Origin of the sequence: Planktothricoides sp. SR001 (assembly GCF_001276715.1) — a bacterium.
Classification (GTDB): Bacteria; Cyanobacteriota; Cyanobacteriia; order Cyanobacteriales; family Laspinemataceae; genus Planktothricoides; species Planktothricoides raciborskii.
On the sequence record NZ_LIUQ01000003.1, the window covers coordinates 164,005 to 221,675 of the forward strand.

A 57,671-nucleotide genomic window follows, 5' to 3' on the forward strand; every position below is an offset into this window, starting at 1 on the left:
TATCGGCTAATTTAGAACAGAAAGTTCTGTCTTATCTTGATGAGCGACGGTTGCTGGGGGTACAAGTCACCTGTGGGCAACCGGAATATGTGGGAGTATCGGTGCAAACCGAAGTGGCTTTAGAACCGGAATATAATCACACTGCTGCCCAACAGCAAATTCTCTTGGAATTACAATCGGCTTTGTACCAATTTCTCAACCCGATTAATGGTGGCCCGGAAAGAAGAGGCTGGCCTTTTGGTCGTCCGGTTTATTCCTCCGATATTGTCACATTGTTACAAAAAATTGCTGGCGTGCGTTATTTGGGCGCGGTGCAGCTATTTGAATTACGCCGTCAAGAAAATACTTGGGTGCGCTTTCTGCCCCGCGAACCCGTGATTAATCCTGGTCCTTTGGGTCTGATTGTTTCTTGGCGCAATCTGCAACTGAGATCAGGCCACGCGATTAGTTTACTTTAGTGAGTGGTTATTGGTTATTTGCTCCGAATAACCAATAACCAACAACAAACAACAAATAACCTTTTTACCAGTGATAAAATGACTCAAGCCCGCGACCTTTTACCATTGCGACTAGAACTGGTGCCGATGCAATTGCCATCTGGTCCAATTGAGCCAGTGGGAAGAGCGGCCCAGAGAAGCGATCGCCCTTTTCAAAACACATTACTACCCAGTGCGCCGAACCATGCTAACAACTATGCTGACAGCTATGTATTGCTTTATCCCGGTGAAAGCAGCGAACTGTTAGTAAGACTCAAAAACCATAATGCCCAAACCGTGCAGATCAATGCCCAGTTAGAAGGCAATTTTCCGGCTCATTGGTGTCGATTCAGAATGGAAGGAAATCAGGTGCCTGCCAAAGGTCAGATCGAAGGCGTCCTCTACTTCCAAATCCCCGGCAACTTCTTCGAGTCTAATGATACGCTTGTCACCCATAAAAATCCCCTAACTCTAGATTTTTATGGCCAAATTCATATTGACTATAGCTTAGACAATGACTTAGAAACTTCTCCGCTAACTATCACCCAGTCAGCCAGATTTTCCCTCTTTGTTCGCCCTCGGAGCCTTTATCTGAATTTTCTGCCTGAACTTTACCGAGAGGTAGACTTCATTGGTCGATTATTAAAGATTTTCGAGCAAGGATTTGAACCAGCGGTTAATCAATTAGAATCCCTTTGGGCTTATTTAGATCCTTTGACCGCACCGGAAATGCTGTTGCCGTTCCTCTCCCATTGGGTCGGATGGAAAATGGACGCTCGCTTGAGTTTAACTCGGCAGCGTTATTTAATTCGGCAGGCAATTAAACTATTTCATTGGCGCGGCACTCGCAGAGGCTTACGCCTTTATTTACATTTATATACGGACTTACCTTTAGATGAACATCTGCCCGAAGAGGAAAAACATATCAGTATTCAAGAAATTTTTACTCAAGGGTTTGTCCTAGGTTTTAGTCGTCTTGGTGATGATGCGATCGTTGGAGGCGGTCGTCCCTATCATTTTTTGGTGAGGCTGCGTCCTGAACCTGGTCAGCCGATTGACGAAGGCTTAGTTCGGGAAATTATAGAACAAGAAAAACCCGCATTTTGTACTTACGAACTTTTTATCGATTCGGCTAATTAATGTTATTATTTGTGATGAGTTGTTATTATTTATTAGTGATTCGGTATTCGTTATTTGCGGTATTTGATTCAACCACCAACCACCAACCACCAACTAACAACCACCAACCACCAACCACCAACCACCAACCACCAACCACCAACTAACAACCAACAACCACTAACCACTAACCAATTAATTATGAGTAAAGATTGGCCACCTCCGAATATCAAACCATTGACGCGGATTCAAGTTAGTGATGGGATGCTAATTAATAGTGCGCGATGGCAAATGGCTCATGAATATCATCGGATCCGCCAAAATATTCACTATCAATCCCTGAATCAGCCCGGTATTGTTTCCGATTTGGGTGTCTATGCCATTGAACCGCCCCCAGAAGTGACTCAACAATATCGCGATCGCCGTTGGGTGAAAATTCAACCAGGCATTGCCATTGATTTATTTGGCAATGTAATTGTGGTGAATGAGCCAGTTTCTTTTAGGATTACTTCAGAAGCCAAACAGCAACCGACGACCATTTATTTAGTGGTCAGTTATGTAGACCCCAATCAACTTCAAGGAACGGAAACCAATAACGATTTTGTCACCGAAACTTTTAGGATTGATGAACGGAATAGTCCACCCACAGATTTGGACGTGGAGATTTGCCGGATTCAGTTGCAACCTGGGGAAGTGCAAATTTCTAATCCTACTGATGTGTTTTACCCTCAACTCAATGAGTTAGATTTACGCTACCGGCAAAAAGCGCGATCGCGATCGCAGGGGATTGTCCGAGTTGGGGTCGTCACCGACAACAACCCGAACTTAGAAAAACAGCTTAGGGATTTTTCCTATCTGCTTCAGTCCCTAGACGCCTTATATCCCGCATTACAAGGGGCTGAAGAAATTGGTCAAGTCAGCTTACAATTAAATCCAGAAGAAGAAGAACAAAAACAGTTTAACTATGACCTAATTTATTTCAAATATAAAGAATCCCGTCCCCTCAAAGCTGAACAACTAGCCAGCCTGAAAAATTATTTAAACTCAGGGAGCGTATTATTCATCGAAGCCGCTATCAAAGACACGAAAATCGAAGACCTGATCGCCGTCAAAAAACAATTACAAGAGGCTTTAGGTAATCTGGGATCTTTAGATGCCGCAGATTTACAAAAATTCAAACAAGATATCAATAAAGAACTGCAAGCCGTTGACAAAGAACTGGAAAAAGAAGTAAAACAACTATCAATTGCCTTTGAAGATTTTGCCAAGCAGTTGGGGACTCCTTTAACAGCGATCGATCAATTTCCCCAACCTCATCCCCTGCGAACCCAGCCCTTCTTATTTTCTCAGCTTCCAGAAATTGACCATAACCCGATTTCCATCATGGTCGGTGGTGGAATTGTGATTGTGATTGGTAATTTATTAGCCGCTTGTGGACTGGACGATCGCTATTCTGTCTCCAGAGAAACTCTCCGCACCGCTCAAGAAATGGGCATTAATATCTTGCATTATGCATGGCGTCGTCGCCAAATTACCTACTTGGAATAATGGACAACGGGCAATTGATAATTATCAATTATCAATTATCAATTATCAATTAATCATTAATGAGGGAACATCTTTATGGCTTCGATCCGCAAAGTATTACCAACAATTCTGGTGTTGCAGATTAGCCTATCAATGGGTGCGATCGGTTGGATCTCCTATACTTCCGCCAAAAAAACGGTTTACGAACTCATTCGTCAATTGAGTTGGCAAGTCACCGAACATATCCATAATCAGGTAATGGCCTATTTGGATCCCTCACAAATGAGCCATCAACTGAGTCAAATTGTGGTTGATAATCAAAATTTAAACTTAAATAATTTTGATAATTTAGCGACTTATTTCTGGCGGATTGTTATCCAAGATTCTGTTTTTGAACCAAAAAATGATTCAGCCCAGAATACTTTGATAAATATTGCCGAAAATCCCCAGTTATATAACGAAACTGGTAACCTCTTAGCATCCGTTCAATATATCATGTTTGGCAACGAGAAAGGCGAGTTTATCGGCGTGGAAAATCAAGATAATGCACAACTTATCTTGAGGCTGAAAACACCGGGTAATTCTCATAGAATTACATATCAATTGAACAACCAAGGACAAAAAGTTAGAGAAATAATCCGAGAAGACTACGATCCTCGGCTGCGCCCTTGGTATCAGGCAGCTAAACAGGCGAGAAAATTAACCTGGAGTCCAATTTATAGCTCTTCTTACGATCAAACCAGTTTAAGAATTAACCCGGTCTTACCTGTCTATGATAACAATGGTTCATTGTTGGGGGTGTTTGGCATTGAAATGACCCTCCGACAAATCAGCGATTTTCTCAGTAATTTAGATATTGGTCAGAATGGCAAAGCATTTATTATTGAAAGTTCAGGAAAACTGGTGGCGACTTCAGCGAATGAAATTCTCTCCATATCGACACCAGAAGGGAACCAACGACTCAATGCGTCGGAGAGTAGCGACCCACTGATCCAGTCCACTATGAAAAAATTACTGGCAGATAATATGATGGAGGGAGCTACCAAGCAGACGCAATTTGAGTTAAAGATTGACGGGGATTACCAATTTATTCAAGTGAAACCTCTCGATCATCCGCATTTAGATTGGACTATTATTGTCGTGATTCCTGAAGCTGATTTTATGGGCAATGTCTATGCTAATTTGCGGATGATACTGTTCCTTTATATCTTGGTTTTAGGGATTGCGATTTTGTTGGGAATTATCACGTCACAATGGATTTTAAAACCTGTAGGAATTTTAAACCAAGCTGCCGGAGAAATTGAATCCGATCGCGAAGCGTGCCGGATGGCATTAGGTTTTAATTCCGAAACGTTGGCCGGGGTGAGCCAACGGCAAGATGAGTTAGGAGAACTGGCGCGAGTGTTTGTCGATATGTCTGACAAGATTTATGCCAGACAACAGCATTTAAAAAAGCAGATGGAGCAACTTAGCCAAGAAAAAAATTTAAAGAAAAAAGCCAATATTTTAATCAAACTATGTCAAGTTTATTATTTAAAAAAATTACTCAAAGAATCGAATAATATTAGACGGAAAAAAAACGATACATATCAGCAGTTAAACCTGCCAGACTTGCTTAAGTCAGTGAAGTTTTTTAACAATTTTTCTGCCCACGATATTCAAGAATTAATTAATATTGGTTATAAGACTACTCTAGGTGAAGGAGAATATATTTGTCGCGAAGATGAACCCGGTGATGCTTTTTATATTATTTTAGAGGGTTCGGTGGAAATTTATGTAGAAAAAATTAATAAGTTTTTAACCAATTTGTCTGCGGGGGCGTTTTTTGGAGAACTTTCTTTGCTGCTGGGAATTCCCCGGACAGCTACAGTTAGGACGACGGAAGAAACGATCTTGTTTGTGGTCGATCGCCTGGGGTTGCAAAAACTATTGCAAACTTACCAAGAACTCGCTGACCAGATTGCTGCCGAACTCCATAATCATAAGGCTGAATTAGATGAACGAAAAGAAATGCTGAAAAAATGGGGATTGCTTGATGAAAACGATCGCAGTTTTAGTGAAAATCCTTTAAGTTGGATTCGCCAAGTTATGACCGTTCGCTTTGGGGTTTAATTACGAGTAAAATACGAATAACCAATAACCAATAACCACTAACAAAAATTAAAATTATGGCTTCAATCAGAAAATTATTACCCACTCTTGTGGTGATCCAAATATTTCTGGCAATGGGGGTGACTTGTTGGCTTTCGTTTATTGCGGCGAGGAAAGAGGTTGAAGATTTAATCCGCAAGATTATTGTTCAAGAGAGCAACTTGGCTAAGTCTCAAGTGATAAAATACTTGGGAACGCCTCAGTTTTTCCAGAAAATGAATCAGATTGCGATCGCCAATGGCAATTTAGATGTGGAGAATTTTCCCAATTTAGAGCGCAACTTTTGGCGTCAAGTTCAACTAGGCCAGACCCCCGGATTCGCGGGGGCTGGCTTTGAACCCGATGGTGCCGGGGCGATGAAAGAACAAGGCATTTCATATATCTTTTATGGCAATGCCCAAGGAGATTTTGTTGGAGTTGAGCGGCAAAAAGATGGTAAAAGCTTAATGCGAATCAGAACCCAGGAAACGGCACCCCTGCGGGTATTTTATGAACTGGATGCCCAAGGCAAGCGCAGTCCCGAAATCAGACGACAAGAATACGATCCGCGAACACGACCGTGGTATAAAGCGGCTCTTAGGGAGGCTAAGGGCAGCAGAGGATTGATCTGGAGTCCGATTTATGCTTCCGCAAGGGATCAGAGTTTGGGGATTAATTCCGTTCTACCCATCTATGATAATAGTGGCGCTTTACGTGGGGTCATGGCGGCTGAGATCACCCTCGCGCAAATTAGTGAATTTTTGAGTGGTTTAAAGACCAGTCAGATGGCCAAAGCTTTTATTATTGATGGTTCAGGAAAAATGGTGGGGACTTCCGTGAATCAACCTCTTTCCACCGAAGATGGTCAACAAATTTTAGCCACGAAAAGTGGCGATCCAATGATTCAAGCGACGGCCAAAAAATTATTGTCTGATTATAAAATTTTGCAAATCCCGCCAAAACCGGAGCCGTTTTCTTTAGAAATTGATGGCGATCGCCTATTTGTCCACGTCAGTACCCTGCAAGAACTCGATCTGGATTGGCTGATCGTTTTAATGATTCCAGAAGCGGATTTCATGGATGATATCTATGCTAATACCCAGATGACTCTGATATTAGGTTTTGCCGCTTTAGGGGGTGCAGTGGCTGTGTCTTTGATTACTTCCCGATGGATCGTTAAGCCCATCTCACTTTTGGACAAAGCAGCCCAAGAAATTCAGGCGGAAGAGTTTCACCCTGAAACCTTGGTGCCTGTACTCAAACGGGATGATGAACTGGGACAGTTAGCACGAGTTTTTCAAGAAATGGCGGTCAAAATCTATAACCGAGAAAAAGGCATGAAAAAACAGATGGAGCAACTCCGGCTTGAGCAAGAGGAAGCCAAAGCAGCTACTCAATTAGCGACAATTAATCAAAAGTCTTATGTGCAAGATTTGTTAAGGCAAGCGCAAAAACTGCGAAGTAAAACTGAAGAATATCAAGCTTTAAATTTGGCCGATTTATTAAGAAAAGTTAAGTATTTTCATAATTTTTCCGAATCAGATATTCAAGAAATGATTAATATTGGCTATAAAAAACTTATTAAGGAAGGAGACTATGTTTGTCGCGAAGATGAACCTGGGGACGCTTTTTATATTATCCTCACGGGAACCGTAGAAATATATGTGGAAAAAATTAATAAATTTTTAACAACTTTATCCGATGGTACTTTTTTTGGCGAACTCTCTTTATTGTTGGGAATTCCTCGGACGGCGACGGTGCGAACCACTACGGATACTCTGTTATTTGTGGTGGATCGCGATGGGTTGCAAACTTTATTACAGAACTATCAAGAACTCGCTGACCAAATTGCTCTGGAGTTGCACAAACATAAGGCAGAGTTAGATGAACGTCAAGAAATGTTTAAAAATTTGGGTTTAATCGAAGAAAATGATAATAGTTTTAATGAGAATCCTTTGAGTTGGATTCGTAAGCGAATCACTACACTATTTGGGGTGTAATCCCTTTGATTATCGCTTTGGTCATCCCAACATGACTGTTATTGGTTACTTGTTAACATCATTTTATAATAACAAATAACAAATAACAAATAACAAATAACAAATTTGGTGTGAAATATGGCGGAAAAACTGATTAGTACGCAGGTTCAGCAACGGGAAATATCATTTAAACCGGGAGGCTCCCCGGCAGAGTTGATGGTGGGGGTGATTAATTGCAGCGATCGCTTTGCCTCCTTTCAACTGGAATTGATCGCTGCCGGGATCGAATCTCAGGAAAAAGCCTCTTGGTATAGTCTTTCTCCAGAAGTCAGCACCAAAAAACCCCCTGGTGCTGCTACGGAGTTTAGAATCGCGATCGTCGCTCCTCCCACTCCCGGTTTTATCGGCATGATGAACTTAACCGTCCGGGTATTTTCTCTGGAACTGGGGGGAGAAGACCGGCAAATTATCCGTTTAATCGTGGAACAAGGAAGTAGTTCGGTTCCTTTGGTGCTGGAATTGCCGATGTCTCAGTTTCAGGCACTTCCCGACTCTCATCTAGAAATCCCGGTGCGAGTGACGAACCCTACCCAACTTTCGGTGAATGCGGTGGTGCGCTGTTTAGGCTTGGAATCCACTTGGTTTCCCGATGGTATGGAACGACAATTACAAATTGCCCCTGGGAAACAAGGACAAACCAGTTTTTCCTGTCAATTACCCCCCACCTCCCAAACCCTGAGTCAAGTCTATGGTTTTAAGGTGGAAGCTTCTCATGCCAAGGGTTCGCCAGCTTTGGCCGAAGGCTATATCGAAGTCCTCCCAGCGGGATATGTGGAGTTTAATTGCGACCCAAAGCGACGACAAATTCCCCCAGAACGTTCTTGGTTGCAGACTTGGTTGCCCAGTTGGCGATCGCTGCCCGTCACCTATCAAGTAGCTGTTGAAAACGCCAGTAATCTTCAACAGCAAGTCAGTATTCAGATGGTGGGCGAAGACCTGCCCAACTGCACCCTAGAACTATTTCCAGAACAAGAAAATATCGCCCCTGGAGAAATAAAACCCTTAGAACTGCGAGCCTGCAAGCGTCGCCCTTGGTTCGGTTGGGTACAAAAACTGATCTTGCAAGTCGGAGCAGTAGTTTCGGACAATCGCGTGGATGTCCGCAATGATATCCAAGTCCTGGAACTTGAAGTTATGCCCGTCATTCCTCGCTGGCTTCAAGGTAGTGGACTATTCCTGATCTTTTTGGTGATCGTTTTGGCGTTTCATTTAAACCCCCAAGGTCACAAAAGCGCCGTGAACGCTGTCCAGTTGAGCGGACTTGCCGACTGGGTTGTGAGTGGGTCGAATGACCAAACCATCCGCACCTGGAGGGTGAAGGGAAATCACCTCGACGATCAAGGGGAGTTTGCTAAGTTCGATAAAGCGGTGCGAACGATTCGCTATCGCCCTCGTGATAATAATGCGATCGCCGTCGGACTGGAAAACGGTGAGATTCAACTCTGGGATTTGTTATCATCTAAGGGGAATAGGAATCAACCGCGACAAGCGATCGCCACTTTTTCTTATCAAAAAGCTGACCGGGTTTTATCTTTGGAATTTAGTGCTGACTCCCGCTACCTATTTAGCGGTCATGGCAGCGGTTTAGTCTTCCAGTGGGATACCGATCCCCAAATACTCCAGCAAAGCCAACCATCCGCTGACACCTTCGAGTCCAGAGATATTATTAATCGACCGAACAATCGGTTTAATGCCGGTTTTGCCGTATATGCCCTGGAGTTGGTTGGTTCCGATCGCCAAACCCTGGCGATCGCCGGTCAATATAACAACCTGGTGTTGTGGAATCTTGGCAACAACAGCCGTCAAAACCTGCCCTATCCTGTACCGGGCAGTCAAGAAGACTATATTTTCAGTATCGATACCGCTGCATCCAAGCCCAATCTCTTAGCTACGGGCGATCGGCAGGGATACATTACCCTCTGGGATCTCAACCTTTGCATGGCATCCCCTCAAAACTGCCAACCCATCGATCGATGGTCTAGCGGACATCAAGATCAACCCGTACAATCCGTGGCTTTAACTGCCGACGGTTGTCACCTGGTCAGTGGCGGTGCCGACGGGCGCATCATGCTTTGGCCCTTGACCCAAGCTGGTCGTCGTGCCAAACCAGAAGGATATCCCGTCAAGCAGGCAAAAAACAAGGCCAAAAACAAAGAGATTATTAACAGTATTGACGTGAAACGGGTGGGGGATTATATGTTGATTATTAGTGGTAGCAGCGATCGGCAAGTTCGTTTTCAACGCCTACAACGCAAAACCATCGATCAAAAAGTCGCCCCAGGCTGTGGCTCTTGATTCCCTCCCCTGCTCCCTCGCTCCCCCCTCGTTCCCCCCCCCGCTCACCGTTCCTTCCCGCTCCCAAATAACAAAGAACCAATAACCAATAACAATATATAAGGAGAGACTAATGACCATTCAGCCCTTGAGCGCCCCTCCGGAGGAGATGAATGGCTTGAGCGTAAACAGCCGTCCCGGTCATTCTGTGGGCAGTCCCCTAGGAATTATCCGAAATCCGTCTGGACTCGCAACGGTCATCGCTGGAGACGAAGACGGTCTAAAACTCAGCATCACTGTCACCAATCAAGGTCCGATTAGTGCCTTGATTGATATTTATATTGATGAAAAATCTCAGCCCGTCCGACAATGGTGTGTCTCTCCTCACGAATATCTCGCCCTCAACCCGGGACAGTCCAGTGAGGTGGTCTTAAAAATTAAAGTCCCGGACAACGCCATTCCCGATACCTACGATTATCTGCTGGTGGTCGATGCCCAACAGCATTATCCAGAAAATACCCCCATCTATCACCGGGCTAAACTGCAAGTTATGCCGTTTGTGGAGGAAGCTCGCACCGCCACCGATGCTACCTTCACCCTTCAACCTGCCACCAGTTCTCTGCAACCGGCTATGTTGCAACGGGGAGAACAACTGGAGTTAAAAGTTACGGTTCACAACCGATCCGACCGTGTGGATCGCTTTCGTCTCACTTGCCCGGATTTAGACTCCAAATGGTTTCGGGTGATCTATCCTGAAGGTTTGCCCCTAGCGGGCATTATTACCAGCACCCAAGGACTCGAACTCAACCCCGGAGACAAGGGAGATATTTTATTATTTTTAAGTCCACCCATGACCGCTTGGGCAGGAATGTACGCCCCAACAGTCCGACTTTATTCAGAAAATAATCCCGATCTCGTATTACTAGATGTCGTTTATCTGGAAATCGCCGAATTTCACCTGATTACGGTAGATTTTATTACCTTGGTGAGTAAGGTAAAAAATCAAGCCGGGTTGTTTGAACTGCGCTTTCAAAATTCCGGCAATACCATTAGAGAAATTGATATTTTTGCCAAAGATGCCGATGAAGATAACATCTGCACTTATACCGTTGCGCCGTCAAAAGTGCGCTTGTCTCCCGGTGGTTCCGCGATCGCTGGAATTCAGGTAAAACCCACCAAAGGACGCCGCCCTTTTTATGGGCGAATGCTCAACTTTGTGGTTGACCTGGAAGATACCCAAAAGTTGCCCTTGCTGACGAATCATTTCCAAGGGACTTTGATGTGGGAACCCCGTCCTTGGTGGCAATTTTTACTCTTAGTTTTCCTGTTAACGGGCAGTTTAGCCGCCCTGATTTACTTCATTTTTTGGTTAATCACTAAACCACCAATTAAACCAGAGATTATTGAATTTTCTCCTGAACCGATTAAATATAAAGAAATTAATAATGATGCAATTCGCTTGAATTGGCGCATCGGCAATCCGCAAAAAATTGAATATATAAAAATTACGGGAATGTCCCCAGATGGCTTGGTATTAAGTGGGCCGTTTGTGTATGATTTGAGCCAGAAAACTCTGCCAAAAGAACTCCAAGATTTTTGTGTCCCAGAACCTCAACTCACTTGTCAAAATGTTTGGACTGATGCCCGCAAATCCGGGGACTATATTTTTGAAATGACGGTGATGCCAAAAAAAGGCAGAAAAGCCGTAGAACCCGTTACCCTGAGAACAACTTCGGTGCGGATTGAACCAATTCCTGTTCCCCAAGCTGTTCAAGTTGAATCTACCCAACCTATTTATCAACAAGGAGGAAATCAAGGCAGGTCTTTATTAGCAGTTCCGGCCAGTATTCCCGGCACCGGGCAAAGTATCGGCCAAAGTTCTGGACAAAGTTCTGGACAAAGTACAGACCAAAGTATAGGCGATAGCGCATCCGCGCCGCTTCGCGATCGCATCTTACTCAATTGGCGCTTAAATAATCCCAATCAAATTAAACAATTGCGCTTAATGGGATTAAACCAAGAAGGCGTCATTCAAACTCAAAAAACTTATGACTTTACTCAGGGAATGTCCCCTGAATTAGAGCGCTATTGCCAGAAAAATCTGGATAGCACGGTTTTGACTTGTGAAAATGTACCCACGGACGCGAAGGAACCCGGACTTTATATGTTTGAACTCCAAGTGATTCCCAGCATTGGGGATGGCTCACCGTCGGCAGTGATTAAAACTAATGCGATTCAAATTAAGGGTATTCCTCAGCCGAAGATTGTCGAATTTGCTCCCAGTCAACTGGTGTATGAAGAGGTGAAGTTGAAAGCGGCAAATTTGGCCGCGAATCAAACTCCCGCAGCCAATACGGTCACTCCTAAAGTTAATAGTATTCTGCTAAATTGGCAGGTGGAACAGGTCAGTCAAGTTCAAGAGATAGGACTGATAGGGCGATCGCCGGATGGTCGGGTGAATAGTCCCTTACAACGTTATGATTTTACCCAAGGAATTCCGGTAGCTTTAAAAGACTATTGCCGCCTCAGTGGGCCGCAACTTGTGTGCAAAAATGTCCCCACGGGAGCCAATCAACCGGATGATTATATTTTTGACTTAATTGTCTTACCCAAAAACGCTCAAACCCAAGAAGGCATTACCACCAAAAAAACCGAAATTATTAAAATTATACCGGAACCCGTGCCAATTAATATTCTGGCATTTAATATTAATGGACAAGCCGCCGCACCGAAATATATTTTTGAAACTCAACCGAAAACAAAACCCATTGTCCTGACCTTATTCTGGCAAGTCAGTGGGGGTCAAGATATGAAAGTAGAGATTTTGCCCGCCCCGGGCAGTGTCTCGCCCCAGGGTTCTGTCACCTATCCCGTCACCCCAGACCCAGGGCAAGAAACCATTACCCTGAAAGTCACCAATGCTCAAGGTCAAGAACTAACCCGCACCGTGGCCATTCAAACCTTAGCACCGCCGCCACCACCGCCACCGCCTGCGCCCCCTGTAGCTGCCACTCCTGGCGGTGCAGGAGCCGCTGCGGGTGTTCCTGGGGCAGCGGGTGTTCCTGGGGCAGCGGGTGTTCCTGGGGCGGCGGTTGTTCCGGGCGTTCCCGGTACGCTGGAAGTTCCTGGAGTTCCTGGGGCGGCGGGTACTCCAGGGGCGGCTGGTGAGGAAGAAAAAGAACCGCCAACCCCGGATAATACGCCTTTAGCACCCGCAGAAATTAATCCTCAATTTAATTAGTTATTTGTCTGTGGATAAAGTTTAAGGTTTTGGGGTTTTTTTACCACAGAGACACAGAGAACACAGAGGATGGAACGAGTGACGAATAATGAGTAACAAAAAAAATTAAACGAAAATTTGAAAAAATGAAGACGATATTATGTCAGAAGAAAATAGAGCGCGATCGCCTCATAAATATACTCCAAAAAATAGGGGCGAGTCTCACTTTTTTGCTCGTATTTTACATATTTTATTACCTATTTTATTTTTCGGAAACCGCTCTGGCTGCCCGAAAATCTGACCTACAAAAACTCCGCGAAACGCGAGTTTGTACGGAATGTAGTTTAAGAAATGCTGACCTAGCAGGCGTGGATCTCAAAGGCGCTAATTTAGAGCGATCGGAAATGATTCGCGCTAACCTGAGAGAAACAGATTTAGGGGGCGCTAATCTGAAATTGGTTGATTTAAGATTAGCAAATTTACAGGCGGCAAAACTGGAAGCCGCTGATTTAAGTGGGGCGCATTTAGCCGAAGCCCAACTATCAGCAGCTACCTTATTTCGGGCGACTTTAGTTCAGGCAATTATGGAGGAAACAATTCTCAGAGAAACCAATTTAATTGGCGCCAATTTATCCCAAGCCAATATGACCAAAGCGCAGTTAGAAACGGCGCAGTTAGAAACAGCAAATCTGACCCAGGCAAATTTACAAGAAGCTAATTTACAACAGGCGGTATTAAAACAGGCCAATTTGACTCAGGCTAACTTAGCCAATGCTAACTTAGAAATGGCTAATTTGCAAGGGTCAGATTTAAGGGGTACTAATTTGCTGGGGGCAAGTCTTTGGCGGGTTAATTTTCAAGATACTATTATTAATAATGATACCATGATTGAGTCTTTATGGCTGAATTATTGGAGGATTTCTAATCAAGATTTAACCAGCAAAGACTTGAGTAAAGTCGAAATCCCTGGAGTGAATTTACAAGGTAAGAATTTATCGGGAATTAACCTGAGTAATGCCAATTTGCTGGGGGCTTATTTGTTTATGAGTAATTTACAAAATGCCAACCTCAGTGAGATTAATCTCCAGGATGCTAGTTTGCATTATGCTAATTTAAGCAATGTCAATTTAATGGCAGCAAATTTATTAAGTGCTGATTTACGTCGGGCGAATTTGTTAGCAGCAAACCTAAGTAAAGCTAATTTGAATTCGGCGTTGATGGTAGCGGCTGATTTGCGTAATTCTACGGTAGAAGAAGCGGATTTAAGTGGGGCGAATTTAGACTCAGCCCGGTTAGCTGGGGCAAATTTAGCTAGGGCAAATTTGTCTGGGGCTAATTTAGAAAATGCTGATTTGAGTGGGGCGAATTTGTCTGGGGCTAATTTAGCGGGGGCTAATCTAAAAAATGCTAAGTTATGTGGGGCGATCGCTCCTGATTTTAGCCCTATAACTTGTGATAAGGACTAGAAACCGGGTTTCTTGTTTGAATGCCAGCGTTAACTTTGATATCCACAACAGAAACCCGGTTTCTGTGTCCTGGGGGAGAAATCGGGGGTAAGGAGAAAATTTATGAATAATCAACAAGGGTTACAAACCCAATTACCAACCAAAAGTATATTCAGCATATTCAGAAATCCATTATTATTTTTCTTGGTCAGTTCTTCCCTGTTGGGCGGCATCTTGGTTTTTGCTAAGAATTTGCGGGCTGAAGATTCAGTCGAGAAAACTTTCGATGAGTTAGCATTAGTTTGTGGCACTTGGTCAGACCCAGAAAAACGGGCAGAGGCGATCGCTGCTTGTAATCAGGCAATTAATCAAAATCCTCACGATCCACTGGTATGGACCGATCGCGCTGATGCTTTATTTGCGGAAAAACAATATACCGAAGCCCTGTTATCTTATCGTCGAGTTTTGGGAATGGAACCCACTAATTCCCCAATCATGGCTAAAGAATGTGCGACTTTATCTCAGTTAAAAAAATATACTGAGGCGATCGCGGTTTGCGAGAAAGCTTTAAATATCGATCAGAATTGGCAAGACACCAGTCCGGCGATCGCTTGGTATAATCGTGGGGTAGCTTTTCGGCAATTAGGTAATATTGAACAAGCCCTCTATTCTAATGATTGGGCATTGCAACTAAAACCAGATTTTTCTCTTGCTTGGGCAGAACGTTGCACGGTTCTCGCGGATTTGGGCAGCTATTCTGATGCTTTAAATGCTTGCGAACAAGCGATTAAAACTGACCGAGAAAACGATCCTAATACTTTAGCAACTATCTGGGGAACCCAGGGGTTATTGTTTAAACAGTTGAAATATTACGATGAAGCCCTTAAGTCTTATAATCAAGCTTTAGTATTGAATCCGAAAAATGCGGAAAATTGGACGGAGTACGGCAATATTCTCGGTATTTTGGGTCGCCACGGGGAAGCGAGTACCGCTTATCAATGGGCACAGAAAATTACTCCCCAATCTTCTTTAGTTTTGACTAATCAATGTGCCAATTTGAACCGATTAGGCAATTATGAAGAAGCCTTGAAAGCTTGTGATCTGGCCCTCCAAGAAGGGGATGGAAATTGGGGTGAATATGGGCCGGCAATGGCTTGGAGTCAGCGGGGTAATGCCTTGACTGGATTGGGTCGTTATGAGGAGGCTTTGACCTCCGCAAATCGGGCATTGGCAATTAATCCTAATTACCCGGATGCTTGGAGTAATCGCAGTGCAACTCTGTGGCATTTAGGCCGATTTCCTGAAGCATTGGCTTCTACAGAACGGGCGATCGCTCTTAAGTCGGATTCGTCTTTGGCTTGGTTTAATCAAGCGAGAATTTTAACTACTTTGGGACAGTATGAAGAGGCAATTTCCGCTTATGAATTGGCTATTCAAGGAGATGCGAATATTGGCGATCGCCCTAGTTTAGCGGAAATTTGGGTGAATCAAAGTGCGGTGTTTTTACGCTTATCCCGCTATGGGGAAGCAGTGAGTGCAACCCAACAGGCGATCGCTCTTGATGGGACATTTTCCCAAGCTTTTTATAACCAAGGTTTAGGGTTCATGGGGCAAGGGCTTTATGAAGATGCGGTTAAAGCTTATGAAGAGGCGATTAAAATCGATCCGCAAAATGCCGATTTTTGGGCTGGCAAAGGGCTGGCTTTTCAATATTTAGAAGCATATCCAGAGGCGATCGCGGCTTTTCAGAAAGCCCTGGAACTCAACCCTAATCATGCCCAAGCGAAGCAAAACCTAGAATTTGTGCAATATCAGCTAAAGAAACAAGCGGAGAAAAAAGCATAAAGAAAAAAACAGGGTTTCCTTTCTCACAGAAACCCGGTTTATGGGTTTTATGAGAAAAAACTTAACATTACATTTAACATTACGAGAAAAAGCTTAACAAACTTTCTGCGATCGCGCCGCTTTAGGGGAACTATAATCATAGTCAGAATCAGGCTCAAAGTAGAGTCGCAAGATTTGTCCCAATCAAAATAAATCTGGGAGATTTGAAATTTCCATAATTACATATCTAAGCGAATAATACTTTCCTCTGGGACTAATTGGGCAACCGCATCAGAATGAGTCGTAATGATAAATTGATTGTTTTTGCCTAAACTTGGCAGAACACTCAGGAGTGCCTGCTGTAGCGGAGGATGCAAGTGTAATTCCAATTCATCAATTAAAATAACCGAATTATGAATATTCCAATTAACGAAATCTATGAGAATCGGAAAAATCGCCCGTTCCCCCCCAGACATTTCCGAAATTTCATAGGAATTGTCACCATCATAGAGATAAAACCACGGTTCGCTGAGGATGTCATTGGGGTCTTCTCTGGGAATCGTCCCATCAAAAGAGCGTTGAGCAAAAATTGCTTGATACGCTCGTTCCATTTCCGCATATAAATCTTTTTGTCCCGGTCGCAGCTTTTGAATTTTTCCGGTTTCAACAAAATTATGAAAAACTTGCCACTTAGAAAGGCGATCGCGCAAGGTATCCTCGGTAATTTCTAATTTTATTTCTGGCTCTTCAGTGCTTAAACTGGTGGAAGTTCTTTGCTCGGTGTACCAAAAAACTGTACCCGTGAGTTCAAAGACTTGGAAGCCAGAAATCCGACTTAATTGTTTAGCATATTCCCGTCCTTTAAATTGAAATAATTCCGCCGCACTATTAGCGAGAACTCGGTCATATTGCCATCGCAAAGAAACTAGATATTCTTGGGCGGGTGGAATTAACTCTTGCCCCACTTCCTGGAGTTGCTGTTGAAACTCACTCACTGCTTTGAGTTCTGACTTTGAAAACTCTACCTTGAGATTTACTTCTGGATGCAAACGTCTCCAATTAATGCTGACTAATTCAGGGACAAATCCTGGCCATACTAAATCTGAAGGTTTCTTTAACCGTCCCGTTGCCGTCCCCAAAGTCGCGGCGATCGCCTGTAAAACACTGGTTTTTCCTGACCCATTCATACCAATGAGAACAATTAAATTTTGGGCTAACCCGGTTTCTGGATCGGTAAAGTCTAAGGTTAAATCTTTAAACTTTTTGAAATTCTTTAACTGAACTTGTTGAATTTTCATTTTATATTACGGCTGAATTTATGACGGTATTATGCTGATATTAATACGATACCACAGCCCACAGGTGTGGCATCGCTGATTAATTCTAATCTATAATTTTGCGGTGGTCAAAAAACCCGGTTTCTGAAAAATTCTCTGTGTCCTTTGTGTCTTTGTGGTAAAATAAACAAAATTAACTCAAAGGTTTCTGCATCAACAAAGAATAAGGCTGATAACCCATTTTTTGATACAAATTTAGCGCCGGTTCATTATCGAGAAACACTTGTAAAGTAATCTGTCGATCGCCTCTTTGTCTTGCCCAAGTTTCTGCCTGCTGAACTAACGCCGCCCCGATACCTTGACGACGATGTTTTGGGGCAACATACACCATAAAAATATGACTATGGCGATCGCCCTTCACCTGGTCGATCACATTCCCCACCCACAAACAACCCACGGGCAAAACTGGAGAAAAAGGAGAAAAATCTCGGATAGAAGATAAGTCTTGACCGGCATCTTCAGCGGCAACTTCTACCCACCAAATCGGCGTTTCTGGGGACAAATACTGATCCACCGTCATCGCCAAATGGGAAAAATCTTGCTTGGGGTAAGCTTCTTTATAAGTGCGCTGTAAAAACTTTAATAACAATGCCCGTTCTAAAGTCGAACCGGCACGCAACTCGTAGCCTGGAATCAGCAAATTAGACACGGGCATTCCTGAAAATAAACATCAAAATCAAACTATAAAATCAGACCATGAAAATCATTGACGAAATCATGTTCGGCAAGTAGGTGAACATAATTAATGGCACTTTTCGTTATCCAGGCGTCAATATTTGGATTCCCGCCTGCGCGGGAATGACAGCTTTTCTTCTGATGGGGTCTGTGGTGAATTTATTTTATAGAGGTCTACTTATGAATTTCCCGCCATACCCGGAAAATCCGGTAAACCTTTAATCAACACAGACAGTCTTTCCGAAGCCGGAAAAAGTGCTTGTTCCTCCATGATTTCTTCATCAACGGGGGCTGGGGCAATCATATCTGACGGCAACCAGATCCGGGCACTGACTACCATCAGGGTAAACAAGAATACCAGCAAAATGAAAAAGGGGGCAATGTATTGACGGAAGATAGCCATAGTCAGTGGTTGAAATTCAGATCGTTGTTAAGAAGTTACTGGTTATTTGTTAGAAATTTATTTGATAGCGATCGAGAACCCCTATCATCACTAACCAACAACCAATAACAAAATATCTTAACCCTCAAATGTCGCACCGAGAACACTGGCTAACAAAGCTTTTTGGGCGTGCATCCGGTTTTCTGCCTGATCCCAAACGCGGGATTGATCGCCCTCGATCACCGCATCGGTAATTTCTTCCCCACGGTGGGCCGGCAAACAATGCAAGACGATCGCCTCTGGATCCGCATACTTTAATAGTTCTGAATTAATTTGATAGGGTTGGAATACGGGAATCCGGCTATCTGCTTCTGCCTCTTGCCCCATGCTGGCCCAAACATCGGTATAAAGCACATGAGTCCCTTTGGCAGCAGCGATCGCATCAGTAGTCACAACCACTTCCGAGCGATCGCCCGCAAAAGTTTTCGCCTTGCCCACCACTTCTACGTTGGGCTGATAATCCGGGGGAGTCGCCACTCTCACATTCATGCCCATCATGGCGCAACCCAACATCAAAGAATGAGCCACATTATTCCCATCGCCGAAATAACTCACCGTCACCCCGCTAAATTGGCCAAAGCATTCCTTAATCGTCATTAAATCCGCCAAAGCTTGACAAGGGTGAGCCCAATCAGTCAGGGCATTAATCACGGGAATTTCGGCATATTTGGCGTAAGTTTCCAAATCCGCTTGGGCAAAAGTGCGAATGGCCAACACATCTAAATAGCGGTCTAAAACTCTCGCCGTATCCTGCAAAGGTTCCCCCCGACTCACCTGTGTCACCATCGGGTTGAGATCCATCACTTGACCCCCCAGTTGGTACATCGCCGCCGAAAAGCTGACCCGCGTGCGGGTGGATGCCTTGGAAAACAACAATCCCAGGATTTTTTCGCATCGGGCAGTCACTTTGCCCGACTTCATGTTAGCCGCCAATTCCAGTAACTCTGCCAGTTCTGCTGGGCTTAAATCCAGCAAACTTAAAAAATCACGTCCTTTTAATGCCTGCACGATCGATTCTCCTGCCCTACCTGGGCGATCGGATTTCTTCTCACCGTACCTCAAATTGAATCTCTGAAACAGATACAAGCGATCGCGATCGTCGAGAATTCGTGACATGAGAAACAAAGAAACCGGGTTTCTGGAATAACACTTGCATCAATACCGATATTTTCTCAAGAAACCCGGTTTCTAACCCCTGGTTTTTCACTTTGATATGCCGACAAAGAAACCGGATTTCTGCCACAATGTTTGCATTCTTACTCAAATAATCTGAAGCAACCGGGTTTCTGGTTGCCAAATTATCTATCATATATCTATCATATAAATAATTCTTGGAGGCGGTGATGATAGCTCAAACAGAAATAAAAAAACGGCACTATACCCCAGAAGAATATCTGGCTTTAGAAGCAACAGCAGAATTCAAAAGCGAGTACCACGATGGAGAAATCATACCAATGACCGGCGGCACTACCAACCATAATCAAATCATTATTAATCTGATTGCCAACTTTAAGTCACCTTTGCAGCAGCAAAATTGCCGATTATTCACCAGTGACGTAAGATTGGGACTGCCGCGACATCGACGATATGTCTATCCTGACGTAATGATTATTGAAGGGAAACCTGTATATGAAGGGACGGGGAAAACTACTGTCACTAATCCCCTGGTCATTGTCGAGGTACTTTCCGAATCTACTCGCAATTACGATAAAGGCGATAAGTTTTATTATTATCGCTCAATTCCTGAATTTCGAGAATATATTTTAATTGACCAATATAACTATTATGTAGAAAAATATGCAAAAACGGCGGAAAATCAATGGCTTTTGACGGAGTACGAAGGGCCAGATGCCGTCTTAGCGATGACTGCTGTTGCCTTAGAAATTCCTTTTTTGGACTTGTACGAAGGAGTGGAATTTGAGATAATTGAACCTGCTTTCCTCGACCCAGAAAGCGGGTTTTTGGAATAAGGGAAAAGAAACCGGGTTTCTGCGATAATATTTGCATCCTTACCCAGATGGTCTAAAGAAACCCGGTTTCTGAACCGAAAGTCGGGGTCAGGAAAAGAAACCGGGTTTATGCGATAATATTTGCATCCTTACCCAGATGGTCTAAAGAAACCCGGTTTCTGAACCGAAAGTCGGGGTCAGGAAAAGAAACCGGGTTTATGCGATAATATTTGCATCCTTACCCAGATGGTCTAAAGAAACCCGGTTTCTGAACTCTTAAAATAGCACAGTCATTCCTATGAGTCTATGTATTAATCCCCATTGCCAAAAATCCCAAAAACAAATCGATCAGGGTCAGAACCTTTTTTGCGACTCCTGTGGTTCTTCTCTGCTGATTTCAGATATCTACCGCGTCATCAGTAAATTAGGTCACGGTGGATTTGGCATTACCTATCTAATTGATGATGTCGGGGAACAATATGTTTTAAAAATTTTACACAATCTCGACCCAAAAGCAGTAGAACTCTTTAATCAAGAGGCCGAGGTTTTAAAGAAACTGGATCATCCGGGGATTCCTAAAGTAGACTCATCCTCTCCATTTATCTATCATCTTAACAATCGGATTAATAGCAATCATCCACCCCTAAACTGTCTAATTATGGAATACATCCAGGGGGAAAATCTCTATAATTATCTTCAACTACGCCAATTTAAACCCATTTCCGAAAAAGCCGCCCTACGATGGTTACGGCAGTTAGTTGAGATTCTCGATTTGGTGCATGGGGCGAATTATTTTCATCGAGATATTAAACCCGCTAATATTATGCTCCGTAACAACGGGCAATTAGCCCTGATTGATTTCGGGACAGCACGAGAAGAAACCCAAACCTATGTTCAAAAGCAACAAGGAAAACAGGTGACAGGGATTGTTTCTAGTGGTTATACTCCCTACGAACAGCAAGATGGTCAAGCGGAAACGCGATCGGATTTTTTTGCCTTGGGGCGAACGTTTGTATTTTTACTGACTGGACAAGAACCGGCAAATTTTCCGGCTAGTATCAGTCAAGGTTTACAGTGGCAAAAGTCTGCTCAAGGATATGCTCAACCTTTGCGGGATTTTATTGATGAATTGATGCGGCCTGATGTGAAAGATCGACCCGCGAATACCACGATTATTTTACAACGACTCGCTCAATTAGAACAAAAATTATATCCCAAAAAAACGCCGAATCCTCCTCAACCTCCGGTGAATCCGCCCCCGCCAACCACTAAACCTTCGGTGAATCCTTCTCAGCCATTGGCAGTATTGAATGCGCTAAAAGATTTGCCTTGGGGAGGTATTGCCTCGGTTTTAACTTTCTTTTGTGTCGCTGGTTATTTACTGTCTTTATCTCTAGGAAATATCTCTGATTCCGATGCCGAATTGATACTTTTATATTCATTGTTATCAATATTTTGTGTTAATCTATGTGTGATATTTGAGGGAATTAGGAAAATTAATAAAGGATGGTTGTTTATCTATATTGTTTTTTTGCGTCTTCCTAATTCTATTGTAAATGTTCTCGCTAGTAGTATTATATTTTTTTGTATATTTTCTCAGCTTGATTACCCTGAGAATGAAATAACATTAGGATTATTATTGGTGATTTCTATTCTATTTGGATTATTCTCTGTTAAATTATATTCTCCTATAATTAAACAAATATCCTGTTATAAAAACAATCAGCTTGACAAGTTCACAACCTTTATCGTTAGGCTATATACAAGTTTTTTAGGAATTTGTTTCGGCTTCTGGATTTATCATTGGTAGTTATTAGTAGGGTGGGTTAGGCGGTGACAATTTAACGGAAAACATCCCCATATTTGGCTCCGCCGTAACCCACCAAATCCGGGATAATTGAATAAGTTATTGGTAGGGTGAGTTAGGCGGTGAAAATTGGGCGGAAAACATCCCCATATTTGGCTCCGCCGTAACCCACCAAATCCGGGATAATCAAATACCTGAAAAAAATTGGTCAAAAGAGGGGCAAAAATTCTATTCTGTCCTGATACTCATCATTAAATGAACCTTCAGCGATTAAAATTAACTGCTCCAAATTTTCACCAATACTTAACTTGGGACTGAGGATAAAAATCCCAGGGATATGATGGTTTAAAGCGATATGTTCGGCCAGATGGACTGGCATAGATTTGCGATTGTTAGTCACTAAAATACAATCATGCGCTTCACACCAAAGTAAAATTTCTGGATCTAAAGTTCCTTTCGGTGGAGCAGTGATATCCCCAACGGCGATCGCGAATAAATCTGAGTTTAATCGGCGCAGTTGATTGGTATAAGTGGGATCGACATTTTCATCAATAAGATACTTGAGCATTATCCGTTAATTTCGCCAGCTTTTGGGCTTTCATTTTTCGCAGTTTCTCGACAATTGGGCGAGGATGACGCTGTTGTTCGGCTCGCATTCTATCCCCCCATTCTAACCAATCGGTCATGTAAGCCTCAACCGCTGGCTTATTATGTAAATAGTACAAAATTGTTGCATATACCTGTTCTAAAGTTAATGAAGAATAGGTGTTAGCAATTTCTTCGGGAGTTTTTGCCCGAAAAAGGTGGTCAAACAAAATTGTTTCAATGCCGATTCTCGTGCCTTTTAGCCGAATGTCATCGTCAGCTAAAAAATTAAAGTAATCTTCTAAGATCATGGTTCTCTAAATTAAAAAATGACTATCGCGGTTTTTATTAGATTACAGAGATTTTCTGGATTCCCGCCTGCGCGGGAATGACAATTTTTTTGTACTTCATAACTCCGCAAAGTTCTATAAGGATTTACCCCAATTTTAACATAGTCTGAAACGTAAATCAAGGCATAAAATTTTGGGTCGGGGTCAAGAAAAGTTATTCGTAGGGTGGGTTAGGCGGTGAAAAATTGGCGGAAAACATTTCAATATTTGGCTCCGCCGTAACCCACCAAATCCGGGAATGGTTTCCCTATTCCTCTACCTTTTTCTGCTCCTCGGTTTCCTCCAGGGTTTCCGCCTCATCTTTGGGCAAATTTTTCAAGGATAATTCTAACTGCTTGGGTAACTTATCCACCTGAAAGTATTGATGGAATTTATTGGTGACGTGCAACCAATAAGAACGCCCATCAGACTGACGGCGTTTACGAACAAAATTTTGTTCGACTAACTCTTGCACGTGCTGATAAGCCCCCGACCCGCGTAAATCGACTAATTCGGTTTGACTAATCGGGTTTTTCAGGGCAATCACCGCCAGAGTTCTCAGGGCTCCGACCCCCAATTCGGCGGGAATTAATTCACTCACCAACCCTTGAAAAGTTTCCCGTAATTGCAGCACATAACCTTTGTCGGTTTCCACCACTTCTAAGGCACTATCTCGACGGGCATAATCATCAATTAGTTCAATTAACGCGGCTTCCGCCTCAGATTTTTCACACTTGGCAAATTCAGCAATTTCCCCCAGGGATAATGGCTGACCTTTGAGATATAAAATAGCTTCAATTTTGCTGGCTAAACGAATCATTCTTTCCGTAATATTTCCCCGATAACCCATTTTTAATCTTGAACATTACCCGTCCCAATTATGTCAGCTTATTTTAATTCTCGACCAAAGGGGAATAAGGCCAAGTTGACTAATTTGATATGTTGTTTGGCAAAGGGTAAGCCAATAATGGTAATCGCCAGAATTAAGGCAGATACCAGATGCGCGATCGCAATTCCCCAACCAAACAAGAAAATCCAAATAATGTTAAAAATGGTTTGCAGGGTATTATTGGCATTTTCGCTTTCCACAATTTCTTTACCAAACGGGGTCATAGTGGCAAAGCCAATTTTAATTGATTGGATGCCGAAGGGAATACCAATAATCGTCAGGCAAATGCTCAGACCACCGACAATGTAGCCTAAGCCTGCCACGAAACCGCCAAAGATTAACCAGATGATATTGCCAATGAGACTCATAGTGTTAAAAGATTTAGGAATTTAACAAATATTTTGAATTTACCATATACTATAGCACTGATTTGTGATTTTGACAATTGGACAAATCAAGCCGATCGATATTGATCGGCTTGATTTGTCCTGGGAGAAAAATAATTTTTCCTGGAGTTAATCAAGACTCTGAAAATAATTTTCTGGTTCGGGTTGGGCCATTTCTGCTAAAGACTGCCAACCCGGTTGCCAGAGGGAACGGTCTTTTAGTTGGTTGGCATTTAACCAGAAACGCACCTCCTCATCACAAGAAGCGACCATTTCTGCAAATACCCATTTACCCTCATTTTTGCGATTCACTACTTGGAAATGTCGCCAACCCCAAGTTTGTTTGGTAGAGGTCCACTTTGAACCGACCAGATAAGGAAATTTTTGTTTTTTTGTCATATCGATTAACCAGGAAATAACAGCGGATTAAGTTAGGATTCCCGGTTTAAGGTTCTTCGGGGACAACTATCCACATAATGACATAAATGATGACTCCAGGACCACCGGCTAAGGCTAAAAAGATAAAGCCCAGGCGAATGATGATTGGGTCAATCTGAAAATATTTTCCTAATCCGGCACAAATGCCCGCGATCGCCTTTCCATTGCGGCTGCGGTAAAGTTTTTTCGTTTCCATAGCACTCCTTCGCTTTAACGCCTGAAAATAACTAACGATTTACCCTTGACTGTTCATTTTCCACTATAATTTGGCGCTAACGATGCGTCAATTTCCGTAATTCTATGACAAAACATCCTTTTGATGAAAATTTGCCAGAAACCGGGGGCGGTCTGCCTTGACTCGAATATGGGGCAGAAAAAAAGTTACCCCAAGCTTTACAAGGCAAAGAACCATAAAAGCGCCTGTCTCTCTTGTGCGTGGGACACCGGGGGACAAAATAACGGCTTTGTGAATGAAACCGGAGATGAAGCCGGAGAGAATATTTACAACGGTATGCTAAAAGCGTAGGGGCGATCGCCGCTGAATCACAGTCAAAAATCGAGAAAAATGTTAGCCAAAAAAATGATTTTAACTCCGATGAACTATTTTATTCAAGTTTTTATATTCGTAATAGATATGAAAAATTCATAAATTGGTTTGCCTCTAAAAGATACCATATATAGATTAGTTTAAATTTAGTTTTTGCCGTTGCTTTTGATGCTTTTTTTCTGCCGCCAGAAATAGTGGCAATGAACAGTTATCGATCATACAATAAAGGGAGGTATTTGTTTTTAGTGAATGATGAATCCAGTTGAGCGATCGCGTTGGCCGAGGGATGATTATTGATCCTCAGATGGAGATTGGCCTGGTCAAATTTGCCTATCCAGGGTTGCCAATTACATCCTTATTGCAAGGGGTTTCGGAAATCCCCCGTGTATTTACAGAAGAAGCAGGGAAAACGGCCTGCGCTCTACAAATCGACAAAAACGAGATGCTCGCCAAACATTTAGACTATACACAGGTGATTTAAACTATTCATATACCTTTAAAATTTACCTTTAGGCCGATGACACCGCTTAATCCCTGGGCAAGTAATTCTCAAGACGCTCAAAATCAATCAGAAATTGCGTCACTTGCTCTAGCGCCTACGGAGACCCCAAGACCGCAGTGGCTTACTACTTCTGCCCTTTCTGCAACAAAACCAGAATTAAGCAGAATTTTAGATACAGCGATCGCCGCGATCGCCAATTATAAAGCCTTCCCCGATCGCCGATGGGAATTTGAATATTGGTCGGCGGGGTGCGAAAGAATCCTCGGTTATACCCCAGAAGAGTTATTAGCGGATCAAACTCTGTGGTCAAGTCGCGTCCCTGCCGCCGATTTAGAAACGATTGTGGATCGGGCATTTGAAGATTATCGGCTGCATCGACCGAGTAGCGTAGAATATCCTTTTTTACATAAAGATGGTTCTTGGCGCTGGATTATCTCCTCTCAGTTTGCCGTCTGGGATGAAGCAAGCTCCTGCTGGATGGGTACAGCGGTTTTCCTGGATATTACCGATCGCAAAATCGCCCAACAGAATCAGCAATTTCTCAATGAACTGCATCGGCGCTTAGAACAACTAAATGATGCAGAGGCAATACTCTGGGAAGCTATCAAAAGTTTAGGCGAATATCTCAATGTAGAGCGGGTGGTTTGGCAGGAGGTGAATGTCCCAGAAGATATCAGCCACGTCACCCAAGACTGGCGGCGCCAAGCAGACATTCCCAGTGTGGTGGGAACCTATCGCTTATCAGAACTGATTCTCCCAGACCTAGTAGAGCGTTTTCAAAGGGGGGAAGCGGTGGTGGTCCCTGACGTCGCCACCGATCCCTCTACGGCCCCCTTTGCGGACAACTTTGCACAAAGAGGGATTGGTGCATTTGTGGGCATTCCCTGTATCCATGAAGGACGCTGGGTAGCGGTGCTGGCGATTAATGCCCGGACTCCCCAAACTTGGCGACCGGATCAAGTGGCTTTGCTGGAGGCAACGGTCGAGAAGTTTTGGTCAATAATTCAGCTTGCCAAAGCGATTCAAGCCTTGAGAAATCGAGAAAATTTTATCAACGGCATTCTCGGCAGTATCACCGATGCTTTGATCGTTTGGGATAAAGACTGGTGTTGCACCTTCGCCAATGACAAATTTTTGCTCAACATTGGCATGAGTTGGTCTGAAGTGATGGGGAAAAATATCTGGCAAATGTTCCCGGACATGATTGGCAGCGAACCCTACGTCCTTCTACACCAGGCGATGAAGGAGCGGATCAGCCTAGAATACGAGTTTTACTATGAGCGGTGGGAAATGTGGATCGGCGATCGCGTCTATCCCATGCCTGACGGTGGATTAGCTATCTACTCCCGTGATATCAGCGATCGCAAACGCCTGGAAGCCGATCGACAAACCGCTGAAGCCTTCTTGCGAGAAAGCGAAAAACGCTATCGCCTAATATTCAAATGCAATCCCCAACCGATGTGGGTTTACGACGTAGAAACGCTCAGATTTTTAGCGGTTAATGGGGCGGCAGTGGCCAAGTACGGCTATTCTGAAACCGAATTTTTGTCAATGACCATCGCCGATATTCGCTCTCCTGAAGATATCCCACGTCTGCGAGAAAATATAGCCGAAGTAAACCAAGGGATTGATGCTGCCGGAATTTGGCATCATCGATTAAAAGATGGGCGTTTGATTCTGGTAGAAATCGTCTCTCATGTCTTGGAATTTTCCGGGCGAAGAGCGGAACTGGTTCTCGCGAATGATGTCACCGATCGCTTACAAGCGCAATTAGCCAGAGAGGAATCCGAAGCCTTTCTCAGCAGCATCTATGATGGTGTGCGAGCGTCAATTTTTGTGGTGGATGTCACCGAAGACAACCACTTCCTTTACCGAAGTCTCAACCTTTCAGCCCAAGAGTTTACCGGACTGACGCTCCAGGAATTTCAGTATAAAACACCGGAACAAGTGTTTGGCCCTGAGATCGGTAAACGCCTTTGCCAAAATTACCAGAGGTGTTTGCAAGCCAATCAGAGTATCACCTATGAGGAACAGTTATTCTGGCGCGATCGCTTAATCTGGGTATTAACCACTTTATCCCCGTTAAGAAATGAGTCAGGTAAAATTTATCGCCTAGTAGGGACAGCCGTAGAAATTACCGATCGCAAACAAGCAGAAATCGCTTTTCAAGAACAAATTGCCAGAGAGCAACTAATCAAAAACATTACCCAAAATATCCGGAAAACCTTAGATATTGAGGAAGTTTTACAGCGGACGGTGGATCAAGTCAGAGACTTCTTAAAAGCCGATCGGGTGGTAATTTTTAAGTTTCAGCCGGATTGGTCTGGAAAGGTCATTAACGAATCAGTCCATCCAGATTATCCGGCAATTATTCATATCGATATTTTCGATCCCTGTTTTGCCGATCGATGGCTGGACATCTATCGGCAAGGTCTGGTCAGCACTCGCCCGGATTTTAATAGTGAGGAGATTCAGCCTTGTTATCGTGAACTGATGCAACCCTTTCAAGTCAAAGCTAACCTAGTAGTTCCCATTCTGTTGCAAAGCGATCGCTTGTGGGGTTTATTAATTGTGCATCAATGTAGCGCCCCCCGCCAATGGCAAATCACCGAAATCGAGTTAATGAAACAGTTATCGATTCAGTTGGGGATTGCCATTCAACAATCGGAATTATATCAACAAACTCATCAAGAATTATTAGAACGCCAAAAAGCCCAGCAAGCGCTCTTGGAAAGCGAACAAAGACTAAAAGCTATTTTAGAATATTCTCCAGCTTTGATTTATCTACTCGATCGCGATAATCGCTATTTGTTAGCGAATCAGCGTTGTGCGGCACTGCTCAACACCACTACCGATCAAGTCATCGGCAAAAATATTTATGATTTTTTCGCCCCTGAGATTGCTGATACCTTTGCCATCAATAATCGGTATGCTATAGAACATAACCAAGTTATAGAAGTGGAAGAAACCCTGCCTATCGGCGATGAAGTACATACCTATATCAGTTGGAAATTTCCTTTTGCTAATAGTCTGGGAGAAGTTTATGCAGTGTGTGGGATTTCCACGGATATCACCGATCGCAAAAAAGCCGAGAACAAAATTGCGGAACAAGCTGCATTACTGAATATTTCCACCGATGCCATCTTTGTCAAAGATTTAGAACATCGAATTTTATTCTGGAATCAAGGAGCGGAACGTTTATATGGCTGGACTGCCGCAGAAGTTTTAGGCCAAAAAACCGAAAAGCTATTTAATCAAAAAGAGCAACATCAGGAAGCCCTACAAACAACTCTCGCTCAGGGTAGCTGGCAAGGGGAACTACAGCAAATCACCAAAACCAAGCAAAAAATCATCGTCGATAGTAGCTGGACGCTGGTAGAAAATTTATTCGATCAAGCAAAATCTATGCTAATTGTCAACAGTGATATTACGGAAAAAAAACAACTTGAAGAACAATTTTATCATGCTCAACGCTTAGAAAGTATCGGCACCTTAGCGGGGGGAATTGCCCATGATTTTAATAACATTTTGACCCCGATTTTGGGAATTAGTGAAATCCTGCCGCTCAAATTAACTAACGTTGATGCAAGAACCAAGCAACAATTAGCTTACCTAACCATGAGTGCGAGACGTGGGGCTGATTTAGTCAAGCAAATTCTCCTGTTGAGTCGCAGCACCGAGGGTCAATTGGTTACACTACAATTAGGATATGTCCTGCTAGAAGTTAGCGGGATTGCTCAACATACCTTCCCCAAAGCGATCGCCATTAAAACTCAAATTCCTACCAAAGAACTCTGGACAATTTCAGCGGATGCTATTCAAATGCACCAAGTTTTTATGAATCTGATGGTGAATGCCAGGGATGCCATGCCAAAGGGAGGTAATTTAACCATTTCTGCCGAAAATCGTCAATTAGATGAAAATTACGCAGCGATGAATTTAGAAGCCAAATCCGGTGCTTATGTAGTGGTGACAGTAGCAGATACCGGCAGCGGCATTGCCCCAGAGGTATTAGACCGAATTTTTGATTCATTTTTCACCACTAAAGAAACCGGGAAGGGAACCGGATTAGGCTTATCCACGGTGATGGGAATTGTCAAAAATCATGGCGGGTTTATTAAGGTTAATACGGAGTTGGAAAAAGGGACGACTTTTCAAGTTTTCTTACCCTCAACCTCCGGGGAAGTCAGCGGCAAAAGCCTAGCAGAAGTAATCCCTAGAGGCCAGGGCGAAATGATTTTAATTGTAGATGATGAGATGCTGATTCAAGAGATTACCAAGACGACTTTAGAGAACTATAATTACAGAACCCTGACCGCTAGTGATGCGATCGAAGCGATCGCTCTCTATGTGGAAAATAAACAGGAAGTCAAGGTGATAATTATGGATATGATTATGCCTAATCTAGATCCGGTGACGGCGATCGATATTCTGCAAAAAATGAATCCCCAGCTTAAAATTATTGCCATTAGTGGATTACTGAGTAATCAACAACTAGCTTTAGACGCGAATGTGAAGCGATTTTTGTTGAAACCTTACACCAGCAGCCAATTATTACAAACTTTAGCTGAGGTGATCGCGGAAAGCTGATGACCGGAGTAGTCCCCGTCGGGGTCAACAGCCGTTGACCCCGACAAGTCTGAGTTAGGTTCACGATAGCCAACCTAAAGCTGAATATTTTCCGCTGGTTCTATCGGTTCTATAAATTTTCAATCAGCACAGGTGTCAAATCTTCGGCAGGTTCAAAGGCAAAGACTTTGGCGTAAAAATAAAATTCTCCGTCAATAGTGCGGATGATATTTTCTGCCCGACGAAACCCATGTTGTTCTCCTTCATAAGCAATATAGGCGACGGGTAAACCTTTGGCTTTCAGGGCATTAACCATCATTTCCGCTTGATTCGGGGGCACAATTTTATCTTCCAATCCCTGAAAAAATATGACGGGACAGGAAAGCCGATCGCAATAATGAATGGGCGATCGCTGACGATACAGTTCTTTCTTTTCTGGATAAGGCCCAATCAGGCGATCGAGATAGCGGGACTCAAACTTATGGGTATCTGTGGCCAAAGCTTCTAAATCACTCACCCCATAGTAGCTGGCTCCGGCTTTGAAGCGATCGCGGAATGTCAGGGCGCAAAGGGTAGTATAGCCTCCCGCACTCCCCCCAGCGATGCAGAGGCGATTTTCATCCACAAATCCATGTTCTGCCAAATAAGCCGCACCATTCACGCAATCATCCACATCAACCACACCCCATTGACCTTTGAGGCGATCGCGATATTGGCGACCATACCCGGTACTGCCGCCATAATTCACATCCAACACCGCAAACCCCCGCGAAGTCCAATATTGAATCCGTAAATTCAAACTGCTATCTGCTGCTGCGGTCGGGCCGCCGTGACTTTTCACCACCAACGGGGGTAACTCACCTTCTGGGGCTTGGTAATCCTGATTTTTCGGCGGATAAAAAATCCCATAAGCGCTGAGTTCATGTTCCGTGGGAAATTCTACCGACTGCGGTTCCGACAAATAACCCGGATCGATTTCTAACTGGGAAGACTTGCGGAGAACCTGGAATTCGCCACTATTTAAATCCAGCAAAACCACCGAAGTCGGGGTAGTCGCCGAACCAGCAATTAATAACACTTGATTCCCAGAAACTTTCGGCCCAGACATGGAAGTATAAGGCGTGTTAATTGGTTCCAGCTTGCCCGTTTTGGTGCTTAACTTCGCCAGACAAGTAATTCCGTTTTGAGTATAAGTGCAAATGATTTCATTTGGCGATGCTAAAGCATAAGTAGACATCCCAAAAACCCACTGCGGTAGGCCAAATTCGGCGGCCATTTCACACAGAGGCATCTCCGTTTCTTGTTGGAATTTATAAAGATTCCACCAGCCGGTACGGTCAGAGACAAAATATAACGACCCATCCTCCGACCACTCTGGCTGAAAAATAGAAATATTCGGTCCACCATCGATTAATTCAGCCTTGGCCAAAGATCCATCCTCACGGACAGAGGCAACCCATAATTCTGTCCCATCCCAGGGCATATTCGGATGATTCCAAGTAACCCAACAAAGTTGTTTTCCGTCGGGGCTGAGGCGGGGATTAGAGTAAAAATCATTTCCCGAAACTAAGATTTGGATATCTTCGGAATTATGTAGATTAATGCTGACGATAGTGTTAATTGGTTCCCCTTCTCCCCGATGGTCTTCCCGGACTGCAATCAACCGTCCCCGTTCTCGATCCAGGATATAATCGGCATAACGCATCGCACCTTCTGGGGTGATAGGTTCCGGTTGACCGTCAAGAGTTTGGCGATAGATCCGTTGATCGGCAAAATTAGAAAAGTAAATCGTCCCATCGGCGATCGCAAACGAACCGCCGCCATACTCATGCACCCTGGTGCGAACATTAAAGTCCCTCGGCGTACAGTCGGCAATTTTGCCGTCGGGAGTTCGACGCACGATCGCATTCCGTCCACCTTCCGAAGGGCGCATCTCCAACCAATAAATATCTGCACCGTCCCAAGTAATCCCCCCCAGTCCCACCGATCCAGCGACAATCAGATCCGAGGTAATGGGGGATTTCCACGATCCATACGGGGCAACTTTTGGTTTAGACATATTATTTCCTAAGCAATAACAATAATATTGGCCAATATCTCTGGCGATGTTGGTGAGTTCTCGTGGAGTGAGAGCGATCGGGCTAAAACCGGCTAAAATTCAGGCATACTAAGGATTTAATGCGAAAAATTTACACAGACCCAATCCCTAACCTAGAAGACAGACACGATTAAGCAATCTTAAGCAATCTTAAGCAATATTAGAATTTTTTCTTAACTTTTGGCAATCTCTTAATATAGTCACGAATCACTTCCGACATAGAAACCTCGCGTCGTTCTGCTTCTGCTTGCAAACGCTCTTTTTCCTGTCCAGTTAGGCGAATTTGTAATAGTTCGTTTCTGGCCATCAGTGTCTTTGTCCTGACAATAATCGTTACATTATAGCAGTAAGCCTAGAGGTGGGGTGTAGGGTGTAGGGTGTGGAGCCGCCATCGGGAAGAAAGTGAAAAGTGGTAGGGGCGAATGGCCATTCGCCCGTACAAAAGTGGTAGGGGCGAATGGCCATATAGCCTGACGGCATGGGCTTCGCAAGGAAGCCCGTACAAAAGAAATATCACTATTCGCTATTCACTATTCACTATTCACTATTCACTATTCACTATTCACTATTCACTATTCACTCTTCCCTAAACCCCACACCCCTGCCCCTGAAGCCCAAGGAAACTCCCATGATTTCTAGTGCAATATTAATTAAATTATTAGTCCCAACTGGATTAATCCTCGCTGGTTTTATTGGCGGAATCATCTTTGAAAAAAGAATTGTTAGCCAAGTCAAAAAAATCCTGATTCAACGAGGAGTTAAATTCAATCGATTCCTAACTGACTCTGTGCGGGGAATTCCTTTCTTAATTTTCTTTGTAGCCGGAATTTATGCTGCCCTAATTAGTAGCTCTCTTGGCCCTAAATGGCAGTCATTTTTATCTCAATTAATTTTAATTATTATCTTAGGCTATACCACCCTATTTTTCTCTAAAATAGCCATTGGATTTATTCGCCTCTATAGTCAAACAGCCGAAGGTTTTTTACCATTAACATCTTTGTTTGAAAACCTCACCAGACTATTAATTTTTATCATTGGCTTCTTAATCATCCTGCAATCCCTGGGAATTTCCATCACCCCATTACTCACCGCATTAGGGGTCGGGGGAATTTCCGTGGGTTTAGCCCTACAAAGTACCCTATCAAATATATTTTGTGGGATTAATTTAATTATGTCTCGCAAAGTTAATCCCGGAGATTATGTGAAACTAGAAACCGGAGAAGAAGGATATGTTACTGATGTGACTTGGCGACATACCACAATTCGAGAATATCCCAATAATTTAATTATCGTTCCCAATGCGGAACTGGTTGCCTCTACCTTTAAAAATTATCATCTCCCGGAAAAAACCATGCTGATTTTAGTAGAAGTGGGAGTCAGTTATGATAGTGATTTAGAAAAAGTTGAAAGAGTGACTCTGGAAGTTGCCAAAGAAATTATGCGAGATGTTCCCGGAGGTGTTTCTAATTTTAAACCATTTATCCGGTATCATAGTTTTGGCTATTTTAGTATTAATTTCACGGTTTATATGGAGGTCAAAGAATTTATCGATCATTTGTTGATTAAACATGAATTTATTAAAAAGCTATTTAAGCGGTATCAAATCGAAGGAATTACCATACCTTACCCGATTAAACCCGTTTACAATCCCGAAACATCTCAAAATAAGCCGAAATCACCTTTTGATTTTTAGGTTAGGTTGAGAAAACACACCCAGAGACCGAACCCAGAAACCGGGTTTCTTTTATGCTTACCACAGTTATCCTTGTTCCTGACAACAGAAACCCGGTTTCTTTTCCCCCAAGGAACAAAAACCAGCTACGAAACCCAGAAACCGGGTTTCTTTTCTGGTTACCACAGTTATCCTTGTTCCTGACAACAGAAACCCGGTTTCTTTTGCCCCAATAAAAGTATATTTTTTTATGAATTTAATGCCGAAAATTCAAATTGAACATCTGATTAAAATTTATGGTTCCAACCCTCGGTATGCTTTGCAACTTTTTCGCGAGGGAAAAACCAGAGATGAAATTTTACAATTAACCAATCATGTTGTGGGCATTGCCGATGTTTCTCTGTCGATCGCCCAGGGAGAAATATTTGTGATCATGGGATTATCCGGTTCCGGCAAATCTACCCTGGTGCGTTGTCTTAACCGATTGATTCATCCCACCAGCGGACATATCTATATTGATGGAGAAGATGTGGTGCGGATGGATGAAAAAAGACTGCGGGAAATTCGCTTAACTAAGGTGTCGATGGTTTTTCAAGGATTTGGTTTATTGCCCCATAAAACCGTGGCGGAAAATGTGGCTTATGGATTGAAAATTCGCGGAGTCAGCAAAGTTAAATGTCGTGAAAAAGCCTGGGAAAATTTGGCACGGGTGGGTTTAGAAGCATGGGCTGATTATTTGCCTTCTTCCCTGAGTGGGGGGATGCAGCAACGGGTAGGTTTAGCCCGCGCTTTGGCGACGGATGCGGATATTTTATTGATGGATGAACCGTTTAGTGCCCTTGACCCAATTATTCGCCGAGAAATGCAGGACGAGTTACTCCGATTGCAAACAGAATTGCACAAGACGATTGTGTTTATTAGCCACGATATTCACGAGGCTTTAAGATTGGGCGATCGCATTGCGGTGATGAAAGATGGCGGCATTGTTCAAGTGAGTCAACCGGAAGACTTAATCACTCAACCCCAGGGCGATTATATCCGCGCTTTCCTTCAAGATGTTAACCGGGCGCAAGTCCTAAAAGCGGGTACAATTGCCCGTGAAACTGTATCATTAATTTTGGGTGAATCGGCCAAAGTTGCACTTGAACAAATGTCAGCAAATCAATTAACCCAAATGTATGTGATTTCCTCCAATGGTAAACCCGTGGGTTTGCTCAACCGAACCACTCTGGAAGCAGCGATCGCCCTAGGAAAAGAGGATATTACCGAAATTATGACCCGCCAATTTCCCATTGTCAGCGCTGTAACCCCTGTAGAAAATATCTTTCCCCTTTGTCAACTCAACCAGGCGATCGCTGTCGTTGATGACCAAGAAAAATTGATGGGGACAATTCAAATATCCGATATCTTAAACAGTCTGAGTCCTGTCACCGCATTTTGCAAATAATTAGTTTACCCTGAAAAAAAACCATGATATTCCAACCATCCCCAAAACCCTGGCAAAAACTCGTCCTCATCACCGTATTAAGCAGCGTATTCGGCACGGTATTAACTGGCTTAACTGCCTGTCAACCGCAGATAAAATCTACAGACAATCAAACATCTTCCGCACCACAATTAACTATTCGTTCCGCCCATAGTAGTTGGATTGATGAGCGATTTCAAATAGAAATTGTGAATATGGGTTTAGAAAAATTGGGCTATAAAATAGCGTCGCCCAAAGAATTAGATTACCCGGCTCTTTATCTGGCGATCGCCAATGGGGATTTAGATTATAGCACCGTTTACTATGACCCGGCACACCAACTATTTTTTGAAAATGCTGGGGGACAAGCCAAACTTCAGCCCGTGGGAATTATTACTCCCGACGGCATCGCTGGCTATCAAATCGATCAAAAAACTGCCACTAAATATAATATCAAAAATATCGCCCAATTGCAAGATCCCAAACTGGCCAAACTCTTTGACTCTGATGGCGATGGCAAGGCAAATTTAGTCGGATGCACTCCTGGTTGGGTTTGTGAATTAGCGATCGACCATCAAATTAAAGCTTACGGACTTGAGCAAACTGTTGAGCAAGATAGAGGCAATTATGCGGCATTAATGGCTGATGCGATCGCCCGTTACCAACAAGGGCAATCGATTATTTTCTTTGCCTATAATCCCCACTGGATTGGTGCAGTTTTTCAGCCCGATCGCGACGTGGTTTGGTTAGAAGTTCCTTTTACTTCTCTGCCGGAAAGTATGGGCAAAATCACCGCAAAAGATACGGTGATGAATGGCAAAAATTTTGGCTTAGTCAGAACTCAGCAGCGAATTGTGGCCAATCCTAATTTTTTGGCCAAAAATCCAGTGGCTAAACGCTGGTTTGAATTAGTGAAAATTCCCGTCGCTGATATGAATGCTGAAAGCTTAAGAATTAAAAATGGGGAAAATCGGGTCAAAGATATTCGCCGTCATGGGGCAGAATGGGTCAGCCAAAATCAAGCCCTGTTTGATAGTTGGTTAGCACAAGCTAAACAAGCGGCTGAATGAATACATTTTTAGATGTTTCTATAACAGTGGTTTTTAGATTAATAAACCACAGCAGGCGGGGATAGAAATCCCCGTAGGGGTCAACGGCCGTTGACCCCTACGGGGATTCATTCCCTGGCGGTTAATGTGGTTTACTCAGTAGAAAACCGCTATAACAGCCATTTATTCTTGGTTGAAAAATATACAGCACTTGTCAGAGTGATTAAGGACAAAAAACCCTGTCATTCCCGCGCGGGAATCCAGAAAAAGTAATCCCGATAATACCAGCTATATTTTTCAACCTGATTCAAATAATTTTACTGGCAATTATCATGGCTTATCATCAAGTTTGGTTAAATTCGCTGTTAAATCCTTTCGAGAGTTATACAATTCCGCTGGATGATTGGATTACGGCGTTAATTAATTTTATAGTGCAACAATTTAGGCCTGTATTTCAAGCGATTGCCTTGCCGATTAAGGTAATTTTAGAAAGTATTGCATCAATTTTTGTAGCTACCCCACCCTTAATATTCTTAGTCATATTGGGGGCGATTGCGTGGCAAATAGCTGGCAGAAAAATGGCTATTTATAGCTTAATTGGGTTAACTTTAATTGGTCTTTTGGGCATTTGGGAAGAAGCAATGGTATCCCTGTCTTTAGTCATAACGGCGGTGATATTTTGTCTAGTCATAGGAATTCCTTTAGGCATTGCTTGTGCTCGCAGCGATCGCCTGGAAAAAATCATCCAGCCTTTATTAGATGTAATGCAAACCTTGCCCACTTTTGTTTATTTAGTGCCGGTAGTGATGCTGTTTGGCATTGGGGAAGTACCGGGAGTAATTGCGACAATTATATTCGCTTTGCCCCCTTTAATTCGTCTGACTAATTTAGGCATTCGGCAAGTACCCGCAGAAGTCGTCGAAGCCGCGATCGCCTTTGGTTCAACCCCCAACCAAGTGCTCTGGGAAGCCCAAATTCCTCTAGCCATGCCAACGATTTTAGCGGGGGTAAATCAAGCAATTTTAATGGCATTATCTATGTCTGTAGTGACTTCAATGATTGCCGTTCCAGGCTTAGGATTAATGGTGTTACAAGGAGTAGGACGTTTGGATATTGGACTAGCAGCAGTAGGCGGTTTAGGAATTGTTCTATTAGCAATTATCCTCGATCGCATCACCCAAACCGTGGGAAAAAATAACTTGCTTTCGTGGAAACAGCGGGGTATTATTGGGTTAATATTAAATTACTTAAGTAGGTGAACATAATTAATTGCACTTTTCGTTCCCCGCCGATAGGCTTTGGATTCCCGCATATAGGAAGGAGAGAGAATAGAGAATAGAGAATAGAGAATAGAGAATTTTCCTCTTTACTCTTTACTCTTTCCTATGCATCCTCTTTCCTCTTTCCTCTAATGGGGTCTGTGGTGCATTTATTTCTGCCCGTAAACTTATAAAAATTTGTATGGTTTTTATTTAGATATTTTTATGGATATTTTTTAGATATTCCTTAATCACAGGTGATACGGTAAATAATGTTAATTTATCTTGGGTAATCTTTTCAATTAATGAACGTCTGCTCAACGATTGAATCCCCTGCAACAACTCAGTGGGTGACAGGGTTAAATTTTGTAACAGTTCGGCAATCGTTACCGGGGTATTGATTTGGCTGAATTGAGAGATTACCTGTGTTTCTAATGGGGATAATCGTTGAAAATGCTGATTTAATTGAGCCATCATTTCATCACCCAGAAACAGGGCATTATATTTTAAATAATCTTTGACTTGGCCATTAAATAATTCCTGAATCATTCGCGCCACGGTTTTTAACCAGTAAGGATTACCGCCATAGGCATTAATTAATTCTGGCCAGTTTTCCTCATCTAATAAATTGTGTTCTTGAAAAATTTCTCTGGCTGTTTCCCCAATTCCATTTAATGATAATATTTTAACGGGTGTATTGACCCCTGTTAAATCAATAATTTCTAAGGGGGATTCCCAACTGTTGAAGATTAAACAACTTTGGTGAGCAATTTCCCCGATATTTTTAAAAAAATTACTATAGTTAGTTAAATGACTGCGATAATTACCCGCCAACTTATTTTCTGCCAAGATGGACTGGACATGATCCAATATAATTAAACAGCGATACTCGCGCAAATATTCACAAAGGATTAAAAATAATTCTTCTATCTCTAAATCTAATAGGAAATTTTTCTCTGGGGTTTCCGGTAATTGCAAAGTCAGATCGGAGGCATTGGCTAAAGATAAAATTAATTGTCTCAGCATTGTTGATAAGCTGGGAGCATGATGCAGATTTTTCCAAATAATATAATCAAAGTTATCTTGGATTTTTCCCAGCAGATGACGGGATAATGTGGTTTTACCGATACCGCTGATTCCTAATATTCCCACTAATCGACTGTTTTCTGACAATAGCCAATTCTCTAGGGTTGATATTTCATTAACTCTACCCCATATTTTGCCTCTAACTGGGGCTTCTCTTATATCTTGAATCGGTAAATTTTTGAGAGGATTTTCTGATTGATTGTTCCCTGATTTCTGTCCATTGTCTGAATTTTTACTATTCTCTGATTGTTCACCCAGGGGAGATGAGGTGCGATCGCCACATAAACTTAAGTTATTATTAATTTTATTAATTCTTACATTAGAAAAATTAGACATTGTGGAAGAAACCGAAAGTTCTAATCTCTCTAAAGCCGAACAAAAATTAGATTTATTAATTTCTTCCCCAGCCAACTCTGATAATATTTTCCATAAATCTGAAGCGGTATCTCTCACATAACCTTCAGTATAAGCCATGTTTTCCGCAATATCAGTATATTTTTTCCCTTGCCAAACCCCTTGCAGAATAGTTTTTTGCAGATTATCTAGGTGTTTTCCCGTATGATGAAAAACCAAGCGATCGGCTATTTTTAAAACCTCTTGAATATCCATATATGCATAATCTTGATAAGGGTCAAAAAATCCGACAATATCCGACAATTTCCGACAATTTCCGACAATATCCGACAATTTCCGACATTAAATTACCGACAATATCCGACTGACAAAAATTTCCCCCTGGGAAATAATATCAATATTAGTTCTTACCATCACTTCCTTTCGGCTTTAGTCAGTTGAGAGATTTATGTTTTTGCCAATCGACAAAAGTTAAAGGCAATGTGTAAATATCGGAGGTAAATCAATGAACAGAAAAGCAGTGATCTTATTGCTTGGTACTGTTTTGGCCGTGAGTGGGGCTGTTCTCAAAGGAGATCAAAACGCTAATGCCAATCTACCAGAAACCAGTGCGATCGAAGCCAATCATACAAGTATTAATCCACAATTAAAGAATAATGTTGACATTATAGCACAGTATGGCGGTAGTCCCTGGGGTCAAATCGCGAGTCGCCAAACTTACAGGAATCCTGATACTGGACAAACTCTTTGTTTCTATTCATCAGGATTCTGGGCGCCATGTCCAGGTCAAGGGGACTACATCATTATACCTGAAAATGCTCAATGTCGTGGCAGTCAGGCTTATTCTCTTCATGAGCTAAATATTTGTCCAGCAGCACAATGTGCGAAGGAGAAGTTTCATGAGAGGTTGCACGAATTGACGATGAGCTCTATTACCGGTGAAACATATATTAGTTCCACACCCCCTTGTGGTGGTTTACCATAATTAACACATATTGGCGAATCAGGGTAGGGGAGGTTTTGCCATAAATTCCGATCTTAACAGTTCGCTGCGATCGCGACTCCGCTAATTTTGGTAAGACTTAAAAGCCTAATTGTATATCGACGAATACATCGAATATACCTGGAATATACCTGTAGGGGCGTGATCTTGACCGCAGATAATTTATCTGCCGGAATGCTTCCCTTGTACAATATTCTACGCTATGTGTAGGGTGGGCAAAATCTTGCCCACCCTACGAAGTTTCTCTTCTGGGAATTGCTGGTTTTTCAATCTGGTTTTTCAATAATTTAACGGTTTCCTCTAGCCATTGAGAATCATCGATTTCATGGAGTTGTTTTAAATTCATCAGAGTTATCATAACATTTGTCCCTTTGCCTAAAAATTGGCTGAATGCTTACCTTAACTCTTGATTTAGGATTGCTATATATGATTAATTGGCACGCCAATGTTCGGTCAAACGCACGGGCAAAACTTGACCGGGCGCGATCGCAATTTCTTTGGGTGACGATAGTAAATTGGCCGCAATTCCCGCTGCTGCGCCGCCTAATAATGGACCCCCAGCTAAACCGCCAATGGCTGCACCACCGATCGCCCCCAGGGTAGACCAACTCAGCAGCCCATTTCGGGAAATTGCCATATCTCCGGCGATCGGGTTTGATTCGGCTTTGATGCTTACCATTTTACCATTAATCACGATTGATTCCAGTACAAAACGAATACCAGAGCGATCGCTTTTAAAAGTACCGATTGCCGGTGTTCCTACTGGGGCGATCGCATTGCCATTGCGGTCATAAACTTCCACATTTACCACCAAAACTTCCCGTCGAGAGGAACCGCTTTTAACGGTAAATCCTTCTGAACCGGGATAACTTAAAATAATCATCGTCCCAGCGGCTACTAATACATTCGGATCGGTGACAGGAATTTGCACCGCCGTGGGGTTGACATTATTCAGATCGTTCTGATTATTTGGCAGATTGGGTACATTAATCGCCGTAACAGAATCTACAGAATTTACAGAATTTACGGGAGGTTCTGCATTCGATCGCCTTGGCAAAGATTCGCCGAAAGTAATCACCTCATCTGATGGGGATGAATAAGCCATCAAAGATAAAGACTCATTAGTCGCAGAAACCGGGTTGCTTGACTCTAATGATAAAGATTCATTCGGGGCGATCGCTTGCCATTCCGGTGTAGCCGGGACAGGGAGAATTACTGGTGTTTCTGCCACCGTCGAGTCAATGGAGGGAGTGACGGATGCAGAGGCTTCAACGCTGACCGATGGGCTTTCGGTCAGGGGGACTTGCTGCCATTCAGAATAGGGCGGCAAAGACTCCATTAATTCCATCTCTTCACGGGTCATCACACTGGAGTCCGTCACCGCAGGAGTTTTTGACGGTGATACAGGGATAGGGATCGAGGAGGTTTCGGTAGGGACAGGACATTCCGCGTTGCTACAGTCGCTTTGCCAGTCAGGGGGTGGCGGTGGTGGGACAAATATTTCTGTTGTCTCCGTTGTTCCCTTGGTTTCACTGACCGAAATACCGCCAGAGGGCATCCCATCCAAGCCAGGAACGTTGACCGTAACAGGGCGATCGCCCTGAGAATTACCTGGTGTGAGTGGTTGCGTCGGTAAGCCCACCTCGGAATTAATCGGTACAGGATTTAGTGGCGTTAGGGGTCCTGTAGTCACCGGCAATGGCGGCATAATGATACTTTCCGGGCTGCTTTCTGGCTGGTTGCCCAGTTGGTTGCCCAGTTGGTTGCCTAGTATGGGGGATTGATGCCTAATATTGGCCTGCGGTGGCAGTTGGGGCAATGTCCCCCGACTCTCCACTCTGGGTAAGGCTTGTGACAAGGCAATTTGTGGACGTAAAACCCAGCGATTTCCTTGACCCAGGGGTTCCAGAGTGATTTGTCCTGGATGAATCGAAATGGCGGGATCGAGATCCATGACAATTCGCGTTTCTCCGGGTTTAAACTCACTAATTCTAATGCTTTGCACTAAACCGGGGTAACTTTCTTGAGTAGGATTTCTGCCAAAGTTGCTACGGGGAACATCGATGACGATTCGCGGCGGATCTGCAAGGATAAAATATTCTGGCTTTTCCTTGCTGGTAATTTGTAATTGATTGGTATAGGGGTCGTATTCCCACTGTCTGCCCTCGGCGGCGATCGCCACAGAATGTACTTGATTCAGGCTAACCGTTGAACTGAGTAGGCTGAGTAGACTGAGGATGCCCACATTGCCGAAGTTTGCAATATTGCCGAATGCGGGTGCAAATACAGTCAACCAAAATACCCGTGCTAATTTTGGTTTTTTCATAGTGCCAGAAAAAAATTTTTAACCCTGACCAGGGGATAATCGATTATCCCCTAAGCGCTGACTCTTGACAACGAATCTTTTGCTTTCACCCTGATTTTATTTAGATGAGGATGAGATTTGTCGGTTATTTATTATTCCAGATTAAAGGCGCGATCGCCCCAGCAATGGTGCCAATTGCCACAGAAAACGCCAGCACCACACCCACCGGCATTTGAATTGACTGTAAACCTAAAAAAGATAACTGGACTGGGGTCGCATTTTGTACTGACAAAATCGCGATCGCTCCCACCCAAACCGCTAAAATTACGCAAATTAATATGGCAGGAATTGGTTTCATTATTGCTCAAAAGGTTATTACATCAGATCGCCAACCCAGTTTCGTCGAAGTTACCGGGTTTCTCTAAGAAACCCGGTTTCTCACACCCGCGATCGCCCTCGGTTAAGCCAGCTTATCGATGCCCGATTGCATTTCGGCTTCGATAGAAGCTAATTTTTCCGCTGAATTAGTTTCAATATAAACCCGAATCAGGGGTTCTGTCCCAGAAGGACGCAGCAAAATCCAGCCACCATCAGCCATATACAGCTTAATCCCGTCTTTCCGTCCCACTTCTTTAACATGAATTCCGGCTATTTCTGACGGAGGATTGTTCAGATAAGCATCTAAAACCGCTGCTTTGTGGGCTTCGGTTAAATGCATATCAAGGCGGTTATTGTACAAGGGGCCATCGGCTTCTTTAATCGCTTCTTCAACCAATTGGCTAAGGGGTTTCCCTTCATAAGCGATCGCCTCTGCCACCAGCATATCGGCCAAAATCCCATCCTTTTCGGGAATATGTCCCAGAACACTTAAGCCCCCGGACTCTTCACCGCCAATCAGCACATCGGTTTCCCGCATTTTTTCGCCCACATACTTAAAGCCCACAGCGGTTTCATACAGTTCTAAACCGTACTTAGCCGCCAGGTTATCTAATAAGTGGGTCGTGGCTACAGTTCGGACAATTGCCCCACGTTTGCCCTTGTTTTTAACCAAGTGACGGGCTAACAACAATAAAATCGTGTTGGGAGTGAGGACATTGCCTTTTTCGTCCACAATGCCAAAGCGATCGCTATCCCCGTCAGTGGCTAGACCTAAATCCGCCCCACCGCTGGTGACAGACTCCACCAACTCTTGCAGTTGTTCTGGCTTGGGTTCGGGCATCCCGCCACCAAACAACACATCCCGCCAAGTGTGGAAACTTTCGGTTTCACAACCGCAGTAAGCTAAAACTTCATCTAAATAACCCCGTGAAGTTGAGTACAGGGCATCATACTTAACCTTAAGTTTCGCACTCCGCAGTCGATCCAGATCAATTTGGCTATAGAGAAACTTCAGATATTCGGGTTTGGGGTCAAAAGTGGAAATTTGCTCAGTTTTCTTGGTGGCTGGGGGTGCATCAGAAGCACCGGGAATATTGGCCACAATGGTATCAGTAATTTCTGGAGTCGCAGGGCCTGCGTAATCTGGGATATATTTAATGCCGCAATAGGGGGCCGGGTTGTGAGAAGCGGTAAACATCAAAGCCCCAGCGGACTTCAAATGTAAAGCATTGTAAGCAATTACCGGCGTCGGACAATCCCGGTCTACGATTTTTACCGTCCAGCCCAAATCGGCCAAAATCTCAGCGGCAGTGTTGGCAAACTCATCAGCTAAGAAGCGGGGATCGTAGGCGACTAAAACAGGTCTGTCTTTGCTGTAAGCAGTTTCTAGATAACTGGCGATCGCCCGTGTCACCTTGCGTACATTGGCAAAAGTAAAATCTTTGGCGATCAGTCCTCGCCATCCATCCGTACCAAACTTAATTTCCTGTGATTCCGCTGCTGTACTCATATCAATCAGATTACTATTGTTGAAGCCTTCACCCCAATAGTACAAGCTAAGGCTACTCTTTGATCCTTGTGGCGATCGCTTGACTGCTCTTTCGGTCCCACCCCTCAAAGCCCCCCAAAAAGGCGATCGGGCTTAATCAACGGTTAATCGCTCATTTACTTGGCCGAAAACGCGGCTCGATTCCTGAAAATTCCGCATAAATATTCCAGGGTATTGCTTTTAACAATTACCCTTTATTTTTAATAATAAATTAAGTAATATTTTTAATATTTAATCATAATTAAAAATATGTCAAACAAAAAATTTTTTTCAAAAAAAAATTATTTTTTTGATTTATTTGTGTTTAAATACACATTTTTTTAGATTGGTTAACCACAGACAAAATATGTAAAATAGACAAGAATGCTTTCATACCGATATCGATCCCCCCAACCCCGCTTTCCAAAGGGGGCTTTCGGGGCTTTCGGGGCTTTCGGGGCTTTCGGGGCTTTCGGGGCTTGGGAACGCAAGAAGTCTAATATATTTTAAGATCAGCTTAAAATCAACGATGCCTACAAGGATTCACCAAAAAATATGAGTTTAGTCATTGCCGGAGAACGCAGCGGCGTGGGCAAAACCACCATCACCCTAGCACTATTAGCGTATTTAAAGCGCCATTTAAAGCACCATTTAAAGCACCAATTACCGCACCAATTACCGCACCCAGAAATTACGGTGCAATCGTTTAAAGTCGGGCCTGATTATATTGACCCGATGTTTCATCACTATGTGACAGGTCGCCCTTGCCGCAATTTAGATCCGGTGCTGACTTCTGAGGACTATGTTCGGCAATGCTTTGCTCACCATATCCAGGGAGTAGAATTTGCCCTGGTCGAAGGGGTGATGGGATTGTTTGATGGGGTGCCGGGAAATGTAGTATTTCCAAATCAGGATTCAATTGGAGAAAAGAGGTTCGAGAAAAGAGGAAAGAGGAAAATTCTCTCTTCTCTTTCCTCTCTTCTCTTTTCTCCCGAAGTTTCTCCCGAAGACAGACCCCAGGATTTTGCTAGTACCGCGCATATCGCCCGCTTATTGGATTTGCCGGTGTTATTCGTGATTGATTGTAGTCGCTTGTCCGGTTCTGTGGCAGCGATCGCCCACGGTTATCGTTCCTGGGATCCCAGAATTAAGTTTGCCGGGTTAGTTCTCAACCGGGTGGGTAGCGATCGCCATTTAGAACTCCTCAAAGAAGCGATCGCGCTGCTAAACTTGCCAATTCTGGGGGTTTTTCGGCGTCAAGACCACATTACCATCCCGGATAGACATCTCGGTTTAGTTCCCACTGCGGAACTGCCCGAACTAGATCAAATCATCGATAAATTAGCCGAAATTGCCGCCCAGAGTTTTGACTGGGAAAACTTACTGCCATTACTTAAAACTACTCCAGATTATCCCAATCAGCCTCAGAAAAATCAGATAAATTTAATTCACAAAAAACTGGAAAAGTTGCCAGTAAAAATTGGCATTGCCCGTGATGCTACTTTCAGTTTTTACTATCAAGATAACTTAGATATTTTGGCATCATTAGGGGCAGAATTAATCCCATTTAGTCCCCTAGAAAATAGTCAATTACCTCCGGGATTACAAGGACTTTATTTTGGTGGTGGCTTTCCCGAAATGTTCGCCCAACAACTCAGCGAAAATGTCACATTTCGTGAGGCAATCTTTCAAGCTATCCAATCAGGAATGCCCACCATCGCGGAATGTGGCGGTTTAATGTATTTATCGAAATCCATCACTGATTTTCAAGGAAAATCTTGGCCAATGGTGGGCATCTTACCCAGTAGCACTATGATGGATCGCCACTTAACTCTAGGATATCGACGAGCGATCGCCCAAAAAAATACCCCTCTTTTAGCAGCGGGTGAGGTAATTTTTGGCCATGAATTTCATCGTTCCCGGCTGGTTGATGAACCTGTTGCCCCCTTATTTAAAACTTGGCGGTTGAGTCAACAAGATACCGAATCCAGCCATGAAGGTTGCGCCGTAAATCAAAACCTTCATGCTTCATATATTCACTTACATTGGGGACATCGCCCAGAAATTGCCCAAAGATTTCTCAAATCTTGTCAAATCAAATCCGGTTCTTAAAAACCAATTATAAAGCTAGATGTCATTCCCGCGAATGCGGGAATCCACAAGCGTTTTTGGGTTTACCCAACGCACATAGCGTCCCGTAGGAAATCGTAGGGGCGATTCGCGAATCGCCCCTGCATTGAGAACCGGATTTGGTATCAAATCAACCATCCCGACTAATCCCGACTTTTTTTGTCGGGTATTATTGACGACCTTTTTCCCATGTGTTACGGTGGTTTCTCAGATAAGGGGAAAAAATACCAGCAGTAGGGGCGACAGCATTCGCGCAGACAAGTGTTGCTGAGAACCTGTCACCTCTGACGCGAATGCTTCGCCCCCAACCGATAATATGCCGATATTTACCAGATATTGAAGCGAGGATAGTCCAATGATTCAGGCCACCGTAACACACAACCATAGACCAGAAACCTTGAGCAGCGGCGCCGCTTTGGGTGCCACCTTTGACGCCCTCAAGTGTAAAGAATGTGGCGCTGAATATGAACCAAAGGCAATTCATGTCTGTGAATTCTGCTTTGGCCCATTGGAAGTCAGCTATAACTATGAAGTCCTCCGCCAGCAAGTCAGTCGGGCAACCATTGAAGCGGGGCCTAACTCCATTTGGCGTTATCGTCCTTTGTTACCTGTGGCGACCGATAATGTGATTGATGTGGGAACTGGCATGACCCCACTGCTGAAAGCCAATCGTTTAGCCCGTCGTCTGGGGATTAAAAATCTTTATATTAAAAATGACGCGGTGAATATGCCCACCCTCAGCTTCAAAGATCGGGTGGTGTCCGTCGCCTTAAGCCGCGCCAGAGAACTGGGTTTTACTACGGTTTCTTGCGCCAGTACCGGCAACTTGGCAAACTCTACCGCCGCGATCGCAGCCCGGGCTGGATTAGACTGTTGCGTATTTATTCCCTCGGACTTAGAATCCGGTAAAGTTTTGGGCACCCTCATCTACAGCCCAACTCTGATGGCCGTTCATGGCAATTATGACCAAGTAAACCGCCTCTGTTCTGAAGTGGCTAACAGCTACGGCTGGGGTTTCGTCAATATTAATTTGCGTCCTTATTACTCTGAAGGTTCAAAAACCCTGGGTTATGAAGTCGCCGAACAACTGGGCTGGCAACTTCCCGACCATATTGTTGCACCGTTGGCCTCTGGTTCTCTCTTCACCAAAATTTACAAAGGTTTCCAAGAATTTATTAAACTCGGTTTGGTGGATGACAAAGCGGTACGCTTCAGCGGCGCCCAAGCGGATGGCTGTTCGCCGATCGCCCAAGCTTTCCGGGAAAACCGCGATTTTATTACCCCAGTCAAACCCAACACCGTGGCCAAATCCATCGCGATCGGCAACCCGGCAGATGGGGTCTATGCTTTGGACATTGCCCATCAAACCAACGGCAACATTGAATCCGTCAGCGATCCAGAAATCATTGAAGGGATTAAACTCCTGGCGGAAACCGAGGGCATTTTCACCGAAACCGCCGGAGGCACCACCGTTGCCGTTCTCAAGAAATTGGTCGAAGCGGGTAAAATCGATCCGGACGAAACCACCGTTGTCTATATCACCGGCAATGGCTTGAAAACTCAGGAAGCAATCCAAGGTTACATCGGCGAACCCCTGACCATTGAGCCAAAACTGGAAAGTTTTGAGCGGGCCTTAGAACGTTCTCGGACCCTCGATCGCTTAGAATGGCAGCAAGTTCTGGTTTAATGTATGGTTAAGTGTTGGCTTTTGAGCATCAACGCCAATGGCCAACACGCAAAAGTCAACCATCCAACAACAGTCAACCACTACTAACAATGTCTGTTAAAGTTTTAATCCCAACACCTCTACAAAAATTTACCCAAAACCAAGCGGCGATCGAATGCTCGGGCAGCAATATTGCTGAGTTGATCGACGCTTTGGAAGCCGCTTGTCCGGGTATTAAAGAGCGTTTATGTGACGAAAAAGGTCAACCCCGTCGCTTTTTAAATTTCTATGTGAATAGTGAAGATATTCGGTTTTTGGAAGGCACTAAGACGGCCATCAATGACGGGGATGAAGTGAGCATCGTCCCAGCAGTAGCCGGTGGCTGATCTGATTAGCCGGTGATTTCACCATGAAAGTTAAATGGAAAAAAAGGACTTGGCTGTTGCCTTGTCCTTTTTTTTCGCTACTTTTTGTGCTCAACGCCTTACGGCATCATACCAAATCCGGTTGTTAAAACCCGTTTATCAGGTCAGATGTCATTCCCGCGAAGGCGGGAATCCACAAGCGTTTTAGGTAACGATCGTAGTCAGTATATGAGAACCGGATTTGGTATCAGAGGTAAGAGCAACGAATTTACAGCGGTTTTCAGATTGCTGAACCACGGTAGGACCCGCGCATTCCGTAGGGGCGTCCTTGCGGAGCATAATCCGTCAGGCTTTATGGCCAGAAAGCCCGTACATTTAATATTTTAAGCATTGTAGGGGCGAATGGCCATTCGCCCTGGTACGGGCGAATGGCCATTCGCCCCTACGGAATGCTTCGCCCCTACAGATGCTTTGTGGTTTACTCGCGGCAGATTTGCGCTATAAGTCAAACTCTAGGTTTCGGTTTGGTGGTGTGCTCAACGCCTTACGGCATCAGAGGTAAGAGCAAACAGAGGTAAAGGTATGGGTGTTGAATACAAGACAAGGTGCTCAACGCCTTACGGCATCAGAGGTAAGAGCAAAGCAGTAGAAAAATCATCTTTTGAAACATACAATAGTGCTCAACGCCTTACGGCATCAGAGGTAAGAGCAACTTTGCCCTGCTGTCTCGATTCGACGATCATCAATGTGCTCAACGCCTTACGGCATCAGAGGTAAGAGCAATTGATTGATTGTTTGTGCTTTTTGGATAGAAGAAGGTGCTCAACGCCTTACGGCATCAGAGGTAAGAGCAATTTATTGAAACTGTTACTCAATTTAGCAGTCGCCCAGTGCTCAACGCCTTACGGCATCAGAGGTAAGAGCAAAAGAAATGGGGGAGATGGCGAGTCTGCCATCCAGTGCTCAACGCCTTACGGCATCAGAGGTAAGAGCAATTGGGAAGCGCGAAATATGTGGTGACAATACCTGTGCTCAACGCCTTACGGCATCAGAGGTAAGAGCAATAGGGCAGCTTTATTCAAGCTTTCCCTCTGCTTTTCGTGCTCAACGCCTTACGGCATCAGAGGTAAGAGCAAGGTGTGCGGAAAGGATGGCTCACCCCCCAGTACAGTGCTCAACGCCTTACGGCATCAGAGGTAAGAGCAAGAAAACGATTTCCGAACCATCGTCGCGGTTTGCAGGTGCTCAACGCCTTACGGCATCAGAGGTAAGAGCAAAGTAGTGCAATGCGCAGAAAAAAACGAAGACGGTAGTGCTCAACGCCTTACGGCATCAGAGGTAAGAGCAATCGCTAAAGTTTTAACAATTTCTTTGTTACTAAGGTGCTCAACGCCTTACGGCATCAGAGGTAAGAGCAAACTCAAAACGGATTGGCGGCAATTTTGTTCCCTTTTTGTGCTCAACGCCTTACGGCATCAGAGGTAAGAGCAAGGCATCAACCAAAACCCTTAAACCAACTGCTTTGCCTTCCAATTTTACAAGCACCTGCCAAAAAAAGCAATCCTACTGGCCAAATCATCACAAAACTCAACGATTCTGGCAAACGAGCCAACCGGAAATCCCCACAAATCATAGCTTTTCCCCTCTATCACAAAATTGCAAGCATCAAAGGGCAGGAAAAAAATCCTCAAATCCCTGCCCCTTGAGCATTTCCGACTTTAAATCACCAGGTCATCCCTTCACAAGCAGCAATGCTTGCATCATCATAAAATCCGAAAACATTCTGGTTGGTCTGGCCAAGCCCCCTCTCGATTATAGGCCGGAATCCCTTGCACGCATTGGTTTGGCAGCCGAACCAGCAGCAAATCATCCTCTGCGGTCAAAATCTTCTCCAACTCCCAGCGCAACTTTTCCCGTTCTCGCTGAGACAGCCAACAACGGAAAATAGAATATTGCATCCGTTCCCCATATCCCTCCATCAGCTTATATGCTTTGCGCCAACGTTTGGGACAGCGAATATCGTAACAAATTAGATACCAATGTTTACTTTCAGCCATCATCCCACCTCAACGCAACACTAAATGACCAAACAAACCACCCTCACCAGACCATTCTTTTTCCAGTAAGCGGACTTCCAACTCCAATAACCGCTGATAAGTTAAGGAATAACCCGTCACTGGATGTTTCCAACTTTCCTGCTTGCGACGTTCGTACAGTTCCACCAACTTACGGCGCCCTGAGTCACTCAACCAAACTTGGCAACCGCGCACTTCAAAATCTGCCTGAATATCCCATTGACCCCGGTTCACCGAACCCAGCACCACTAAATCCACTAAGGGGATTCGGAAAATTTCCATCAAATCCAAAGCCAAGGGTGCTGCCTGAGAACGCGGTTGATGATAAAATCCCAACGCTGACTCTAACCCCACGGTTAAAATCGCACTCATCACATCTTTAAGCAGTAAGGCATAGCCAAAACTCAATAAACAGTTAAACCGATCTTTGGGAGGGCGACGGTTGCGTCCGGCAAAGTGCATCTCTGGGGGTACTTGGGCGGAAATCAAATTGGGCAGTGCGCCAAAATACAAGGCCGCCAAGTTTCCCTCTAACCCCAATAAGGAGGCCAAAGATTCTGCCCGAGGCACTTGTTTAAGGACTTTTTGCATCTGAGAAATTGCCTCAGTCAGATTTTCCGGTACGGGTTTGAGTCCCCGTTTGCCCCGCATCAATAATTGGCGCTGTCCTTTACCCCGACAATTGACCAGTTTTTTAGCCAAATCTAAGCAAGTTTCTGAAGATGTGAGGGCGGCATATTGGCGGATCCGTCGTTGTACCGACCCCTGACGACTGTCAAAACTGCCCATATACCGACCGCCACCGGATATCCAATGAACTGTGATATCTTCTCCGGCACAAAAATGCAACGCTTGGGTGGAAATTTGGGAAAAACTATGGAGCACTACCTGAGATACTTGTTGCGCGGGAATTTTTTCTACCGGCTGACCTTGACGAGAAATTTTGATTTGTTCTCCAGTCCGTCCCACGGCGGTTCCCGGTTCCAGGATATGCAGCACTTGGCGGCGATCGTCTTCAGGGAATAAACGCACTGGTTCCCACTCTGGGTTATGGGCTAGTCGCGCTTCTTCGGGCAAACAAACCGGCGCCAAAGAACAGCGAGTACAGAGGCGTTCGTTGCTGCACACGGGAGGACGCTGTGTGGACGATCGCAGCTTTTTGGCTTGTTGAATTGCGTCTTGGACTGCCTGCCGTCCCATTTCATCCAGGGGGACATGAATCAGCACATTCTCCGCGTGGTATCGGATTCGCCCTTCTGACACGGCAATTCCCAGGGCAGACTCTAGCAAACAACAATAGGCCAAAATTTGCAGGCGATCGGACTCCCAAGCTTGGGGTTGTTTATTTTCATCTCGCTGAGGGCGTCCTCGTTTATGTTCATAAGGAATAGTTTGACCGTCGCGAGTTCGCAAGGCATCCATTCGTCCGCGTAATCCTAATTCTTCACTTTCGAGAAATAAATCTTCCCATTCTTCTTCTTCTTTTTCCAATTCCTCATGCAACCGACGACCGGCAAAAACTGCCGCATCTTGGGTATAGAGTTCTTCCACTTCTTCCAGATAAAAAAGACGCGGACAATAGGCCAAAGCGTGTAAAGCGGCAACCCGAATGGTGTGGGATTTGGTTAAATCAGATTGGCTTAATTCGAGATTATTAGGTAATTGCAACATAAAGATACCGAATAGGTTAGAGGTTAACAACGCCTAACGGCATCAGCGGTAAATTCTAGAGTTATTCAATGAGGAGAAACATGGTGCGTTACGGCGAAAAAGAAGGGAGCATCTCATATTTGTCAATTGGATAGTAAGGCTGTAGGGGCGAAGCATTCGGGCAGTTAATTATCGGAAAAGAACAATTAAGATAACTGCCCGAATGCTTCGCCCTTACAAATATGGGTGTACCCAAAAAGAAACCGGGTTTATATAACAATTTTGGTGGGATGACAGATATTTTCTAAAAAAACCCGGTTTCTGGCAGGCGATCGCTCAATATTTCTGGGGCAAACGCGCACCCTAATAAAAGATTAATTTAAGGTAAAACTTAAATTTAATCAAAATTGATCGCTGTCCAAGCCATATCAGGGGGTTGGTAAATATTAGCCGGTTCTAAAATGTCATAGCGCCGCCAACGAGTTCCTTTTGAACCCACATGATCCACCCAATAAGGCAAAGTCAATAAACCATCTTCATTTTGCACTAACCAGCGCAAAGGTTCGGCAACTTCTCCTGACTTTACCGGAGTAATGACATTGACTAAATCCCGGCTTTCTCCTAAACATAATCCCCCAAACCGATTCACCGTTGCGGGATTAATAAATGCTTGGTCTAAGCGGTTCGCTAAACTGGGTTTATTTGGCTCATTTCCCGTCGCCACCCACACCATAAACCGAATATCTGTTAATAACTCTTGATAGTCGGGACGGGCGTTAGTCGGGTCATGGATATCCTGCTTTTTAACCCGGCGAAAAGTTCTAATTACTCTAGAGATTTGTGGTTCGGAAATGAGGGCGATCGCTAACTCACAACCACAATGTTGATAGCGGTCTATTTCTCCCACCATAGATAATAGCATTCCATACACCGTTGCTGGGGGTGGCACGGGATAAGTTTCCGCATATTCTCTCGCCCGTGACTGCCGAAAACAGGCGATCGGAACTTCAACTTTTAAAGTAATTGATTGCATAACTCTTATTGTAGGTAAATTTTCTAATCCAGCATTTTTCAGAACCTTTGCCCCTACAAGCCTGGATTTTAGGGGCTTTTGGCTTGGTAGAGTTGTTTCAATCAAGATTAATACAATTATCTAGGGGCGCAAGCATTGCGCCCCTACAATATCTTTGAATTTGCTGTAGGGGCGCAATGCTTGCGCCCCTGATGTTTTGTATCAAACACAATTGAAATAACTATAAAATTAATTAAGAAGTGGTGGGCAATGCCCACCCTACAGGAGATTTATAATTGTAAATCTCTGGTAATTCTGGCTTGCAAATCAGTCACCGCTGCTTTCACCCCAGGAAATAATTTAACCCCTAATTCATCTAACTTAGATCCGGTAGCAGTATGAGCGATCGCGCCTCCCACCCATAACTCTTTTGCCTCGATATCTCCTGCTGCAATGCGCCGCAATAAATCCGGGGCAGAAATCGCCCCCTCATCATCTTCTTCAAAGCAATAAAGAAAACGCGGGGAAAAGTCATTTGTCCAACGCAACACAATACTATCGGGAGAAAAATCATATAAAAATCGGGCATGATTTCCCCCCACTTCTCCAATAGAACTCAACCCATCTAAAGTCGGAATAATTCGCTCTTTAACTTTCAATCGTTCCGGGGTCATCGCAAATCCATATTGATAGCGGGTGGCATGAACTTCTGTCCCATAAAGTGACGTTGACCCCTTCGCCCCACCCGTAGAATTAAAAGTAATATCTCCCGTATAAGGAATCATAGAAACAGCGCGAGTCACTTCCAAAACTCCTCGTTTTACGGTTGCGGTTCCTTTCGGGGCTTTTTTGCCTTTCTTTGGCGGATCCGATTCATCAACTTTTGCCCCTTCAGCCCGCATAAAACCTAACACATCATCATCAATATAGAGTAACTCATCAAAATGTTGACTTTGCCAATCATAATCATTTTTCGCATCATGCCATTGGCGATTCACCTCAAAATCATATTCTGAATTTTGCCAAAAATATCGCAAAGCCCAGCGAATTGCTTCTGCGGATACGGTGGTATGGACTTCTCCTTTCCACAGTAACTTTTGCAGAGTAGTAATATTACCTTCACTCTCACCGCGATTGTTCGCTGCTGTACCGTACACGGTCAAAATATTCCCAAACAAATGAAATGACATATCCGTTTCCTTTTTTACAATGGTTAACAACTTGACCCTTGGTAGGGCTATACACACCCTACCTTAAATTAATTTACAAATCTAAAATATCTGGCGGATCATATTCTGGGATATCTTCCTGTTTTTCATCCTCTACATTTTTTTCTACCTTCTTATAACTCGCTAATGCCAATAAAGCTAAATCTCTGGTTTCCTTCCAATTTGTTTGTCCGGTCATCAGGTCAATAAAATCCTCCCAATGTGCTTGTAAAGTGGGAATTCGTCCTGCCCGCGACCAAAAATCAGCCATAAATTCCCGAAAACTTTCCGCATTACGACAGCGGGATAATCCGGTTCTAATTTTCACTGTTTCTCGGTCAAAATTAGGTTCCTCTTTTTTATCTTTCGCTTTTTGGTTAATTTGACCATAAATTGATCTAATCGCTTCGTGACAAGCTTGCACGAATAATCGTTTTGTTTCTGGTTTTAACTTTTGCACCATTTTATAAAGTCCCTCTCGTTCATAGGTTAATTTTTGGAATGACTCATTACTATTTACATAGTCGGATAAGCCTAAATACCAAGGCTGAGATTTTACCAAATTTTCGGTAATAATCTCTCTGGCAAAACTACGGGCAATAAAACTGATATCATTTTTCCCCTTGACAATGCGATCGCGAAAATAACTCTGACAGGCTTGATAAACTTGGCAAATTTCGTCATCTGCTTTCACCAAATATAAATCAGTACGAGTTTTTTGCTGGGCAGACCAAGAAACCGTCCCCAATGTCACCACCTGACAACTGGAAACCCCATAAGTTTCGGTAATATTTATCGTGGTTTCAGCGGTTAAAAACCTTAAACCCGCATCCCCCAATCCACAAGCATAAAAATCTTGATATCCTTGCAATCTCAATTTAGACTGTTGACGATATTTGGCATAGGTTTCTAAATCCCGAACTTCAGGGATTACCAAAGCATATTGGGCGCGTTTATCCCGTAATTGCGATCGCAGAATATAATAACAACAACCCACGCAAGCAAACAGCAACACCAAAGCAAACTCTGGGGGTTCTTCAAAGCTAGTCTGCCCAGAAAATGCCGTATGTCGTACCACCGCCCCAGGATTTAACCACCCTGGCACCTTTAGCGGTTCTTTTGATAAGTTTCCCTCTCGATCGCACAAATTTTTAGCAAATTCTTGATACACATAACCACTCAATGATTTATATTGTACCACCAGAGGGGGATGTTCTTCATCAAGTTGAAATGATTTTTGTTCATTGCCTAATTTTGTGTGAGTTTTATTGTGCTGTAAGAACGTGCCTAAAATTCCTTGGTGCAAAATCATCTGATTTTGAATATCCATTGTTTTGCTGTCCAAACCTCGCAGGCAAATCACCCCATCTTTTAACTGAAATGACTCTTGCAATAACCAATTCATTACCTCTAAATCATTGCCGTTCCAAGATAAAATCACTCGACGGCGATCGCATTGCCAATCCAAGCCACCGGGACGATTTTCTACCTGAGTTTCTCTGCCCAATTGCCGTAAACTCATCCACAAACCCGCTAAACCTGCCCGGTGCAATAAAGTAAAATTAGGATTGCCTAAATCTAATTCTATTTTCATGGTTCTTCTGCCCCCGTTGATTCACTGTAATTAATGACATCTTTTGGACAAACTGGATAAAATCCAATTCGTCGCCAAGTTCTAAATTCGGACATAATTCGGATGGGAACTGACCAACGTTGTGCTTCTTTCATAAATGATTTATCCTTACGCTTATTTGCGGCATATTTAATTTTGGCTATATCCTGTTCAAGTAATACGGTGATGGTATAACCAGCATCGCGCAAAAAATCTGAATGATTACACCAATGACCGTGTAACCATTTAGACTCTACGGGGGTTGGTTGGGTAGAGTCAAGGGTAGCAGCAACTTGGGCTAAATCAGCTTGAGAAATTGCTAAACCAGCCAAATTTTCCAGTAATTTTTTCCCTGTGGCAAGTTCTATTTTTTTATAAGGTTTTACATTTTCCCAATCATAAATAATGGCTGGGCAAATACCGCCGGACATTAGACGCACATTGTCAATTTCATCAATGACAACATAGCGGTTGAGTCGTCCCAAGCGTTGAATTAAGGCAGCAGCAGGGGCGATCGCAGATATTAGTAAATCCGCACTTAAATCTAAAGACATCTCGCAAACTTGCGTGGTAATAGCCAAAACTGGAGAATCTCCTTTAAATACCTCCACTACCGCTTTATGTTTTGCCAAACGGTCTTGATAGCGATAGCGACTGTGATAAATCAGCGGTTGAATTGGCAAATTCGGCAAATGTTTCTCAATTTCTATTTTTGCCTGACGATATAAATCGATACAAGTTTGTACCGAGTTCGTCACCCAGAGAATTTTGGCTGCTTTTTGCGGGTTAGCCAAAGTTTCGATAACTCTTGGCCAAATTTGCGGCATTTCCTGAATTTTCTGGAGTTGATACCGAGGAATCGTTTCTAAATTTTGCGGTCCCTCGATGATTTGGATTTCCTCCTGTAATTCATCCATCACTTGCTGAATAGCCGCTAATTGTCCCTCGGTAAAACTGGCACTCATTAATAAAATTGGTGCGCCGGTAAATGTCTGCAAAAATAGCAGCAATGCCCCAAATAGGCGATCGTCATAAGCGTGAACCTCATCAAACACAAAAGCTGATTGACAAATTGCTGGCCAAGAGTACAAAGGCTTGCGATTGTTTTGGATTAAACCCAATACAGAATCAACGGTACAAACGATTAACTTGGCTTGCCATGCAGCGAATGCTGCCAAGCGAGAATTAATTCCCTCCGCATCATGTTCATTTGGTTCGTTATCAGACTCGCGAGAAAATAATATTTC

The 57,671-nt window shown here is 43.7% G+C and carries 48 protein-coding genes and 1 CRISPR repeat array (2 of these 49 only partly in view); of the genes, 22 read left to right on the forward strand and 26 right to left on the reverse strand.

The features are described from left to right. The 9 genes from AM228_RS03045 to AM228_RS03085 all read left to right on the forward strand — a co-directional run. A protein-coding gene (locus tag AM228_RS03045; protein ID WP_054464615.1) for a putative baseplate assembly protein crosses the window boundary here: on the forward strand, positions 1-458 show its final stretch. Its footprint begins 1,756 nt before the window's first position; 458 of the gene's 2,214 nt are visible here — the last part of the coding sequence; the start codon falls outside the window, past its left edge; it ends in the stop codon at positions 456-458. Positions 459-536: 78 nt separating this feature from the next. Beyond that, positions 537-1,616, forward strand: a complete 1,080-nt coding sequence (locus AM228_RS03050) for a phage tail protein (RefSeq protein WP_054464710.1) — start codon at positions 537-539, stop codon at positions 1,614-1,616. Positions 1,617-1,796: 180 nt separating this feature from the next. Next, positions 1,797-3,143 (forward strand): DUF4159 domain-containing protein, encoded by a 1,347-nt coding sequence (locus AM228_RS03055; protein ID WP_054464616.1) that lies wholly within the window; start codon positions 1,797-1,799, stop codon positions 3,141-3,143. Positions 3,144-3,218: 75 nt separating this feature from the next. Beyond that, positions 3,219-5,234, forward strand: coding sequence for a cyclic nucleotide-binding domain-containing protein (locus AM228_RS03060; protein ID WP_054464617.1), 2,016 nt, complete (start codon positions 3,219-3,221; stop codon positions 5,232-5,234). A 56-nt stretch (positions 5,235-5,290) separates the two neighbouring features. Further along, positions 5,291-7,252: a cyclic nucleotide-binding domain-containing protein gene (locus AM228_RS03065; RefSeq protein WP_054464618.1), complete on the forward strand. Its 1,962-nt coding sequence runs from the start codon at positions 5,291-5,293 to the stop codon at positions 7,250-7,252. Between the two features lie 117 nt (positions 7,253-7,369). Further along, on the forward strand, positions 7,370-9,586 hold the full coding sequence (locus AM228_RS03070; RefSeq protein WP_054464619.1) for a hypothetical protein: 2,217 nt from the start codon (positions 7,370-7,372) through the stop codon (positions 9,584-9,586). 112 nt (positions 9,587-9,698) lie between these two features. Continuing rightward, the gene (locus AM228_RS03075) at positions 9,699-12,806 is read left to right on the forward strand and encodes a hypothetical protein (RefSeq protein ID WP_054464620.1); all 3,108 of its coding nucleotides are present in this window, start codon (positions 9,699-9,701) and stop codon (positions 12,804-12,806) included. Positions 12,807-12,931: 125 nt separating this feature from the next. Then, positions 12,932-14,251, forward strand: a complete 1,320-nt coding sequence (locus tag AM228_RS03080; protein WP_054464621.1) for a pentapeptide repeat-containing protein — start codon at positions 12,932-12,934, stop codon at positions 14,249-14,251. Positions 14,252-14,353: 102 nt separating this feature from the next. Beyond that, entirely contained in the window at positions 14,354-16,075 is a 1,722-nt protein-coding gene (locus AM228_RS03085; RefSeq protein WP_054464622.1) for a tetratricopeptide repeat protein, read from the forward strand. 218 nt (positions 16,076-16,293) lie between these two features. On the opposite strand, the gene AM228_RS03090 is transcribed toward AM228_RS03085, so the two are convergent. From AM228_RS03090 to AM228_RS31700, 5 genes are all read right to left on the reverse strand, one after another. Next, on the reverse strand, positions 16,294-17,352 hold the full coding sequence (locus AM228_RS03090) for an AAA family ATPase (protein ID WP_054464623.1): 1,059 nt from the start codon (positions 17,350-17,352) through the stop codon (positions 16,294-16,296). A 172-nt stretch (positions 17,353-17,524) separates the two neighbouring features. Beyond that, positions 17,525-18,046 carry an N-acetyltransferase gene (locus AM228_RS03095; protein WP_072160627.1) on the reverse strand — a complete coding sequence of 174 codons (522 nt, stop codon included), beginning with the start codon at positions 18,044-18,046 and terminating at the stop codon, positions 17,525-17,527. A gap of 198 nt (positions 18,047-18,244) precedes the next feature. Next, on the reverse strand, positions 18,245-18,469 hold the full coding sequence (locus AM228_RS03100; protein WP_054464625.1) for a hypothetical protein: 225 nt from the start codon (positions 18,467-18,469) through the stop codon (positions 18,245-18,247). A gap of 117 nt (positions 18,470-18,586) precedes the next feature. Continuing rightward, a complete protein-coding gene (gene argF / locus AM228_RS03105; RefSeq protein WP_054464626.1) occupies positions 18,587-19,516 on the reverse strand; it encodes an ornithine carbamoyltransferase in 930 nt (309 codons plus the stop codon). 40 nt (positions 19,517-19,556) lie between these two features. Next, the gene (locus AM228_RS31700; protein ID WP_156331492.1) at positions 19,557-19,817 is read right to left on the reverse strand and encodes a hypothetical protein; all 261 of its coding nucleotides are present in this window, start codon (positions 19,815-19,817) and stop codon (positions 19,557-19,559) included. 34 nt (positions 19,818-19,851) lie between these two features. On the opposite strand from AM228_RS31700, the gene AM228_RS03110 reads away from it, so the two are divergent. Both AM228_RS03110 and AM228_RS03115 read left to right on the forward strand, forming a co-directional pair. Next, positions 19,852-20,478 (forward strand): Uma2 family endonuclease, encoded by a 627-nt coding sequence (locus AM228_RS03110; RefSeq protein ID WP_054464711.1) that lies wholly within the window; start codon positions 19,852-19,854, stop codon positions 20,476-20,478. Between the two features lie 277 nt (positions 20,479-20,755). Next, positions 20,756-22,267, forward strand: a complete 1,512-nt coding sequence (locus tag AM228_RS03115; protein WP_054464627.1) for a serine/threonine-protein kinase — start codon at positions 20,756-20,758, stop codon at positions 22,265-22,267. A gap of 205 nt (positions 22,268-22,472) precedes the next feature. Here AM228_RS03115 and AM228_RS03120 read toward each other — a convergent pair whose 3' ends face one another. From AM228_RS03120 to AM228_RS03145, 6 genes are all read right to left on the reverse strand, one after another. Beyond that, positions 22,473-22,832, reverse strand: coding sequence for a DUF5615 family PIN-like protein (locus AM228_RS03120; RefSeq protein ID WP_199317219.1), 360 nt, complete (start codon positions 22,830-22,832; stop codon positions 22,473-22,475). Further along, positions 22,813-23,160 (reverse strand): DUF433 domain-containing protein, encoded by a 348-nt coding sequence (locus AM228_RS03125; protein ID WP_054464629.1) that lies wholly within the window; start codon positions 23,158-23,160, stop codon positions 22,813-22,815. Before AM228_RS03125 ends, AM228_RS03120 begins: the two co-directional genes overlap by 20 nt. Positions 23,161-23,446: 286 nt before the next feature. After that, a complete protein-coding gene (gene scpB / locus AM228_RS03130) occupies positions 23,447-23,998 on the reverse strand; it encodes an SMC-Scp complex subunit ScpB (RefSeq protein ID WP_054464712.1) in 552 nt (183 codons plus the stop codon). A 68-nt stretch (positions 23,999-24,066) separates the two neighbouring features. Then, positions 24,067-24,435 (reverse strand): YccF domain-containing protein, encoded by a 369-nt coding sequence (locus tag AM228_RS03135; protein WP_054464630.1) that lies wholly within the window; start codon positions 24,433-24,435, stop codon positions 24,067-24,069. A gap of 147 nt (positions 24,436-24,582) precedes the next feature. Then, positions 24,583-24,852: a TIGR02450 family Trp-rich protein gene (locus AM228_RS03140; protein ID WP_054464631.1), complete on the reverse strand. Its 270-nt coding sequence runs from the start codon at positions 24,850-24,852 to the stop codon at positions 24,583-24,585. A gap of 46 nt (positions 24,853-24,898) precedes the next feature. After that, entirely contained in the window at positions 24,899-25,087 is a 189-nt protein-coding gene (locus AM228_RS03145) for a PspC domain-containing protein (RefSeq protein ID WP_054464632.1), read from the reverse strand. Positions 25,088-25,210: 123 nt separating this feature from the next. On the opposite strand from AM228_RS03145, the gene AM228_RS03150 reads away from it, so the two are divergent. From AM228_RS03150 to AM228_RS30660, 3 genes are all read left to right on the forward strand, one after another. Then, entirely contained in the window at positions 25,211-25,417 is a 207-nt protein-coding gene (locus AM228_RS03150; RefSeq protein WP_054464633.1) for a hypothetical protein, read from the forward strand. A gap of 283 nt (positions 25,418-25,700) precedes the next feature. Beyond that, positions 25,701-25,919 carry a hypothetical protein gene (locus AM228_RS03155; protein WP_156331493.1) on the forward strand — a complete coding sequence of 73 codons (219 nt, stop codon included), beginning with the start codon at positions 25,701-25,703 and terminating at the stop codon, positions 25,917-25,919. Between the two features lie 36 nt (positions 25,920-25,955). Continuing rightward, a complete protein-coding gene (locus tag AM228_RS30660) occupies positions 25,956-30,530 on the forward strand; it encodes a PAS domain S-box protein (protein ID WP_054464635.1) in 4,575 nt (1,524 codons plus the stop codon). Positions 30,531-30,639: 109 nt separating this feature from the next. On the opposite strand, the gene AM228_RS03165 is transcribed toward AM228_RS30660, so the two are convergent. From AM228_RS03165 to AM228_RS35930, 3 genes are all read right to left on the reverse strand, one after another. Further along, positions 30,640-32,568, reverse strand: a complete 1,929-nt coding sequence (locus AM228_RS03165; RefSeq protein ID WP_054464636.1) for a S9 family peptidase — start codon at positions 32,566-32,568, stop codon at positions 30,640-30,642. Between the two features lie 199 nt (positions 32,569-32,767). Then, complete coding sequence (locus AM228_RS03170; protein ID WP_054464637.1) at positions 32,768-32,914, reverse strand: ribbon-helix-helix protein, CopG family; 147 nt, start codon at positions 32,912-32,914, stop codon at positions 32,768-32,770. Between the two features lie 26 nt (positions 32,915-32,940). Continuing rightward, a complete protein-coding gene (locus AM228_RS35930; RefSeq protein WP_255353135.1) occupies positions 32,941-33,072 on the reverse strand; it encodes a hypothetical protein in 132 nt (43 codons plus the stop codon). A gap of 163 nt (positions 33,073-33,235) precedes the next feature. Between AM228_RS35930 and AM228_RS03175 the strand changes: the two genes are divergently transcribed. The 4 genes from AM228_RS03175 (at position 33,236) to AM228_RS03190 (ending at position 38,052) form a co-directional block, all read left to right on the forward strand. Beyond that, positions 33,236-34,300 (forward strand): mechanosensitive ion channel family protein, encoded by a 1,065-nt coding sequence (locus tag AM228_RS03175; RefSeq protein ID WP_054464638.1) that lies wholly within the window; start codon positions 33,236-33,238, stop codon positions 34,298-34,300. A 238-nt stretch (positions 34,301-34,538) separates the two neighbouring features. Then, positions 34,539-35,726, forward strand: a complete 1,188-nt coding sequence (locus tag AM228_RS03180; RefSeq protein ID WP_054464639.1) for a glycine betaine/L-proline ABC transporter ATP-binding protein — start codon at positions 34,539-34,541, stop codon at positions 35,724-35,726. A gap of 23 nt (positions 35,727-35,749) precedes the next feature. Further along, positions 35,750-36,814, forward strand: a complete 1,065-nt coding sequence (proX, locus tag AM228_RS03185; RefSeq protein WP_082348720.1) for a glycine betaine/L-proline ABC transporter substrate-binding protein ProX — start codon at positions 35,750-35,752, stop codon at positions 36,812-36,814. A gap of 311 nt (positions 36,815-37,125) precedes the next feature. Beyond that, complete coding sequence (locus tag AM228_RS03190) at positions 37,126-38,052, forward strand: proline/glycine betaine ABC transporter permease (protein ID WP_054464640.1); 927 nt, start codon at positions 37,126-37,128, stop codon at positions 38,050-38,052. 213 nt (positions 38,053-38,265) lie between these two features. Here the strand turns inward: AM228_RS03190 and AM228_RS03195 are convergent, their stop codons facing one another. Continuing rightward, complete coding sequence (locus tag AM228_RS03195; RefSeq protein ID WP_054464641.1) at positions 38,266-39,825, reverse strand: NB-ARC domain-containing protein; 1,560 nt, start codon at positions 39,823-39,825, stop codon at positions 38,266-38,268. Between the two features lie 172 nt (positions 39,826-39,997). On the opposite strand from AM228_RS03195, the gene AM228_RS03200 reads away from it, so the two are divergent. After that, a complete protein-coding gene (locus AM228_RS03200) occupies positions 39,998-40,477 on the forward strand; it encodes a hypothetical protein (RefSeq protein WP_054464642.1) in 480 nt (159 codons plus the stop codon). A gap of 250 nt (positions 40,478-40,727) precedes the next feature. Here the strand turns inward: AM228_RS03200 and AM228_RS35935 are convergent, their stop codons facing one another. The 4 genes from AM228_RS35935 to AM228_RS03215 all read right to left on the reverse strand — a co-directional run bounded on the left by AM228_RS35935 (position 40,728) and on the right by AM228_RS03215 (position 44,688). Further along, positions 40,728-40,853, reverse strand: a complete 126-nt coding sequence (locus AM228_RS35935) for a hypothetical protein (protein ID WP_255353136.1) — start codon at positions 40,851-40,853, stop codon at positions 40,728-40,730. 72 nt (positions 40,854-40,925) lie between these two features. Then, the gene (locus AM228_RS03205) at positions 40,926-42,821 is read right to left on the reverse strand and encodes an AMIN domain-containing protein (RefSeq protein ID WP_054464643.1); all 1,896 of its coding nucleotides are present in this window, start codon (positions 42,819-42,821) and stop codon (positions 40,926-40,928) included. Positions 42,822-42,945: 124 nt separating this feature from the next. After that, positions 42,946-43,158: a lipopolysaccharide assembly protein LapA domain-containing protein gene (locus AM228_RS03210; RefSeq protein ID WP_054464644.1), complete on the reverse strand. Its 213-nt coding sequence runs from the start codon at positions 43,156-43,158 to the stop codon at positions 42,946-42,948. Positions 43,159-43,260: 102 nt separating this feature from the next. Further along, complete coding sequence (locus AM228_RS03215; protein ID WP_054464645.1) at positions 43,261-44,688, reverse strand: phosphoglucomutase/phosphomannomutase family protein; 1,428 nt, start codon at positions 44,686-44,688, stop codon at positions 43,261-43,263. 573 nt (positions 44,689-45,261) lie between these two features. Here AM228_RS03215 and AM228_RS03220 point away from each other — a divergent pair. Beyond that, on the forward strand, positions 45,262-46,818 hold the full coding sequence (locus AM228_RS03220; protein WP_054464646.1) for a cobyrinate a,c-diamide synthase: 1,557 nt from the start codon (positions 45,262-45,264) through the stop codon (positions 46,816-46,818). Between the two features lie 15 nt (positions 46,819-46,833). On the opposite strand, the gene AM228_RS31710 is transcribed toward AM228_RS03220, so the two are convergent. Next, positions 46,834-46,974, reverse strand: a complete 141-nt coding sequence (locus AM228_RS31710; RefSeq protein WP_156331494.1) for a hypothetical protein — start codon at positions 46,972-46,974, stop codon at positions 46,834-46,836. A gap of 217 nt (positions 46,975-47,191) precedes the next feature. Here AM228_RS31710 and thrC point away from each other — a divergent pair, with 217 nt between their 5' ends. Both thrC and AM228_RS03230 read left to right on the forward strand, forming a co-directional pair. Continuing rightward, positions 47,192-48,523, forward strand: coding sequence for a threonine synthase (gene thrC, locus AM228_RS03225; protein WP_054464647.1), 1,332 nt, complete (start codon positions 47,192-47,194; stop codon positions 48,521-48,523). Between the two features lie 89 nt (positions 48,524-48,612). After that, complete coding sequence (locus AM228_RS03230) at positions 48,613-48,888, forward strand: MoaD/ThiS family protein (protein ID WP_054464714.1); 276 nt, start codon at positions 48,613-48,615, stop codon at positions 48,886-48,888. Between the two features lie 511 nt (positions 48,889-49,399). Then, a CRISPR array of direct repeats spans positions 49,400-50,358; the repeat unit is 36 nt; unit sequence GTGCTCAACGCCTTACGGCATCAGAGGTAAGAGCAA. Positions 50,359-50,630: 272 nt separating this feature from the next. On the opposite strand, the gene cas2 is transcribed toward AM228_RS03230, so the two are convergent. From cas2 to AM228_RS03260, 6 genes are all read right to left on the reverse strand, one after another. Continuing rightward, positions 50,631-50,924 (reverse strand): CRISPR-associated endonuclease Cas2, encoded by a 294-nt coding sequence (gene cas2, locus AM228_RS03235; RefSeq protein ID WP_054464715.1) that lies wholly within the window; start codon positions 50,922-50,924, stop codon positions 50,631-50,633. A 9-nt stretch (positions 50,925-50,933) separates the two neighbouring features. After that, on the reverse strand, positions 50,934-52,613 hold the full coding sequence (locus tag AM228_RS03240; RefSeq protein WP_054464648.1) for a type I-MYXAN CRISPR-associated endonuclease Cas4/Cas1: 1,680 nt from the start codon (positions 52,611-52,613) through the stop codon (positions 50,934-50,936). A 376-nt stretch (positions 52,614-52,989) separates the two neighbouring features. Continuing rightward, positions 52,990-53,625: a type I-MYXAN CRISPR-associated protein Cas5/Cmx5/DevS gene (gene cas5, locus AM228_RS03245; RefSeq protein WP_054464649.1), complete on the reverse strand. Its 636-nt coding sequence runs from the start codon at positions 53,623-53,625 to the stop codon at positions 52,990-52,992. A gap of 269 nt (positions 53,626-53,894) precedes the next feature. Beyond that, a complete protein-coding gene (cas7i, locus tag AM228_RS03250) occupies positions 53,895-54,794 on the reverse strand; it encodes a type I-B CRISPR-associated protein Cas7/Cst2/DevR (protein WP_054464650.1) in 900 nt (299 codons plus the stop codon). A 73-nt stretch (positions 54,795-54,867) separates the two neighbouring features. Next, a complete protein-coding gene (gene cas8a1 / locus AM228_RS03255) occupies positions 54,868-56,406 on the reverse strand; it encodes a type I-MYXAN CRISPR-associated Cas8a1/Cmx1 (protein WP_054464651.1) in 1,539 nt (512 codons plus the stop codon). Then, on the reverse strand, positions 56,403-57,671 hold the 3' portion of the coding sequence (locus tag AM228_RS03260; protein ID WP_054464652.1) for a CRISPR-associated helicase/endonuclease Cas3. 1,179 nt of this gene lie beyond the right edge of the window; 1,269 of the gene's 2,448 nt are visible here — the last part of the coding sequence; its start codon lies off the right edge, out of view — the gene reads right to left on this strand; its stop codon occupies positions 56,403-56,405. Before AM228_RS03260 ends, cas8a1 begins: the two co-directional genes overlap by 4 nt.

Excerpts from the sequence above, each read along its gene's own strand:
- AM228_RS35930 (WP_255353135.1), bottom strand. The coding sequence starts at position 33,072 with ATGGCCATTCGCCCCTACCACTTTTGTACGGGCGAATGGCCATTCGCC.
- AM228_RS31710 (WP_156331494.1), bottom strand. The coding sequence starts at position 46,974 with ATGGTTGATTTGATACCAAATCCGGTTCTCAATGCAGGGGCGATTCGC.
- AM228_RS03125 (WP_054464629.1), bottom strand. The coding sequence starts at position 23,160 with ATGATCTTAGAAGATTACTTTAATTTTTTAGCTGACGATGACATTCGG.
- AM228_RS03240 (WP_054464648.1), bottom strand. The coding sequence starts at position 52,613 with ATGTTGCAATTACCTAATAATCTCGAATTAAGCCAATCTGATTTAACC.
- AM228_RS03100 (WP_054464625.1), bottom strand. The coding sequence starts at position 18,469 with ATGGCTATCTTCCGTCAATACATTGCCCCCTTTTTCATTTTGCTGGTA.
- AM228_RS03060 (WP_054464617.1), top strand. The coding sequence starts at position 3,219 with ATGGCTTCGATCCGCAAAGTATTACCAACAATTCTGGTGTTGCAGATT.
- AM228_RS03085 (WP_054464622.1), top strand. The coding sequence starts at position 14,354 with ATGAATAATCAACAAGGGTTACAAACCCAATTACCAACCAAAAGTATA.
- AM228_RS03140 (WP_054464631.1), bottom strand. The coding sequence starts at position 24,852 with ATGACAAAAAAACAAAAATTTCCTTATCTGGTCGGTTCAAAGTGGACC.
- cas8a1 (WP_054464651.1), bottom strand. The coding sequence starts at position 56,406 with ATGAAAATAGAATTAGATTTAGGCAATCCTAATTTTACTTTATTGCAC.
- cas2 (WP_054464715.1), bottom strand. The coding sequence starts at position 50,924 with ATGGCTGAAAGTAAACATTGGTATCTAATTTGTTACGATATTCGCTGT.
- cas7i (WP_054464650.1), bottom strand. The coding sequence starts at position 54,794 with ATGTCATTTCATTTGTTTGGGAATATTTTGACCGTGTACGGTACAGCA.
- AM228_RS03145 (WP_054464632.1), bottom strand. The coding sequence starts at position 25,087 with ATGGAAACGAAAAAACTTTACCGCAGCCGCAATGGAAAGGCGATCGCG.
- AM228_RS03175 (WP_054464638.1), top strand. The coding sequence starts at position 33,236 with ATGATTTCTAGTGCAATATTAATTAAATTATTAGTCCCAACTGGATTA.
- AM228_RS03215 (WP_054464645.1), bottom strand. The coding sequence starts at position 44,688 with ATGAGTACAGCAGCGGAATCACAGGAAATTAAGTTTGGTACGGATGGA.
- AM228_RS03180 (WP_054464639.1), top strand. The coding sequence starts at position 34,539 with ATGCCGAAAATTCAAATTGAACATCTGATTAAAATTTATGGTTCCAAC.
- AM228_RS03110 (WP_054464711.1), top strand. The coding sequence starts at position 19,852 with ATGATAGCTCAAACAGAAATAAAAAAACGGCACTATACCCCAGAAGAA.
- AM228_RS03050 (WP_054464710.1), top strand. The coding sequence starts at position 537 with ATGACTCAAGCCCGCGACCTTTTACCATTGCGACTAGAACTGGTGCCG.
- AM228_RS30660 (WP_054464635.1), top strand. The coding sequence starts at position 25,956 with ATGACACCGCTTAATCCCTGGGCAAGTAATTCTCAAGACGCTCAAAAT.
- AM228_RS03165 (WP_054464636.1), bottom strand. The coding sequence starts at position 32,568 with ATGTCTAAACCAAAAGTTGCCCCGTATGGATCGTGGAAATCCCCCATT.
- AM228_RS35935 (WP_255353136.1), bottom strand. The coding sequence starts at position 40,853 with ATGATAACTCTGATGAATTTAAAACAACTCCATGAAATCGATGATTCT.
- scpB (WP_054464712.1), bottom strand. The coding sequence starts at position 23,998 with ATGATTCGTTTAGCCAGCAAAATTGAAGCTATTTTATATCTCAAAGGT.
- AM228_RS03210 (WP_054464644.1), bottom strand. The coding sequence starts at position 43,158 with ATGAAACCAATTCCTGCCATATTAATTTGCGTAATTTTAGCGGTTTGG.
- AM228_RS03080 (WP_054464621.1), top strand. The coding sequence starts at position 12,932 with ATGAAGACGATATTATGTCAGAAGAAAATAGAGCGCGATCGCCTCATA.
- proX (WP_082348720.1), top strand. The coding sequence starts at position 35,750 with ATGATATTCCAACCATCCCCAAAACCCTGGCAAAAACTCGTCCTCATC.
- AM228_RS03070 (WP_054464619.1), top strand. The coding sequence starts at position 7,370 with ATGGCGGAAAAACTGATTAGTACGCAGGTTCAGCAACGGGAAATATCA.
- AM228_RS03120 (WP_199317219.1), bottom strand. The coding sequence starts at position 22,832 with ATGCTCAAGTATCTTATTGATGAAAATGTCGATCCCACTTATACCAAT.
- AM228_RS03150 (WP_054464633.1), top strand. The coding sequence starts at position 25,211 with ATGAAAATTTGCCAGAAACCGGGGGCGGTCTGCCTTGACTCGAATATG.
- AM228_RS03095 (WP_072160627.1), bottom strand. The coding sequence starts at position 18,046 with ATGCCCGTGTCTAATTTGCTGATTCCAGGCTACGAGTTGCGTGCCGGT.
- AM228_RS03075 (WP_054464620.1), top strand. The coding sequence starts at position 9,699 with ATGACCATTCAGCCCTTGAGCGCCCCTCCGGAGGAGATGAATGGCTTG.
- AM228_RS03200 (WP_054464642.1), top strand. The coding sequence starts at position 39,998 with ATGAACAGAAAAGCAGTGATCTTATTGCTTGGTACTGTTTTGGCCGTG.
- AM228_RS03170 (WP_054464637.1), bottom strand. The coding sequence starts at position 32,914 with ATGGCCAGAAACGAACTATTACAAATTCGCCTAACTGGACAGGAAAAA.
- thrC (WP_054464647.1), top strand. The coding sequence starts at position 47,192 with ATGATTCAGGCCACCGTAACACACAACCATAGACCAGAAACCTTGAGC.
- AM228_RS31700 (WP_156331492.1), bottom strand. The coding sequence starts at position 19,817 with ATGATAGATAATTTGGCAACCAGAAACCCGGTTGCTTCAGATTATTTG.
- AM228_RS03115 (WP_054464627.1), top strand. The coding sequence starts at position 20,756 with ATGAGTCTATGTATTAATCCCCATTGCCAAAAATCCCAAAAACAAATC.
- AM228_RS03065 (WP_054464618.1), top strand. The coding sequence starts at position 5,291 with ATGGCTTCAATCAGAAAATTATTACCCACTCTTGTGGTGATCCAAATA.
- AM228_RS03220 (WP_054464646.1), top strand. The coding sequence starts at position 45,262 with ATGAGTTTAGTCATTGCCGGAGAACGCAGCGGCGTGGGCAAAACCACC.
- cas5 (WP_054464649.1), bottom strand. The coding sequence starts at position 53,625 with ATGCAATCAATTACTTTAAAAGTTGAAGTTCCGATCGCCTGTTTTCGG.
- AM228_RS03055 (WP_054464616.1), top strand. The coding sequence starts at position 1,797 with ATGAGTAAAGATTGGCCACCTCCGAATATCAAACCATTGACGCGGATT.
- AM228_RS03135 (WP_054464630.1), bottom strand. The coding sequence starts at position 24,435 with ATGAGTCTCATTGGCAATATCATCTGGTTAATCTTTGGCGGTTTCGTG.
- AM228_RS03205 (WP_054464643.1), bottom strand. The coding sequence starts at position 42,821 with ATGAAAAAACCAAAATTAGCACGGGTATTTTGGTTGACTGTATTTGCA.
- AM228_RS03230 (WP_054464714.1), top strand. The coding sequence starts at position 48,613 with ATGTCTGTTAAAGTTTTAATCCCAACACCTCTACAAAAATTTACCCAA.
- AM228_RS03090 (WP_054464623.1), bottom strand. The coding sequence starts at position 17,352 with ATGAAAATTCAACAAGTTCAGTTAAAGAATTTCAAAAAGTTTAAAGAT.
- AM228_RS03190 (WP_054464640.1), top strand. The coding sequence starts at position 37,126 with ATGGCTTATCATCAAGTTTGGTTAAATTCGCTGTTAAATCCTTTCGAG.